Raw genomic sequence first — 55950 nt, 5'->3', positions numbered from 1 at the left:
TTCGTCGATGTATTCGCCACCCATTGTTGTTGTGCCGTCTGTACGGTAAGCTGGAAGCATTGCTCCGTTACCTTTTTCAGCGTGGATTGATTGAATAAAGTAAAATACTTTCTTACCTACGATCGGCTTTGCGATCGTAATTTTAATTTTTGCTTTGTCTTCTGCTTCACTCATTTATTAAGTGCTCCTTTTTAAAAGATTGTATCTGTTAATGCAATGACAATATGATAGACTTCACGGCCTATCGTATCGTCTAAGAGTACGCTCGCGTTTACATTGCGATTGTGGCCGATCCTGCGAAGGGCCTCAGATTTGATTTTCTCAACCCCGGCCCGGCTTTCCGTGCCCGGTAAGAAGATATCAATTTGTACGCTCATATCCTCGATTATAAGCCCCGTTTGAGCTGTTTTGGACGTGTCCGAGCTAGATTGCCCAATCACAAGAAACGGCTCGAGTGTGTCTTGTTTTGGTAGCTTAAATTTGATCGGAATATTGAGTGGTTTTAATTTTTCGCGTAAATTTGCGAGCATTTTGACTGAAGGCGTTTCGTTTGCCATGAATCACCTCCTAAACATTTTACGAAGGTTTTTAAATAAAACTTCGCTTTCTTCCTTAACGGCTGGACCAAGGAACGGCTGGGCCTTCATCTTACGAGTTCCAAGCTCCACATAGACCGAATAACCAGCGGGAGATATTACTTTGTACCGTAACATACCCACCCGAGCGACAAAGATCCCGTTTCGCATGAATCCGGTATCGACTGCCGCTTTCATTTTGGCTTTCCGTTCCACACGCAAGGCCGATCTGTTCAATTCTGCTGATACAGCCCGACGCGCTTCCCGTGGTTTGTTTTGGACCCTTCGCATAAACTTGTCCAGACCTTTTACTGAATATGAAAAACTCATAGATATATAACCGTGCTATTATGATGGTATCGTTTGCCTTTGATCTTGAGCCTGTGGCCATTGTAAATCACTTCCGAGAAGCCCTTATACGTTCCTTGTAAGTGCAATTTGAACAAATCAAAGTCATACTTACCAAAAAGCCCCATCATCTCATAACTAGACAATGAATTTCGCATACAAGGGACTGGGAAACTCTTCTTTGTTTCCACATTCTCAAGCAATTCGTCTTCCGGCTCTTCCTCAAAGATCAAAGTTACGCGTTCGTTATAGATCATACACGCGCCCCCCTTAAATGAATCGAGCGATCCCGCGGGCCCGATGTTTGATCGCAAGGCCTTGTAATACAGCCTTATGCTCATCTGTTAGATAGCTAGACTCCCAAGTGAAGCTCCGGCCTTCCTCGCTGTCCGCTGTCGCGCCTTCCGAGTTTAGTCGATTAAAGCGACTGACGGCAACGTCTCGAAGGATATAAGCCACGCTCTCGGGCAATTCCTCGAGTGCTGTTTCCGAGAATTGATTGACGTAAGCGATCATACGCTCGAAGCTATCCCGTACAATAAGGGTCAAAAGATCGTCTTGCTCTTGGTCAGCTTTGGGAATACCCTTTAAAAGTCGAAGCTCTTCCGTTACTTGATCGATATTGATTGCCACCATCGCTAAACCCTCCTAAAACTAGGCTGCTACTGCTGACGCTGGCGCTTGGATTGTAGCTTCTACCACACCGTCCGGAATTTCAGCAAAGAGAACGTTAGCGCCAAAGAATACTGACTCGAAAGTCAAGTTATTCAAGTGACGATCACGCGCCACACCAATTAGACCTGTTTCGTCGGTAAAGTCCGCAAACAATCCGCCAAGATCACCACCAGAAACATTCAAGTAAGCGAAGACAAGGTTTTCAACGGCTGTTGTATAGATCTTCCCTTGTGGGCATGAAGGCATAACGATAACGTTTTGCATACCGAGGAAGTTTTGGAGAAGTGTGAATCCGAATACGTTTGAAGCGTCAGACGCAACGGCTGTTGATCCAAGGTATTCAGCCACATCGAGCGGGTTCACAAAAGAAACAAGCGGAGAGCCTTCAAATTCGTTGAAAGTGGTCAATTTGCCCCAGCTATTCGCAAGAGCTTGTTGAAGCCCTTTCCCTGTAACTTTAGTTTTTGTCTTTTTAAGGTAAGCAAGGAAGTCGTCCTTGATTCCGTTTTGAATTTCGCGAAGCAAGCGTGTGTCTGCTTCTGTGATAGCGCGTGACGCACCATGACGTGCGATCGCTTCCGCTGATACTGCACGGCGTTTTTTGAACCATTCTACTGTGTATTCTTGATCCTTCGCGCGTGTCATTTTAGAAAGCGGAATTGTTTCACCTTCAGCGGTTTTAGTTGTGTCAACGTCTGCGGTCCATTTGTAAGTTTGGATCTTTAAGTCGTTAGTCAACTCTTGGCGACGTGTAACGCCCAAAAGTCGAAGTAAGTCATTGATATTTTTAGAAAACTTATTGACAAAATCAATTGATTTAATTTCGCCCAAGTCGTTCATGGTTGTTAGTTTTGTTTCAGCCATATTTTAATAGCCCTTTCTAATTTTTAAATAGTCCAATGTTTGCAGCGATCATCGCTTGACGCTCTTCGTCGTTCTCAATAGCCATGATCTCCGCTTTAGTCATAGATACTGGGCCCGTACCCTTGCGAGGTGCTTTCTGGGTCAAACGTTCATCGACGCGGGTTTCTACTGCCTTATCAAAGATTTTTCGCAACGTGCCGATCTTCTCCTTTGTGGCTTCGGCTGTCTCATCGATCACAAAATCGATAAACTCGCCCGGAAGTCCTTCTTCGCTCAATAGCGTTTGAGTGGCCACGCGCATTTCTTTAATTGCAAGAGCTCGCTCGCGTTCTTCGATCGCTTGGATCCGTTTTGCTTCCTCTTCTTTCGCGCGTTCGTCTTTGGTCAGCTTCGCGAGGCGTTCGCCTTCGCTTTTGGCCTTTTCGATTGCTTCAGCTTGCTCTGCTTCCCAGCTGGCCCGTGCTTTAGCTACCTCGGCTGCGATTGCTTTCCCAAACTCTGCGCGTGTAAAGGTACGTTCTGCCTTTTCCTGCTTGGTTTCGACTTGTTCTTCTTGAGTGACGTCTTGCTCAATAGCTTCAGTCTCAACTGCTTGTGTATTTTCTGACATATTTTTCCTCCGACGGTTACGCCGTCACCCGATTTTCTCGCTTTACGTCCGGCGACGAAACAATGCAGCTTTTAACGTCCTCCGCATAGTCTGGACAAAAAGAAAAGACTGTATTTTATACAGTCTTACAATTTAACTTCTTCAATTCGCGCACGTTGCTCTAAAGTTGAAAGATATTCCCACATAATAGAACGTTGACGCTTCAATAAATCGATAGGGCATTTCGGTTCAAATTCGAGTTGTCCTTTTTCATATCTTTGGATCATTTCGTCTAATTTCGCGAAACGTCCTCTCAATTCATGATATTCTTTCACAAAACGTTTTTGCCATTCATTCATTATTTTTCCTCCTTGTCACCTCGTGAATTTTTAATGCTCTTTATGATACCCTCGATCATTCCAGCGAGTACGGCCCAACCTGCCACGACTAGAAAGGCAAAGCAGAAAAGGCCCGCTGTGTAAGATACCATATCCCAGATATTAATCACTCGATCCCTCCTCTTCTATTTCTCCCGCGTCCGGCATGATCGTAGACCGGCAATTATAATGAAACGGGGGCATATTTACCCCGACTTGCGCGTCCTCGAGCTTGTACAGTTTGTCCTCTTGCGCGATTCTTCGGCATATTTGAGTGGTCCGATCGTCTAGCACGACCAAGATCCGATAGTGTTCAAGCCCGGCTTTCTGATACCGTTTGATAGTGGCCCGATTTATGACGGCCGTCGCGTCGGTCCTTACCAACGTTTCAGCTCGCGACCGTGCCACATTAAATTCTTTCCGAATCTCGCGGGCCATATCTTGCGGGCTGTCCCCACGGATAAAGCCTTGTTTGAAAACTTCTTTCAGCTTTTGCGCAAGGCTGTCAGTATTGCCCCACAACTGCTCGGAATAGTTCCGGCCATTGAACGGCGTTTTGACAATCTCTTCAAACGCTGGACGGTTGACCGCGCCTGTACGGCCTCCCATAGCCTTTCTGTACGCGTATTCCGCAACGTTGAATAAATACTTCTCGAAGCTCTTATGAAGCGCTCCTGTGAGCACTCCGAGCCTGTGGATAGTTTCCAACTGCAAAGCCTCGATTCTGATCGCTCGAGCTGACGCATATTGTTGGTTTAATCGCTTCAAAAGCTCTGGATCCTTTTCAGCCTGCTCGCGGTATAGCGTCGCATTGTCCACATAGTCGCTAAGATCCTCACCTCGAAGGCGCTTCGTTGCGTCTTGGTAAGTGAGTTCATGATCTTCAGCGTACTTTGTGTAAAAGTCAAACAACGACTTTTGAAGCCTTACCGCCTCGTTGCGGTAAGTTTTTTCCAATTCAGCGAAAAAATCTATATCTTTTCGGTCAACGTATTCGAATATCTCCCGGGCGCGTGCTTCCCAATATTCATCATGGGCGCTTATCTTCAGTTTCTTCATCTGTTGCTACCTCGCCGGCTTGTGGCTCGATTCGTGGGAGCATTTCAAGCGCTTTTTCCGTTTCCTCTTTCATACGTTTCAGCTCTGCCTCTGCGTTGACCCCGGTCACTTGCTCAAGAATTTCGACGATCGTTTGTTCACTCACCACGCCATAGAGATTTTTGGCAATAGCGACCATTTCAGCGTCATTCTGTGGTAAGTTTGGCGTAAATACGACGTCCGTCTCATTGATAAGGTTGTAATTGTCGGAATCGTTGCCCTTGATCTTCCAGATATTGACGGCTAAACGCAAACGACGCATAAGGCCTTTTTCAAACAAAAGCTCTTGTTTACCGCGATAGTTGTCAGCAGCCATCATCTTATATTTCATCGCTTCGCCTGACTGTGTGCCAGCGAAGTTGTTATCCGTTGTATCCGGCGTGAAGGTAAAGCGTAAAATATCATTTACTAGCCGTTCCTTGTACGCTTCCGCTCCGGCTGTATCGTATGACTTAACAAGATAGTTCGCGCTTGGACTCGATCCGCCCGGAATCGGGTTATCATCAAGGATCAAGATTTTTGCTTTTTTAAATGCTTGAGATACCGCAAGCCGTCCATTTGGATTGACGCGACCGTCTTCCATGAAGTCTTTATCTTCTACACCTGTGAATGGGTTCCCGGAGATCACCAAAAGAGCCTCGTTACTGTCTTGTTGGAAGTTAGCAAGCTCTGACTGTGATAAATCGTAAGCGTCGATAGAGTCAAGCACGGCTTCGAACGCCCCTGTCCGGTCCGTATTGTTGCTAAACTCATTTACTGGTACGCCATTAAAGAAATGCTCGCTCGTATCCTTGAGATGAAGCGTGTCCGTGTCTTGATTATCGTCCACATACTCATAAATAGCGTTACTGGTATAGACCTTAACGAAATCGCGTTTGTGTCCATTCCCGTAACTGATAGAGTAGTAGTTAATAGCCATCAAAGACCGTTGCTCGTAGCTGTCGTCGTAAATGACAAAAGTTTGCTCTGGATCCATACGATAGAGCTTGACCCAAACGCTCCCGTCTTCGTCTCGGTACGCGTTCAAAAGCTCATAAGCACGGCCATAGATCGCGAGATCTGTCTTGATCGCGACGTTGTGGTCCTTTTCGTTGTTTTGCTTCGAAAACTGATCGATCTGTTTTTGAATTTCCGCGTTTTCATTCTTGTACTCGACCGGGTTCCCCAGCATATAGCCTTGTTCGAAAATAGCAATGTATTTCGCCCAGTCGCTCGCGATTCGATTATCTGCGCTGTATGGATCGCTTTTATCATCGCGGTACTTGATATTATTATCAGCGAGATAATAGCGCTTGAGTTCTTTCAAGCGGTCCAATTGCTCAGATCTGTGCGTCCCGATATAGTTTTTTAGGCGTTCAATCCATTTCTGGCCCTCGTATTCGATTGTTTCAAAATCTTCGGCCGTCATGATAAATTGACGATTCGCGTTCTCATCGAAACGCCGTCCTTTTAAGAATTTCAATTTCTCTTATTCCTCCCTTTAGAAATAATATTGTGCGCTGGTCATACGCTCTTTTACTGTGCTACTTGTATCGTAGACGTGTTGCGAATAGATCGCGTATCTCACCGCGTCCAGTACGTCGTCATGCTCTTTTACCGGCTCGCCTGATCGCTCGTTCCAGACGTATTGATAGATCTCATCTTTAAATTTTGCGACCTTATTCGAAACGACAAAAAAACGACCAGCTTTCATCAGCTTGGCCACCTCTTCAATTCCAGATAATACTGACTTATACGCATTAAAGCACTTGAGCCGTTCGCGGTTAAATCGTCCGACGTGCTCGGGCCGTGCGCTATCAGCCCAAAAGAATATATCGCCGTACCTGGCCTTGATATCTTTTGCGATATCTACCCAGAAGTCAATCTCTTTGTACTGGTGCGCGTGTTCCTCGAGTATGTACACATCGCCGGCCTCGGTTTGGCCCACGACCACGATCGAGCCCCAGTGCTCATATCCCCAGTCCACACCCGCGTAAATCTTCGCGAAATGCTCGGGCTGTTGTGTCGTGTACATATCCTCTTTGAAGTCGCGATAGACCGCGCCTTCACCGATCACCCAGTGCCCGTAGATCCCGCGTTCGGTAAACATACCGGAAGGCGTTGTCGCGATCAAATTATCAACGTACCGCTGATTTAAAAACGTGTTATCGAAGATTGTAAAATGATTCGCGACGATCTTTTCATCATCGGCCTTGTCGATATAATCGACCTTGAGCCAGTGTTTTGGGTGGTCCGGGTTGGTATCGCATATAATACGCGCGCCATATCCGGAGCAACGCTTCAGAATTTCGTCAAAAACCTCCTTATTCGCGAGCGTGGCCTCGTTGACGTATGCCCCGAAGGCTGTCATACCCCGGATAGCTTTTAGGCCCGCTATGGACCCCGTAAACGTCGTTACGACGTACACGCCAAAAAGAGTAAAATTCCCGTGTCTGTCAAACTGGAATTCGTGGCCGTAAGCGTCTGTGATCTCGCGCAAGATGTTTGTTTGCAACGTCCCAGACGATACCGCCCCCAGAATATACATCGGAGTTTGAACCCCGACTTTTGCAGCATTTTTCTTGACGCGTTTCAGCTCCATCAAAAAAAGATCATTGTCGAGCTTGGTTTTTCCGGCCCGTACTGCGCCATGATTTATCATCATGTACCAATCGCGAGAGAGAGAACGACGCAAGATCCCGATCTGTTTATCTGTGTATAACCGATCAAGTGCCATCTTGTATCACTCCTTCCAACTTCTCGAAATAATCGGCCATGATATCCTCGGACGCCATACCGCCTTCAAGAGCTTGCTCGCGTTTCTTGTTCTCAAGTTGCATTGCCTTAACACGCTCTTTTTGCTCTTTCTTATCGAGAGCGTCTTTCGTGCCCTCGTTGCCGTTCATCTTGGCCAGAAGCTCAATCGCTCGCATATCGCCTTTTAAGGCCTTCTGCAAAAGAACCGTCGCGATCGCTGTCTGGTTCGTTGCGCTCAAGCCTTTCTCTTCGAGCATTTCTTTTAGCTGTGGACTGAAAACGTCCATTTCCAAAATTTGATTGACTTTCTTTTTTAGATCCGCTTTTTCTCTTCGAGCCTTGCCGGAGGCGATACCGCCTTTTCGGCCATATTTTCGTGCTTCTTCCGAGGTTGGGACCTTTAAATTGTCTGCACCAGCCATCGCCTCACTTCCTTACTTTTAATTTTTTACCTCACTCTGATTCGTTGAGCATTTACAAAATCGCTATTCAAGCCATCACGCCTCGAGTTGTGGTGCTCGTTGAAATGTTTCGCCCAGCGTTTTTTCATTTTTCCGCTTTGAATTTGTACCGCACTTTTTCCGTTTGACTTATAATCTCTGAAATAAGTGTCTTTTCTCCACCGACTCACGCGGGAAACGTGTGCTTCTCCTTGTGTTCGAGTGATCCGCTTATCTGATTTATCATAGTTAACCGTTTGTCTTGACCCTATTCGCTTCCATTGCTCGCGTTTCTCGTGATAATTAGCAAACAATTTCTTTTTCAGTTTAATTTGAATAGGATTCAACTTTGCCTCTGTACTTTGTGGCAACGTTCCGGCGCTAGTCGCACCGCCACCACCACTAACTTTTTTCGCTTTACGGCCTTTACCGCCCGAGCTTTTAGCTCCTCTACCACCCATTTTTCATTCTCTCCGTTGTTTCATTTTCGAAATAGTGTACTTCAATGTCTCCATAATCGTACTCAACTGCGCCACCATATACCAATAATCTTTTGGGCTTCAATAACTCGATCATAACGTCCATACCATCACGCCATATTTTTAATTGTTCTTCGTTCTGCTTGACCCCGATTGTGCTGATCGCAAGTGTAGCGCCCTCCGGCAATCCGTCAAAACAAAAAGAAAAGCTGTCCGAATACGCCCACGATACCGTGGGAATAACCGTATAGCCGTATCTCTGCATAATCTGACCAATTAAACGCGAGCGATACACGTTCCAAACTTGCATAGCGACCGGCATATCGATATATAAGCTAAAGTCTGGCGTGAGTACGCAATCGAACTCGCCTAACTTCTCGATGTAATATTCCGGCCGTTGCCATATCCTCTCGAACTGATAATCATCAAGAAAGAAATGAACTCCTGCGCCGTGGTCCGGTTTGTTCAAAACGTAATTAAAGCCTTGCAAGCGTTCCGGAACGTGATCCACTGGATCAAGAGCGGGCATTTCAAAACGCCCTTCAGTCTTTGCTGGATCGAATAAGTCCAGATTATATTGATTTATTGTTGTTTCTCTATGAAATTCTTTTTCTTCTTCCTCTTGCTCTTCTACTTCCAAGCTGAAATTTAAAATTTCATCTTCTGGCAAGTCAAAGCCAAAATCTACCATATCCACACTAAAGATCCCGTCCAGCTCGTCTCTTAACATTTCGATATCAAAGCCCGTATCCATGTTTAGCTTGTTATGTACCAAGATATAGGCTTTCTTTTGATCCTCTGATAAGTGAGACAAGCGAATAACTTCCGCTTCCGTGTACCCGAGCTGCTCGAGCGCTTGTAAGCGCCCGTGCCCCTCGATAATCACGTTATTTTCATCGACTGCGATCGGATCATTGTTTCCAAACTCTTGTATCGACTTTTTGATCTTGTCGATCTGCTCTTGTGGGTGCAATTTCGCGTTTCCCTCGTATTCTCTCAGATCGGCTATTTTGACTTTTTCGATTTGCATTTTAAACCACCAAAAAAACAGACTCCCCAGAAAGGAATAGGGAGAGTCTGAAAAGAAAAGTATAGATTATAGAAATCTCTGGCAAGGGGAAGAACTAAAAGAACCTTACCAAAAGCGGACGGGCGGAATCGAACCGCCGAAACGAAATAATTTTTAAAAAATATAAGGAGACCTCACAAACTGGGAAAGTTTTTTTTATGAAAAGTAAAACGTGCTGCTGTAACTGTTGGCTTGTCCTGTCGTCCGCAATGAAGATTGTCGTTTCCTTCAATCTTCCGATAATACAATTTTATCACCTTTTTTCGTGCACTTTTCCCAACTTTTAGCGACTTTTTAAGAAAAAACTTGTATATTTCTTTTCCAGCCCTTCAAAAAATGGTTTTATGATATGCCGATAGACTGAATTCTTTGACATAAAGAGCTCGAGTGCCACTCCTTCGACATTTTTCGATCGTGTCACGTATAGGGCCTTAATTGCCTCCCAATTTGAGGGAGCACACTCGCTTGTGTATTCTGTGATCGCTTCTGCGAGCGTATAGAGTCGAATCAATTCCGGATCGTTTTCTTTAAGGATCACGTTTTTTAAAGCCTCTGGCGTGTTACTTGCTGACTTGCTTTTTATAAACCAATTCTCGTCGAAATTTTGATAAGGGAAAGTGATCTCTTCGATTCGCTCTTTGATTTCTTTATCGAATGGATATCTTCGAAGCGCGTCGATCAGATATCCGTATCTTGTTTCAATTCGCAAGCTCCCCTCCTTTCTAGCCCTAACTGGGCTTTATGCTTCTTTTTCGTAAATGTCAAAGACTCCGACTTTCTGACTATTACGATAGGCCAGCGCCTCTTCTTTTGTCTTAAATTCAAATTCTTCGAACTTGGTTGAATGATTCACGTCCCATCGTGTACGTTTTAGGTATTTTCTAACGACATAAACTTTCACACTACCCCCCCACGCCGTTAATATCGGCGATCTCTTGTAATTCCTGTGCCATACGTGAATTATAATCATTATTCAGTTTATTAATAATCACGTCTTGCATTATGTTTTTTTCTTTTGCTTTCTCCAGCTCGTCCTTTTGCGTTAGGATCGTTTGTTGTAGCTCGCTGTTGCTCGTTTCAAGCGTCATGATCCGTGCGTTAAGATTGACGCATACCACGAAAAGAACGAAGAATACAAACGCGACATTTGCGCATATCATCTTTACATTATTCGTCATTCTTTATCCTTTCTAATATCCATAGTTGTTAGTTTACTCGCGTTCATCTTGCTGATATTTACATTTAGGTTTTTGTTGTTTTTCAACGTTGTTTTATCGTTGGTTTTTCTGCTTCTAAAAGCTATCACACTGGCCCATGCAAAACCGATCAGCCAAACTCCGCAAAGCATGAAAAAGATAAAATCTAGTAAGTTCATTCTCCCAACCCTTTTTCTTGTAATCTTTCAAAATACCTTAAAGCAAGCCAAACATCTGATAGAGTTGGTGTGCCTCGGAAAAAGCCATTCCATTCCATCGAATGAAAATTGAAACCACCTCCAAAATATTCAACACGAAAGTATGGTTCTTTTTGATCTTCATCTCGAAAGATTGTGTTTATTTGATCGGTATTTATTATACGTTCTTCTGAATTGTTTCTGAAAATAACAAACATCAATCTACCTCTTCAATTTTAAAATCAATTTTCGCAAAGTGTTTAGGATTGATAGTAATCAATCTTTCTTCTGGTTCGGATTGAAGCAATTGAAGATACTCTATATTTCCTCGCGCGTGCCATTCTAGCATTTTAGCAATTTGTCCAAAACTTTCTTTTACTTTGATAGTTTCGTCTACGTATGGATTTTGTAACCTAATTTCTATCATTCTTCCACCTCATCGTCATTGTTCGGAAATAATTCTTCGATTTTCTCCAAGGCGAATTTTTGTCCGTCTTCTCTGAATTTTATCCATTCTTCGGTCGATATTATCATTCCGCTACCTCCTCAATCGTAAAGAGCGGGTTTACAAACACATTCCCGAAGCCCCCTTTTTGAAGATTTTCTAACGTGTGATACAAGCGAACATCGTCTAGTCTTGTCTTATTGCCAAAATACCAGTAACGTTGTACGCTGTTCCATTTCAGATACTCCCAGCCGTCACCGATATTTTTTACTGTTACGATATATCGTTTTTCTTTTTCAATATGATAGCCATTCACCCAAGCGTCAGCGAAAACATTTTGCCGATTCTTTTCATCTTCACAAAACCAAAGATTCACTTCTTCTGGTGCATTTTCTAGCGCAAAATGTAAAGTCTTGTTTCGTCCTCTCACACAAGAGATCCAGTTTGCCACTGGCCGTGGAAGCGTGACTTTTTCTTTCGGTTCATCTAGTTGTCTGAGATCTTCCAAAACTCCATTAATTGAAATAAGAGTACAGCTAGTGTCCTCATAAATTTTTATCAACTCCTGTTTATTCATTCTTCCACCTCTTCTACTTCTACGAGTGGGCTTTCTAAGAGCCACCCAATCCCTTTTAGATTCAACTCGTCGATCGTAAACGACTGCTTAAATTTCAGCTTGTATCGTTTATCGTCCTCGAGCTCGATCATGTACGTTTTCGTTGTCTTGTTGAATCGCTTCGAGTTGCAAAGCAAGCTCCGCAAGGACTCGATCTTTCGGCCCGTTTGTTCCGCGATCTCTTCCATCGTGCCAAATGCGAGTAGCGTATCGTTTTTATAATACGCAAACGTGCGGACTTTCATTTCCGATCCCAAAAGCTCCACGTCTGAGATTCCGAAATAATCGCATATAGCCTCGATTCCTGTCCGATCGGGTACGCGATCGCCTCTTAACCAATAATCAATCGTATTATAGGACCAGCCCAGCTTTCTTGAAAGCTGTGTTTTTGTGACTCCTTTTTCGTCCATTAGACGCCTAAGGTTCTTTTTCAACGCCTCGCGCTGCTTCGGGTCATATTTCACATATTCCATCGCTCCCACCTTCGTTCTTTTTCAACCGACGAACCGTTATGTCGTATACTTGATCTCTGATCGGTATCGTATAGTTGATTGATTCTACTTTCTCGTCTTTTTCCACTTGTTCGACAAGTTTTGCGCATATAGACCCGAGCAATAATTGCACGTCAAAACGTTCGTACTTATTGCACTTATCACGATCACGTTCTATTTCTTTCAAAACCTCGAAATAAGATTTCTCTTTCATTGCGCCACCCCTTCCGCTTGTTTCTCGAGCCATTCAAACAAGAGCCCGAATTGCTTTACGACTAGTTCGTCGTCATGGTATTTTTTGCAGATTTCAGCGATCGCGTCCACGGTCCAAAACCAATAGCGCTCGGAACCGAATCCCAAAGTCTGGGCCACTTGGTTATTTCGTGCCATAAAGTCCGGGAGCTCGACGCTAAAGAAATGTATATAGTTCATCGTCCCACTCCTCCACTCTGACATAGATCCCCACGACCTCGGACCAAAACTTCTCAGCGATCTCGCTTGCGACCTGTGCGTCGTCTTTCCAAAAGCCGAGCTTGGTCATACAATCTTTAAATAGCTTTTGGAGATTGTCCGTATCTGGTTTGGTCGTCTTGTACTGGCCTATGCGTACTCCCTTAATCATCGGAAAGCACCATTTGACCGTGAGCCGAATCGGCCCTTTCAGTTTGTCTGGTGGTACATGACGCGCAAGTAAACTTTCAAATTTTGCTCGAGCGTTTTTCAGCTCCACTGGCTCGTAGAAAATCGGCTTGCCATTTCTGACATTTACTTTTTTCTGTTGGTGTGTCGTTGTCGGAATTTTTTCCATCGGCAAAAAGAATTCAATCATAGAAAATCCTTTCTATCAGTTTATTCTAATAATCCAAGAGCTCTATGTATTTTGCCTAAAATACTTGCATAAGATAAAGCAACTTCGATAGGTTCGTTTTGATGAATCAAAAAAATCTTAGCAGAATTTGCATTTATCTTTTCAACCATAATTATATGATTGACATTTATAAATTTTCCTTGCACTGAAATAAACATTTTTATTTTACCTTTCTTTTTTATTTTATTTTTCGCGCTTAGTCCATGGACCTTGTATATGACAGGGTGCGTTTTAAGCAACCCTGTCTATACAGGTATGGACATGATGGACGACAGGACATTATCTATATATATAATATATAGATGGCTGTCCGGGACACGACCACGTTTTTATGGTCTTGTCCTTTTTCTTTTATTGAATTTGAGTTCTTATCGAACCAATATTTTTTAGATGAATTTAATCTGCGAGTAACTGTTTTTACAGAAATTCCTAAATACTCAGCTACGTCCTCTTTTGAAGGCGGTTCGCCAAAATTCGCGTTTTCAACAGCTTCGTCGAACTCTATCAACTTCTGTTTTTTATCTTCCTTCGCATTCTTTTTGCGAGTTTCTTTAGCTTTCATCCACCCTGGTTTATCATCTTCTAATTTTATATCAGCGAGAACCCCTGAATCGTCCAAGAAATGCACGGGATAGCTAAACCACATATTGATAGGCTTGAACTTGGCAAACTCTCGAAGCGTTCCTTCCACGCGCCACGCTGTCGAAATTTCAATCGCTCGACGGGCTTCCTCGATCTTATCCGTCCAAGGCTTCCGATCGAGCACGTTTGGAATTGCTTTTTCGAAGTGTGTCCGCATAATCGCGGGGCTTTGGAGATCGTCGAGGCTTACTTCCTCTTGGTAATATCCAAGGTTGCACGTTTGCAAGGCTTCTTTATAAATCCGTGTCGCTGTATGATTGATCCGTTGAGTAAGTAACTCTTCCGTGACGTCCAATTCTACCAAGTCGATCAACGCGTCCGGATCCCGAGCGAATACGCCCGAACCACTGGCCCGGTCCATTGACTTCTTGCCCCCTTGAGCACCTTTTGAGTGATGGTGGCAATAGATCACCGAGCACCCGAGCTCTGTCGCTACTTTATCGAACTGATTCGTAAAGTGTGCCATCTGATCCGCGCTGTTTTCGTCTCCTGTCAGAACCTTATAGATAGGGTCAATAATGACGGCTATATAATTCTTTTTGAGCGATCGGCGGATCAATTTCGGAGCGAGCTTGTCCATAGGGACTGTCTTTCCGCGCAAGTTCCAGATATCGATATTTTGTAAATTGTTTGGCTGAAGCCCCATTGCTTCGTACACATCGCGGAATCTATGGAGACATGACGCGCGATCCAATTCAAGATTGACGTATAGGACCTTACCTTGCGTACACTTCCACTCGAGCCATTTCTTGCCCTCTGCAATTGCGATTGACATTTCGATCAAGCTGAATGACTTCCCGGCTTTTGACGGCCCAGCGATCAGCATTTTATGTCCTTGTCGAAGGACGCCTTCGATTAGCTCGGGCGCAAGCTCTGGAAGATTGTCCCAGCTATCGCCCAGCCCTTCCGGATCTGGAAGATCGTCGTTTAAGTCCTCGATATACTGATACCATTCTTCCCAATTATGTTTACCGATATTTGTATCAACAAGGAATTGTTTCTGGCCGTTTCGTTCGAATCCCGGCATACGTGACAAGCGCGACGGGTTGCGGTTTTGTGTGTCGACTGATATCCCGTTCTTTTGGCATATCTTATATAAGTAGTCAACGCGCTTTCTGTATTCTTCATAGTTGCCCGCGTCCACCTTCACGATCGCGTGTAAGGACTTGTTTCCACTATAGACAAGGGCCACGATTGGCAATTCAAGCTCTTTATAGATAGCATTTTGCTTTTCTACGCTCATGCTGTCCGATTCAACGAGCGCATAACGATAATCGGTTACGTTTTCGTTCTTGGCTCCTTTGCCGTCTAACGGATTGAATCGAATCCACGCACCCGCTTCCTTGTGATAGTCCCCGAGGACCGCTCCGATATCGCCGTTACACTTGGATAGTTGCTCGATCAGTTGTCCCGCTGTCCGGTCATACGCTCCCTTGGTCGGAAGCCATTTCTCTATTTCGCCCGTCTCATCGTTTACTTTTGGATATGACTCGGTAACATATCCGACATTCTCGGACGATTCAAACAAGGCCTCGAGGTATTTAATAATCTCTTGTACTGGGTTCCAGTTTGTAGGCTCATGAATCTCTTTCCCCTCGATCCAGCTCTTATCAATCAAGCGATAGTCCCGATCGATCGTATCGTTCCAATCGAGCTCATGAGCTCCCTCGCTATCGCTTGAGTATGGATTCACCCAGCCGTGATCTTTCGCGAGTTGTACGATTGTACCGCCTGTTACAATCGAGCCCGCTTCTTCGTTGAAGGTGTCCCATTTCTTAAAACATTCAAACTTACGGTACCGGGCTGGATCGCGTAAGGACCAATTATCCCAGTCGGAAGCTGTGTACCCCTCATGCTTTAAGGCGAAGCCGACGTTTATCCATTCTTGGTAAGATAAAATCGAGGGGTCTATATAGTCCAGTAATGGTAATAAGTCAAATTCTCGTTCCACTAGTCCCCTCCTTTCCATTTCTTGTACACTTTTGTAAAAATTTCTTTTACGAGTTCTTGTGGTATGTTTGAACGCTCATTATATGACGTCGAGAAATCTTGCCAAGTAACCTCTGGTTTATTCGCTTCGTTGTTAAGTTGTAAATCTAGGTTACTGGCAAATTTCGTCGGTTTTTGAATCGGGTAGCCGTAATTGTTATAACGAGTCGGATTCTTAAACGGTAATTCAAAGCCTATGACTTCTTCAATATATCGCCATATTCTCCCACTAGCTGGATTTTCGATGATAAAAAACTCCGGCTCGTATCGTTTAATAATCTCGATCGTGTTAAATACACATAACTCCCCATTGACTCTCTTCATAAATTGTCGATCGTACTTGTAATTGTTGTACGCTTGCTCATAATCGCTATTGCTTCGGATCGTGAACGGGCTCGGCTCCCTTTGTGGTTCAAAAAGACTGTCTGATAGATCCTCTTTTTTCCAGCAAGCGTTACCGTTAGGAATTGCGCTCGCATTGCTCCAACTCTCGCAAGGCGGACTTGCGATAATTAAATCGGGTCTTGGTAGCCTATCAAGTGTATCGAATAAGGTATTATCTCCAAACAATCGACTATAATCAGCAAGATTTAGATTAATAAAATGACTATTTTTATGCTCAATATCTATCCCTATCGGGTGTATTTCAATATCACACAAACCCTTATCGTTTAGATCCTTGACGCCTTTTGTATAACTCCCATTCCCACTATCAAAAAGGGCCCATACGATCATTTTTTTCAATTAGTTCTCCTTTTTGGCCATTCCAACGACTCCGAGGCTCAATCCTAAAAGTCCGATAAGGCTGATCGTGATTCCGAAATCTGATCCCGTATTAGGGAGTGTAGCTGGTGCGCTGTACGCTTCGACTTCTTCAGATTCGTTTCGCGTGATTTCCGCGTGATTTTCCGCGCGATTAGTAATTTTTACTTCTTCGGTTTTTGGTGTTCCTTTTGGCGCTGGTGTGTTTGGCTTATCTTGTTTTGGTTGTGGTTTTGGTTCATCGCGTTTTGGATCTGGAATATCGATCACTAGTTCTGGTTTATCTAAAACCGGCGCGTCCGGAGGTGTCACCCCGCCTTCCCACTCGGGCTTGTCAAGCTGTGGTGCGTCAAACGGTGTTGTACCGCCTTTCCATTCCGGTTTTTCAAGGACCGGAGCCGGAGGCATAAGTGGGATATCGTTTAAATCGATTGAAGGTTTTTCGTATTTCGGAGCGTCATTAGGGATTTCCCAAACTGGCTTGTTTTCTCCAGACGCGTCGCCCTTACCTCCGACAAGCTGAACGTAGCTATAAGAAACGGCGCCCGAATCTTCGGCTTTAAGTTCAACTTTATTTGTTGGGTTTACGCTATCTTTAACCGCGCTTGTTAGTTTGGTCTTATAGTTTAAATAGATCATACGATCAAGACGATCCATCTTGATCTCGAAGCCGTGATCTGACTTACTAATTGACTTAACAAGATCCATTGCGGACCCCTTGTCGATCCACGGATCCACGCTCTCAATATTCTTGATTTCAAAATAATCATCGACTAGCTTTTGATTTTCGCTCATTTCATCGATGATTTTGACGTAGTTTAGGACTTTTCGCGCATAATTCACGCGCACGGTCCAATTAATAACAGTTGGGTCATTTTCATCTTGTGAACCCCACTTAGAAAGGAGCTCATCTTTTCCAATCACTTGTTCTTTGCCGATTTGAGCCGTTACGACTGTGCCGTTAAAGTTTGCGCTTACGGGTTGCCCGCTTTGTACTTTATCAGTCCATTTTGCGTCCATTTTGAGGCTCATTTGCTTGTTTAGGGGGTGGTTTTTGAAATAGTCGTTGAAAACTGTCGTAACAGTCCCGGCTGTGCTGTCCGCGGTAGCTTGACCGACGACCGCATTTTCTGGGTTGTGTACGTCAAACGTGAAAGTTGTTTGAAAAGCTACTTCTTCTGGAAGCGTGAACGTCACTTTGTCCCCTTCGTTGATCTCGAGATCATCTGGGAAGTGTACGTTCTTATATTCCACGCTGAAGGGTTGATACTTCCCTGTACCGTTTGACTGATCGACAACGACTTCCGGGTTCTTGACTTCGATCACATTCCCGCTCTTTTCAAAAGTTGTTGGAAGTCCTTCTCGTTCGTTATTCTTAGCTTCAGCGCTTCCTGCTCCCGCGTCATTGCTAGAATTTGTTGGTTGATCTGCTTCCGTTGCTGGAATAGCTGATTCAGTTCCGCTTGCTTCTCCGCTTTGGTTTGTTGCAATTGTTGTTGTCTCTGGCGTGATTCCTCGATCAGACTCATCGGCATTTACTCCCTTGATCCCTAGTGTAGCTGTTGCAATAGTCGCGACTGTCAAAAGTGTTAATTTGTTAGTTTTCATTGTGTTTCTCCTTATTTTTTAATCTGGTACATATTCGCTTGCTCTGATTCCGGACGGGATTCTCCACCCGTTAGCAGCGATACGGTCAATCATATTTCTTGCGCTTTCAAAGTTCCACATTCCGACGTTCCGGAAGCCTCGACTCTCAAGAAAACGAATTTGCTTCGGTGTCGAAAGCCCTTCATTCCGTCGCTTATTCAAGCGATCAAGTAAAAGATTTGCTTTCCCAGCGTTACCCACTTCGTCGGTGAAAATACCGTACTTCTCGAGGGCTTTGAGTTGTTTTTCAGACGGCGGGGCCATTTCCCACCCGAAGTTAGGAACATAGTTCGAAAGATCTTCCGCATGGATAGACATTTCGAATTGCAACGGATCGACGAGTTTCCGCTTGCGTTTCCGCATTTCTGCGAGTTGTTTCGCAAGGGCTTCTTCACGTTCTGCGACAACGTCTTCAGCGCTCTTGACTTCCATTTGCTCAAGGTCAATCACGACGCCCGTCTCTTCTTCCATATTCTCGACCATCTTCTTTGCGACTTCCGGACTCTCACATATCAAGTGAGCCGGCCGGCATAGCTCATGCCGTTCCGTGTGCCATAAGAAATCGAGAAGAAGAAGCTCTTCTTTTCCGGGGAATAGACGCGTCCCACGTCCAACCATCTGCGAATAAAGCGCGCGGACTTTCGTCGGTCTTAATACGACCACGCAATCAACCGATGGACAATCCCACCCTTCCGTGAGTAACATAGAATTGCATAGGACGTTATACCGGCCACGCTCAAAGTCTTCGAGCACTTCCGCCCGATCTTTCGATTCGCCGTTTACTTCGGCTGCTTTAAATCCTCGATCGTTTAAGATATCGCGGAATTTTTGGCTTGTCTTCACAAGTGGAAGAAAGACGACTGTTTTCCGATCCTTGCAATACTTGGCCATTTCGTCCGCGATCTGTACGAGATAGGGATCGAGTGCCGTTCCGACGTCGCTTGCCTTAAAATCACCCGCGGACATTGCCACACTCGAAAGATCGAGATCGAGCGGAATCGTCAAAGCCTTAATCTTGGATAGATAGCCTTCTTTGATCGCTTGTACGAGCGAATACTCATAAGCCAAACTGTCAAAGTACGATCCGAGGTTCTTCATATCACCTCTGTCTGGGGTCGCTGTAACCCCGAGGACTTCCGAGTCTTTAAAATAGCCCAGTACTTTTTGATACCCGTCAGATATAGCGTGGTGCGCCTCATCGACAACGATCACGTCGAACCAATCGGGCGGGAATTGACTTAAACGCTTTTCCCGTTGCATGGTCTGGACAGATCCAACAACGACCCGATACCAAGAGCCTATTGACGTGCTTTCAGCCTTTTCTAGTGCCGTACCGAGGCCTGTTGCGGTCTTGAGCTTGTCGCTTGCTTGATCCAACAATTCGGATCTGTGAGCGAGCACTAACACGCGCTTCCCTTCTCTAACTTGATCTTCAATGATCTTTGAAAAGACGACCGTTTTCCCCGTTCCAGTCGGGAGGACTAGAAGAGTACGTTTCCGACCTTCTAGCCACTCACGCTGAACGGCTTCCCGTGCCTCTTGCTGATAGGGTCTTAACTCCATACTTTAGAACCTCCTAATTAGAACGGCCCTCCTGTGAAGCCTCCCTGTGTTTGCGCTGGTTGTTGTGGTTGTTGGTATTGTGGCGCTGGTTGTTGGTACGCTGGGGCTTGTTGTCCCGGTTGTGCGTTTAATACTTTTGTATAGTCCACGTCTTCGGCATAGATCATGCCTTTTACTTCGTTGTACTTGTTCCCGTTGTATTCGCGAGATCCAACCTTACACACTCCTACTTTTCCGATGATCGCGTTCCAATCCATACGAAGCGGTTCGCCTTTACGTTTTTGCCCAATAGCTCCAAAGAACGCGGATAACATTCCCTCGGTTGAACTATGTAAGAAGAGATTGTGACGGAGTTCTGTTTCGCCTTCATTCGCTACGATAGTAAGGTGTACTGTCGCTTTCGGACAAGCTGGGAGCTTACCGGGATTTTGCGGGTTCGGTGTGTGACGTCCGCGCTCGTATTCCTTAACCGTGAACCAGTATAGGCCATCTGGTAGAAATACGAATTCTGAATCCTTTTGAATTGTGTCGTCCCAGCCGAATTCGCGATCAAAGTTGTTGTTAAATTGTTGTTGTGTCATGATGAAATTTCTCCTTTATTCTTATAAATTGTTAGTGTTAAATGGTAAGTCTGGATCTTTCCGTACTTGGTTTTGAATGACGTCCAGTGTAGCGTCCCAATTCGCCACGATCATATCCCAATAATTGTTCGGAAAGTTCTCGATCGGCGTTCCCATCGGGAAGTGTCCGCGGATATATGCCACGTCTTGCAATTCGCTTTCTGTCACGTTGTGCGGTGTCATTAAGTCGATCAATGTTTGAGGTAAGAGTCCAGCTTGTGGAGCTCGTCCCATTTCTTGAGCCACCTCTTGGGCGGCCTCTTGCAATTGCTCGTTAATGTTTTGTTTTTGTGGCTCTGGTGCCGGTTGGGGCTCTGGTTGTGGTGCGTTGAAGATATGGGCCACGCTTTCAAACGTAAACGGTAGCTGATCTGGTAAGCCGTGACGGTTTTTCGCGTCCCACGCGGGGCGGTGGTTCGTGTACATGACACGTTCGCCCCCTTGGGCTTTCTTTTTGCCCGTGTCGGTGGTCATGACGATTGTCTTATAATTCGCAAAAAGAACCATATCAGCCCATTCTTTGACCAGTGGGGCCGTCTTTGAGCTGGTCTTTTGTCCGAGCTTCAATTCATAGCGATCGTATGATCCCATTTCGTCCGGTTGCTCGAATTTTTTGATTTGTGCGTGAGCTGTCAAAATGACATTGATCCCGTTGTCCACAAGCTCACTCAAGCTATTTAATAGGCGCCCGATCTCTTCTTGAACATATGTATAGCCCTTGCCCCAGCCGAAATCTTCAATCCCATTCTTTTGGTGCTGTGAGCATACATAATCGACCGCGAGTTGTTCGGCCCAGTCGATTGTATCAATGACTAGCGTTTTGCAAGCGTCTGGATTCGCTTTAATAAACGCGATCTCATTCTTGAGCATTGCCCAGCTTGTGGGCTTATCCATACGGGCCACGTCCATATTGTCCGTTGATCCTTCTGTATCGATAAAAACCGGATCCGGGAATTGACTCGCAAAGCTGGACTTTCCGATCCCTTCCGGGCCATAAATCACGACTTTCTGCGCCCGTGCCTTCCTTCCTCTTGTAATTTGCATTTTTTAGTCCTCCTCGTCGTTATCTGCTAAAAGGCCACGAAGAAAGTTCTCAAAGTGTTTGCGTTTTGCTTCTTCAATCTTTTCGGTCAGATCTTCGGGCTCTTTACCGTCGAGCGTTTTGAGTTCATACGTTGCGGTAACTTCGAGCAGTTCGCCTTCGAACGCTTCGGCGACTTTATACATACGATCACCCTGCTTTTCAATAGATTCTACGCTATTGTTTGCAGCGTCTCGCAAGTCATCGGTCCACTTTGAACTATAGGCCAAAGCTCGATTATTGTTTTCATACTCCTGTAAGAAATGTCCATTTTCTTTGTTACGAATAACGATAAATTTTTCTGTTTTTTTCATGATTTTTCCTTCTTTCTTTTAAAAGCCACCTTGCCATGCTGTAGGTGTTTGATATGTTTCCGGTGCGATACTGTACCCGTCTTCTATGATGACGGAGCACTCTCCGCCTGTGGAAACACGCGTCGCGATAGCTTGCAAGCCTTCTTGTTCGAGCCATGCCCCAAATTCCGCAAGGGTGATCTGGTCCATCTGCTCGAGTTTGTCAATTAGGACGAAGCCACAATCTGGCTTGAGCTTGCGAACGATAGCCGTCGCGACTTGTAATTGTTGACTTCCAGACATATTGTCCCAGCGTTGACCGAGGTATAATAGTTCGCCATCGTCCACCGATAAGCCGGGGAGCGGTAAGTCTGCATTAGTGAGCAAGTCCGTTTTTTGCTTACGAATACCATCGATCACAAGATCCAATTCGCGGTATTGTTCGCGGTAAACTTTCGCGTCTTCTTCGGCCTTGTCTTTGTCAAGATTTGCTCGGACTTTTAAGTTGATCTGCTCAATATTCGCGATACTGTCTTCGATCTCTTGCGTTGATTCGTCGATAAGATCTTGCGTATCCTTGCGAGCAATATCCAAGTCTTGCGCTAGTCCTTGCTCTTTCTCTCGAGCTTCTTCTAGCTCTTTTTCCAAACGCTGTACGTTTGCAAGGGCGAAATTATAATCGCTTTCGATTTTCGCGAGATTCTGACGTTTGCGAGCATTTTCGCCATTCCGTCCAAGGATCTCTTGTTGTTGTTGGATCAATTCAGCGATTGAAACAAGCTCTTTCGGCGCGTCCGGATAATACGGCTGTTCCTTGGCAAACTTTTCTTTCTGGTCTGCTACGACGCCGATCGCGTGTCGTTCTTGGTACTTAGTCTTCTCTTCCATTTCAAGCTGGACGAGCTGATCTCCGACCCCGATAATCTGCAAGAGCGTTGTAGCCTTCTCCTTGTTCGTCATCTCCATAAACTTTGGAAGATCAAGAGCGAGCTCTTCGACGAAGCTATCAAGCAATTTCTGGCCGGCCTTGTTCCCACTTGGATCAATAACTTTCAGATCGCTATTTTTGCCCTTACGTTCGACAACAAGGCCATTTGACAGCGTGATTTTAAGACTTGGGGGAATTGTTGACCCCTCGCGCTGTGGTTGCGAAGGCTTGTACTTATTGCCACCCAAGGCCCAAGCTATCGCGTCTAATACGCTTGTTTTGCCTTGGTTATTGTTTCCCCCGACTATTGTCAGTCCTTTCGCTGACGGCTCGATCTTGACCGCTTTAACGCGTTTCACGTTTTCGATCTCGAGCTTATTGATTGTTACCATTTCTTAACTCTCCTTTCAGACGAGCGAGCTCGTCGAGCAGCCGTTCTTCCCGCTCAAGCGTGGCTTTCAAAATTTCGGTTTGCTGCAGATTGATAAACCACAAGCGATTGAGCGCTTTTGATTGTTGCTCAATTTTTCGGGCTTTCTTACCAAACATGGAACGGAACCTCCGGCGATTCAGTGTATAGCTTCATAGCTTTTCGACGGCTTGCGAGTTCGTCTTCGTATTGCTCGATGACTTGTGCATTGTGCTCTGGAAGCCCTTCTTCGATAGCTTTGAGTGTTTCGGTTTTTGCGATCTTCATTCGTTTCTTGTGGTCTTTCCACGATACGATAAGGCCAGCGATAAAGCACACGCCCCCGATTGCAACTGTTCCGGCAACTTGCCCAGAAATAATAATTTGATTCATTTTAAATACTCCTTTTCTTTTTCTAAAATTTCGTAAACGTCTGCGACATCATACATTTTCTTTTTTCCTTGTTTACGAAATGCAAGTCCTCGACGTTCTAGCTTTTTAATATAGCCATGATCGAAGCCAAATTTCTTCATTAAGGCTTTTTGATCGAGTGGCATTTGTTTTTCTTCTATTTCTTTCTTTACCTCGTCTCTCACGATATCCACGATCGATCTGAGATAGACTTTCGCGATCTCGTCTGAGATCAAGGGTGGCAAGTATAGCTCCTCCATTTCTTCGTTCCTCCAATTGTGCGGGCAAGCACTTTCTGATATAATTAAGGTAGATATTTTTTTCAAGCGCTCGAACGTTCTCGCTCGGGTGCTTTTTCGTGTCCTCTTGTTCTCTTTAGTGAACGCTCTCGGTAAAAAAAATACCGATCTCATCTTTTGAGAATCCGAGGATTGTCGCGACTTTTATCAATTCGTCAGCGTCGAATGATACTAGTCCATTTTCACGTTTAGCGTATCGAGCGCGATCAGACCAACCAAGGGCCTTGGCCATGTCGTCTTGTGTGAGTCCTTTCGCGACTCGCTCCGCTTTGATTCGTAAATGATTTACGGTCATATAATGGACCTCCTTCCGTTCATTTTTATTCGTTCTCTTTCGGGAACAATCTTAGTATAAACTAACCGTTCTCTTTTGTCAACACTTTTTTCAAAAAAAAATACATTTTTTATTTTTTTAGTATTATTTGTACTTTTTCGGGAACGGTGATATAATAGAAACGTGAATAAAAAGGAGTGAATAAACCATGAGGACAAACGACGAAATAATAGAATTAATAAAGGAATTGAGCGCCGAAAAGAATATTTCTTTGAGTGAACTTGCAAGAAAAACGAATATGGCAAAGTCGGGGATCTCTCGCTATTTTAATAAGACGCGTACTTTTCCATTAAATCGGGCGGACGCTTTCGCGACGGCTCTCGGAGTAACCCCGGAATTTTTGCTCGGAGTTAAATCCGTAAAGAAAGAGCCGGATTTTTCTGACTTGGATCTCCGAAAAATGGCCGAAAATGCGAAGACTTTCGACGGAAAACCACTCAATGAAGAAGATATCGTCGCTATACAAAATATTATTGAAGGATATCTAAAAGGAAGACTATGAGACTAGAAGATATTTGTCACGAAGCGGGCGTCACGCTCGCTTACTTTGACAATGAACTGTGGCCACGGCCCGGAATGATCTTATCTGATATGAAGATCATTTTCGTTAATAAATCACTAACTATTGAGGCCCAGAAACGGGTCATATTGCACGAGCTGGGCCATTTAGAGCACACGACGGCCGAATATACCATAAACCCGATCAAGTGCGAGAATGAGGCCAATAGGGCCATGATACACGCCTTATTAAAGGAAGAGCTAGAAGCCGGGGACGCGAGCGAGTTTAATTATGTACATTTCATGGAGCGCCACAAGCTCAAAACGACGGCCGATGAATTAATGGTAATAGATGAATACTATCGATTAGTGGGATAGTAAAAGGAGAAACGTTATGGACTTTGACAAATTTAAGAATTTCGCAAAAAAAGCGACTGAAAAAACAGTAGACGGAATTTCTTCGATAAACGAAATGAGGAAAAATGCTGCTCAAGAAACAAAAATTTCAATCGGAACGACAACAATTCGGAAAACGATCGACGGCCTATATTATATTGGATTCTATTCAGACACTCCGGAGCTGTTTGAGTTCGAAAATTTTCAATTTGAAGGCTCTACGATTATAGAGCGCACAAAAACGACCGGGACAACCAAACAGAAAGGGAAAAAAGGGAGCGCCCTTTTAGGCGCTGGAATCGGTTCGGCGTTTGGACCAGTCGGTACAATTGTAGGTGGCGTGATCGGTGCGTCTGGAAAACGAAAAGGCAAAGTGAGCACGGACACTATCACCACTCAAGAAGAAAAGCCCGGACTTGCTAAATTGTACTTGCGGAATATCGAGACAAACGAAGTCAAGACAATTAAAGCCAAGATCACCAATGCGCAAGCAGATAATATTAAACTGTTTTTCGAATAAACAAAAAAGCCCCGAGGCAAGCCACGGGGAAAACATGATATAAGTTAAGTATAGCAAAATCATTTCGTTCTTTCAATTGTGCGGGCAAGCCAAAACGGAGGAAAGACATGATAAAAAAATATACAACCAAACACGGAGAGATCCGTTACTTATTTCAGACCTATCTGGGAATTGATCCCACAACTGGAAAAGAACGGCGAACCACGCGCCGGGGCTTTAAGACCATGAAAGAAGCTAAACAAGCCGAAAGAAATTTGCTTCTTGACGTGGAAGAGAACGGGCTTCCATCGAATCAATCGGACGGATTCCAAAATCCAACGTTTGAAGAAATAGCTTATCTATGGTTAGAAAGTTATAAAACGACGGTCAAAGCAAGCACTTTTGGTCTGACTGAAAACAAATTAAAACAACTAATCAAGGACCATTTCGAAGGAATGAAGATCAAAAAGATCTCTGTCCCATATTGTCAAAAAGTTGTTATAGCATTGAGCGAAAAATATATCCTATACACTCACTATTTGTCAGTTATTGAGCGTATTTTTAAGTACGCTGTCTTGATCGATATTGTCCCGGCAAATCCTTTTGATAAGGTTATCAGACCTAAAAGCAAACCTGTTTCAAAACGTGACAATTATCTGTCCAAGGAAGAATTGAATGATTTTCTTGAACTCGCTAAAAACGCGTCTTTGACTTACTTTTGGCCGTTGGTCCATCTATTGAGTTACACTGGACTAAGGGAAGGCGAAGCGCTCGCGCTCAAGTGGTCGGATATTGATCTTGAAAATAAACGAATCTCAATCGCGAAAACCGTTGCGCGAATTCACGGGAAACAGATTATACAATCGCCCAAAACTAAAACGAGTATTCGGACAGTCTTAATCGATAACATGACTCTGTCCATTTTGAAGAAGTGGAAAAAAGATCAAATTAAGATTTACTTTAAAAACGGGAAACATTTTGAAGGCGACGATAATTTCGTTTTTACAAACGAATCAGCTGATTGGGTGCAAACTCAAAACTTCACCCGTTATTTTAAAAGGTTCATACAAGATCACGGTCTGAAGGCAATCACGCCTCACGGGCTCCGACATACTCACGCAAGCCTTTTGTTTGCAGCAAAAGTTGACCCGAAAAGTATTTCTGATCGCTTGGGCCATAGCTCAGTAAAGATCACGCTTGATCTCTATACACATATAGCAGACGAACAACGAACGGACGCGATCGATAAACTTATTGAATACATGATCGTATAGCCTCGTATTCGATATCGTATTCACTCGTCGGATAGACCCCAGAAATACGCTGGTATCAAGGGCTTTGGAGGGGTCTGACGTTATTCTACCACAATTCTAGAAAGGCGGATTGAAAAAATGGGAAAATTTTCAAGTTTTTTCAAAAAGAAAAGAGGCAGTGCCTCTTTTAACTACTCAAGAAAGAAGAGTCTCAATCTCTTCCAGCGACAAACCCGTCATCTCCGATATAAGATCAGGCGTCATTCCTCGTGAGACCATCTCGCATACCAACTGTTTACGACCTTGTTCCAAGCCTTTTTCTAAACCTTGTTCCAGACCTTGTACTAGGCCTTCTTCACGCGCTTCGTCTATAGCCGTCTCCAGGGTCATATCATAATTTTCTTGAATACGAATACGCTCGTCTATCATGGTCTTCTCCTCCTTGGTCCAGCTAGATGAATCCAGTAATGAATCTGCGTGGGCGACGACCTGACTGGGAGCTTTTGTGAAGGGAAGATTCCCAAAAAACTCCAGCCACTGTCTGCCTGCATCTGTCAGGTTCTCATCTTTATTATACTTGTCTAGCTCTAAAAAGGCAACCTGCAAAAGATTTTGATGCTTGCCATTCTTATAATAAGCCTTGAGTTGCTTGCCGGACCTGCTATTAGTCAGCCAGTATTTATTGATGGCGGCCTCTTCGTCCAGTAAGAGCGACTTCTCCAAAATCGCAATCCCGTAGACGGGCTCCATCTGCTCGTACATCTTATGTGTCTGACCTTGCTGGCGCAATTTTTGCACATTTTCCACCAGTTGATTGGCCAAATAGTAATGGAACCGATTCAAGAAATACTGCTGCTTGCGAATCTGGATCTCGATGATCACCTCGGTCCCGTCATGGAGCTTGGCTCTCACATCCACCGCAGTGGAGAACAAGTCATCCTCCTCATAGGCCATGCTGTGGGGCTGGCCTCCTTCCACAATCTGAGCATCTGCCACATCTAGCTCCAAAATATCTCGAATAAATGCTGCCGTCACCTCCGGTAAACTAAAAATCTTCTTGGCCATGATGTCCAAGGTCGGCGATACATGCGCGTGTCTCTTTTGCATCCCTGCTCCTTTTCGATAAAAAATAGAGGGAAGGTCCCTCTACTTCTATAATTCGAAAAAAATTTGGGAAATAGCGAATAAAGTACCCTTTACCTAATCCCTATCTTCTCACACCCTAGCCCTTAAACTCTTGGACAAATTTCTTGAGTTCGGCATCTGCTTCTGGAGTCGTTCCATGAAGCTGGCTGAGCATGTCTAGAAGAGAAGCTGTCTGGGTTTCAATCGTCGCATTGGTTTGGTTAATCTTAGCCACGATCTCTGTCAGTGGCTCTACTTCTTCTTCCTCAAAGGTGTTCACATAGCGTGGGATATTGAGGTTGTAGTCATTCTCGACGATCTCCTCAAAGCTAGCCAGATGGGCAAACTTATCCATATCCTCTCTGCTCTTATAGGCCTGGAGGATCTTCTCGATATGGGCATCCGTCATGATATTCTGGTTTTTGCCCTTGTCAAATTCCTTAGAAGCATCGATAAAGTAAACGTCCCGATTGGTGCGGTTCTTCTTGAGAATGATGACTGTCGTTGGGATGCTAGTATTGAAGAAGATATTGGCAGGAAGACCGATCACGGTATCAATAGCCCCTTCTTCCAGCAAGGCCTTGCGAATGGTTCCTTCAGCATTACCTCGGAAAAGGACCCCGTGAGGAAGGACGATGGCCATGACCCCCTTGTCCTGCTTGAGGTGGTAATAACCGTGCAAGAGAAAGGCGAAGTCTGCCTTGGATTGAGGCGCGAGCTTGCCAAATGGGGAGAAACGAGGATCTTGGAGGAAGCCCGAGCTTGCAGACCACTTGGCTGAGTAAGGTGGGTTCATGAGGACCCCATCAAAGTTGGTCGGCTCTTGGGTCGGCCAGTCTTCGTCCAGCGTATCGGCATTGTGCAAGAACTGGTTTTCCACCGGAACCCCGTGTAGGATCATGTTCATCCGAGCCAGGTTATAGGTAGAGGTATTGAGCTCCTGACCAAAGTACTGGACGGTTTGAGGCTGGTGAGAATACTTCTTGGCATTGAGCAAGAGGGAGCCCGATCCCATGGTGGCATCGTAGAGGGTAAAGCCCTGCTCGTCTTCACGCCCTAAAAAGGCAATCTGGGTCATGAGCTTGGCTACAGGTTGAGGCGTATAGAACTCTCCTGCCTTCTTACCCGAGTCGGTCGCAAACTGACCAATCAAGTACTCGTAAGCATCCCCAAGCATATCACCCGCATGACCTGCCACATCCAGCACTGCTAGCTCTTTCATGACTGCAGCCACTAGCTGGTTTTGCTTTTGAGGTGTCGCCCCTAGCTTCTTGGAGTAGAGATCAATATCCTCAAATAGATTTTCATAGAGGTCGTCACTTTGCTCGATGTCTCGGAAGCCCTGAGCCAGATCTTCCAGCTGGAAGGTTCCTTCATTGACCCGATCCACCAAGGCTGTAAAGGTCAAGTCTGGCTTGATGACATAGTTGAGCTCATCAGTGATGACGGAGATCAAGTCCTCTTGAGAGTCTGGATCCTCATAGTAGGATCGGTAAAGCGCCAAGGCTTCATCCAGACTCTCTGTCTCCTCCTCCATGGTCTCCGCCACGAAGAAGAGCAACTTATCGGAGAGATACTTGTAAAAGATCATCCCCAAAAGGTAAGACTTGTAGTCATTGGCATCCATCTTAGAGCGGAGCACATCCGCTGAGTTCCACAGGGCTTGGTAGAGCGACTGGGAGGTTTGTGTTGTTTCCATAGTAATTCTTTCTGATTTCTTTTAGACCTTTTCTTGTTCCAGTGGGACGACGGCGAGGGTCTTGCCCAGACTAGCTAAGACTTTCAAGACCGTGTCCAATTGTGGACTGGTCTTGCCTGTCTCCATCCGAGCGATGACCGGTTGACTGACCCCACTGAGTTCTTCTAGTTTCTTTTGGCTAATGCCTTTTTCATGCCGAGCCTCGATCAGCTCTGTCATAATCGCGACCCGCAGATCACTTTCCAGGATTTCTTCCTTGGTGAAGAGCTCTGCTCTCACATCTTTCCAATTGCTGCCGATGGCACTATTCTTCATCTCTTAGCCCTCTTTCCTTCAAATCTTGCAACTCCCGCTTGGCTTTCTCGATCTCTCGTCTAGGTGTCTTTTGCGTCTTTTTGACAAAATGATGCAGTAAGACAAAGCTCCCATCCAGCCAAGCCACGAATAAAATCCGATCCCGCAAGGGTCTCAACTCCCAGATCTCCGCATCTAGATGCTTGATGTAGGGTTGGCCAGCACGTGTTCCCTGCTGGCTCAAAAGTTCGATGTAGTCGTTGAGCTTGTTGAGTTTGATCCGGCTGTCCTTATTATCGCGACGAGCTAGCTCCCTCATGTAGTCCAGGACCGGTTGATTCCCCTGTTTGTCCTTATAAAAATAAATAGCGTGCACAAAGCAACCTCTTTTCGAATTTATTATAACTCTAAAGTTATTAAAAGTAAATACTTTTAAGTTATTAAATATTAAGGAGCGCCCTTTGAAAAGATCAAAAGGGCTCACTTATACTATTCGAAAAATGATGGGCACATGGATGCAGATAAGGATCATTTTTGAAGTTTAGATAAACATATCTTGTAAGAGTTTCTTTTTGAGAGTTTCTAGCTGTGAAATTTTTTCTTGGTGTGCAGCGATGAGGTTATCGAGGTTAGAGAAATAGGCTCCGATGTCTTGTTGTTCAGCAACTTTTTGTGGAATTGCAAAAATAGTAGATGAAACCGACTTCCAATCAGATCGTGGCATTTTTGTACCAGATGTATCATTAGCAACCTTTTGATAGCGATTTGATTGAACTAAATAATAAATGAAATTTGAATCATTTCCATTTGGATCAAATACCCAAAAATCTCCTAAAGCTACTCCCTCAAATTTCGGCAAAAGCCAATTATTCAAATACGGACGTAATTTCCCATATAATGTGTATCCAGGTTTAAAGTGTATACCTTTACGATTATCAAATTTATTACTGATATCTTTATTCAGTCGACCTTGGCCAGAAATAATATCTTCAAACTCAACCTTTGGCAATGAATCAGAGTCAGAACTTTGAGTAACTCTTTTTACAAGTTTACTAAATTCCTTTTCTTCCCACTCACCTTCAAATCCATCCAAACGAATCTCAGGAACAGACTGTCCAGCTTTGGGAAACATTTTAGAGAGCATGGTTGCCTTGAGAGATTGGTAGTTAGCGAGATTGTCCTTGTAGCTAGCCAGAAGGTCATCGAGAGTGCGGAAAAGGGAGCCGATGGCGAATTGTTCATCTAGAGATGGAACAATAACATCCCATTCTTTCACCTCAGACATCGGTACCAAATTTACCATTGCTGATGCTGGGTTAGCTTTTGTCAGCTTGTTTTGCATTTCTGGTGATCTCATCCATTGTAAAAAGAATTCCTTATCAGTGTTTTTATTAACTCTTAATCTGATTAGAGCTTGATTAAACACACCTTTCTCAATTCCCTCAGGTACTAGTGAAATTTTTCCAATAGTACCAGCACCACTCATAATAAAGTCACCAGGTAACAATATAAATTTCTTTAGTTCATGATACTTTTCTTCTGAGATTCTATATCTAGTATTAAAGTGATCATAAATCGCATTTTGCTGTTCATAGACTACATACTCGCTATTTTGAACAAATAATTCTTTTTTTAAAGCACTACCAAATGGACCACGTCTAATTCCCTCCGTTGGATCTAATAATTCTTTGAATTTTTTTGATTTCCATGACGAATCTTCATTGAATCTTGAAAAAATAATACTCGGAACATTTATTTGTTTTTTCATTCTAACCTCGTTATCTTACCTTCTGTATAATCAATTGATATTTCTGGAGAAACATTTGGAATAAAAACATTAATAGACAGTTCTCCATCAGTAGAAATAGCTTGAATTTGAATACCAATAGGTATTTTATCAGTTGGCATTCTATAAATTAATTCTGATTTATACAAAATATTCGTTCCATTTCTTAAAGTATCTTCAAGTTTACTTTCAAAATAGAACTGGCTTTTAGTATTAAGACCTTGAGAATTCATGTTACTCCATGCCGTCTGGACAAATAAGATTCTTTTATTTTTATTTTTTATTCCTTTAACAAGTTCGTTAGATAATGAATGACCAATTATATGTCCTCTATGGAAATATTTTTTAACAGATAAATCTGAAGTAATACATTCCCAATTAATAGGGTCCTTTAATTTCTTTCTCTTCTTACTTCCTAAAGTATCTAAACTTTTTCTAGTTAGAAATGCTTCACAAATATAAGGACGTTCATTGAAATCTGTTGGTAATTCAAGCAACTCATGTTTTTTATTTTCAAATCCACTACAATTAATCAATGGAATTCCATACTCAGATGATTCACGATTAATTATAAAATAGTTTTCTTCAGAGATTTCATCAGCATATTCAACTGATTTACAATTTAACAAACTTTTCAATTCAGTTTCATCTGATACCCCTAGTAATCTGAATATTTCTTCTTTTTCCATAGTTTAGCTCCACAATTCTGTCAAAATAACATCATCACTATTCGGTCTAATTATTTTTTCTTTCTCTACCTTTACAAATACTGGAACTTGAATAGCATTACCAGTAATTATAACTTCTCCTTTACCTAAACTAGGAATTTTATTAAATGAAGTTTTATCTAACGTAGGCATAGTATTTACCAACATTCGTAAATCATTATCATTAACCAATCTGTGGATGAAATAATTATGTACTTGCGAAAGAATAGTAGGTGAAATATCTGCTGGTCGTTGACTAGATAAAGTTAAGTAGAAACCAAATTTTCGTCCTTCCTTAATTATTTCTTCAAAAACATTCAATCTGTAGTCTTGCCAAGTATCTCCTAAAGAATGATTTTGGGCGTTCAAAATATTATGAGCTTCATCAATAATTAAATGACTAGTGCATGTAACATCGTTTCCAGCTATCTTCGTTTTCTGTTGATCATAGATCATCTTAGATATAAGCATAGGAATCAATCTAGTAATCTCTTGATTAGCATGTACGAGGTTAATGATATTTAGACTAGAAAAATCATCTTCTATACTCTCTTTAACTTCAACAACTTTTTTCAAACTGTTTAAGGCTGTATCAATCCTGTGAAACAAAGGATTAATATGTTCAATGTTTGTTGACTTCCAAGCTGATTGGTGTACTTTCTGAAAATCAAAATGAAATTTTAATTTCTCAAAATCTGATAATTGGTTAAATTTCTCTTTTAAAGCTTCCTCTATTTCATCAATTTTAAGATACTTTAATTCATAATCAGGAATTGGCGTATTAGGATTAATAATATATTTATTGACACCATTAACTACTGTATAATAAGATTCTCTATTGTAGTTATAATACAAATTACTTTTTAAGACATTAAATAAATCATTATCAATGTACTTCTCTGAAATAGATATCCAATTATCTTTAGAATCTAGACTTGCAGAATTCCCAGTAGTTAAAATCCTTTTCAAGGTTCCTACTACAAAACGTGCAATACTCTCACCATTAAACTGTCTTTCATTCCAAATTTTAAGAGATTTTCTTAAAAAAGGAACTTGTGTGGCCGAAGTTGCTCCGAATAGAATTGACAAAATATCTGGATCAAATAAATATTCTGAGGTTATCGGGAGTTTGGTTGTTGTTTGATTTTTAGTATTAATTTCAAATACTCTTTTTTGATTGGTTACACCAAAGCTATTATCTTTTGTATATTCACCATTAAAATCAATAACATAGAATTTTGAATGCTCTAAAATTTTTTCTCGATAGTCTGACCGAAATAATTCTAAAAATAATTTATGTAATGTATTAGACTTACCACTACCAGTATTTCCAAAAACACCAATATGAGAAGCAAAAATTTTATTAATTGATAATGGAACAACTTGACCTTCTAAGATTGTTTTCCCTATAGAAATTGTTGGCTCAAATTCATTAATCCCATATATTAATTCTAAGTCTTGCTTTGAAGTAATACAAACCTCATTACCAATCATAGGTACATATTGACTTGTTACTTTGAATTCACCATTTTCAATAACACCTTTTGTTTTTAAATGAACAATTCGATTTATTGAATTCTTTGAAAAACGATTATCAAATTCTGTACTTCTAATTGTATTTTGTTGATCAGCAACTTTTTCAGTAACAACAGAAGCAATAATTTTTACATTATTTTGTAAAATTGTCAAATATGCTCCGATTTTTGCTCCTTGTAACACATCACCATACCATAAATACTCCGCATCATTAGATAGTTGATACATTCCAACTTGAGAAATATCACCGTCAACCCCTACGATTACACCTAATTTTTTCACATCACGATTCATTTTACTTCTTCATCCTCGATGATAAATAACTCTGTCAAACTACTAATGTCAAAATTTCCACTTATATTCAAAATGTTCTTATTTTCAGATTCTAAAGCAGATGGTATCACTATCTGAAGATTCCTAGGAATATTATCAAGAGATAAATTCTTCTTAATAACCTCATAATCGCTATCTGAATAACAAAATATATAAGTCATTAATTCTGGATTCTTTAAGGACCTTCTTACCATCTTTGCAATATGATCATCTTGAAACGAGAATCCTACAACAATTAATACTGATTGAGGTTTATCTAACTCTAGTTGAAATACTCTTAACATATCATGAAAATGATTGTTAAGATATGTTTCCTGTCCTTCAAGTCCAGTAGGCCTAACAACTACTGGTTGATCGACAGTATACGGTCTTATTAAAATCTGATTATTTTCTCCTTTTTCCCAATTCATAGACCCGTGAGGCTTAATTAAAGAAATTGAAGGAAGCTCATTTAAATAATTTTCATTTAATCCTCTATACGCCACACTTTTATTATAATTAGAACTATCTAACACTTTATAGAAATAACCATTGGAACCATCATTAAATATGAAGTTATCGTTTTTCATTAATAAATCCAAGGCTCTTTCAATAAATAAATCATAATTTGTGGTAAAAATATTAACACTCTTCGAAACCGTTCGGGAATTTGAAATGTAAAGCAATGTAATTACTTTTTCTAAGAACCTTACATATCGTTCTAATACAAAATCAATACTAATTTCAAAAGCAGTATAATTCTTTAGTTTAATAAAATATTTCGCAGAATACAAAATCTGTTTATCCATTTTTTCAACAAAATACTTGATTCTATCATTATGATTAAAAGGTAAAAAAGAACTAACATCCAATATATGTTTTTCTAAATTTTTATTCGCTATATCTTTAGAGACACTTATACCATTCTCATCTTTAGTAAAGTAGCTCATTAAAGGAATTGCTGGATATGATACTCCAGAACCAATTAAAATATTCAAATTTTTAGTAAGAACATTTCTTTTAAATTGTTCAACATTAAATTCCTGCACTATTCATCTCTCCTTTCTCCTACCTCCCCACTCTCAGCGGTTCAATCACCTCTTCTATCAGTTGGGTATAGGCTTCTTTGATTTGTTTTTTGTAGCTGAGTGGGTTGAGGGCATCTGCTACTTCTACCTTGTAGTCTTTGTAGCGTTGGCTCTTGGTTAGCTGGCTTTCGCCGGCTTGTTTTTTGGCACCTTTGCGGTAGTGTTGGATATAGTAGCGCAGTTCGTCGGCTCCGATATACCACTTTTTGGCGAAGCTTACGATATGGCTATCGATGATGGATTCGATCATCTGGTCCAAAACTCCGGTGATGGATTGTCCTCGGTAGCGTTCGGGTTCTTCTTGGACTTGGGTCCAGAGGTTTTGGATGATCTCCGCTAGGCTTGGATTAGTTCGGTTCAAGCTCTCGATATAGCTATCTACAGTTGCGATATCCTTGTCACTCAGGGTCTGCTCGTCATTCTCCTCCTGCTGGATCATACTCTGGATCAGCATGAGGATATAGGCATAGTTGATCTCATCGACTTGGACAGACTCCAGCTCATAATGGATATCTAGCTCGTCTTCGCTGTCCACTTCTGGATCCCTGCTCTTGATCTCCGCCAGGATATTTTGATAGAGGCCTAGATAGGCTTCGAGCTGGCTGTCGCTAAGGCCTGTTTCGCGGTAGATCTCTTCCTTATCATACTCTGAGTAGACGCGGATCGAGGCTTGGTACTTGTCAAAGACCTGATAGGCTTTGGCGACCTTACGGAGCTGCGCTGTTGGGGCCTGCTCGAGGACGACTCCCTCTTCTTCCAAGTCTGTGACTTGCCCTTTAAACTCTGCCCAGGCTTTTAGGAAGTTGCGCTTCTCTTCTTCCCAGCTTGGTGCTAAGACCTCATTTTCTCCTCCATTGGAGTAGAGCTTGAGGGCATTGTCGACGGCTTCCTTAAAGGCTTGAGGGCGCTGGAAGGTGATGATATGGCCGAAGTGCTTCTTGTCATCAAAGATCCGATTGGTCCGGCTGAAGGCCTGGATCAAGTCCTGTGGGCGCATGGGCTTGCGATCGATAAAAAGCGTAGAAAGACAAGGTGCATCAAAGCCTGTCAAGAGACGGTCGACCACGATGACCAGATCCAACTGCTCATTGCGGTAGAGGTACTTGTCCTGCTTTCTGGCTAGGCGATTGTTGACATCGCTATTAAAGCCCCGCAGATCCGCTAGGCTAAAATGCGTACTAAACTCTTGGTTGTAGTCCTCCATGACCCGCTTCATGTGGTCTTGGTAGCCGATGGACTCTTCCTCATTTTCAGATACTGAGTAGGTGATGGTAAATTTTGGAAAATCTGGTAAATGGCGTTTAACCCGCTTGGAAACTTTGACCCGTTCCTTGCCAGCGAGAATGCTCTTAAGCAGATTGTAATAGGCCTGTGCTAGTGGGATGGACTTGACCGTCAAGATAGCCTCATAGCTCTTTCCGACCCCTTTTGGGATATTGAGCTGTTGCCGGCTCTTATTGAGGATGGCATCTAGGACCTCTAGCATGTGCTCCTTGTCCTCATAGGCCTGGTCTGGAATTTCTTCTTCTAGCAGATCTGAGATGATGGTATTGCGGTAGTCTACCTTAAAGCCCAGAACCGCTCCATCATGGATGGCTTCCTTGACAGTGTATTCATGTAGGCGATCGCCATACTGTTGGTGGGTGGTCTGAGCCAGGTCTCCCACTTGTTTGCGTTTGTTTTCCTTAAAGATCGGAGTTCCTGTAAAGCCGTACCAGAGAGAGTTCTTGAAGTAGGCCTTGATCTCCTTTTGCGTCTGTGGCGTAACCGCCCGATGGCACTCATCCACGACAAAGGCCACGCGCAGGTCCTTTATCTTCCCAGCATCCCGCTGGTACTTCCCTTCTTCAAACTTGCGCATCATGGTGGTGATTTTCTGGATGGTCGTGACCACCACGCGCTTGTCATTGCCCCCTAGGCGCTTGACCAGCTCATGGGTATTGTCCGTCTCGTCGATGTCGATGACATCATTGGCCGCATAAGAGAGGAAGGACGAAGTCGTCTGCTGGTCCAGGTCTCTGCGGTCGACGACAAAGATGGTCTTTTGAATGGCTGGGATCTGCAAGAGATTGCGAGCTACCTTGTAAGAGGTCAGGGTCTTGCCTGATCCGGTCGTGTGCCAGATATAGCCCGACTCTTGACGACGAGAGGCTTCCTGCACAGCCTCGATGGCATGGATCTGGTAGGGACGCAGGAGGATGAGGGCCTTCTTACTGTCGTCGATGACCGAGTACTGCATGACCATCTGGTGGGCCCGGGGGATGGAGAGGACCTCATGAGCAAAGCTATTGAGATCGATCATGGGTTGGTTGTCCTTGTCCACCCACTTGGTCAGGAATTGCTTGTTTAGCTTGCTTTCACGGGCTGCAGCGATGTAGCGAGTGTCGATTTTATTGGTCACGACAAACATCTGCAAGCTGGAGTATATGCCCCGAAACTTGCCTTCACGGTCGTACTTTTTGATCTGATGAAAGGCATCTAGAAAGGCCACTCGGGGACTCTTGAGTTCGATATGGATGAGGGGCAGGCCATTGATCAGAAGGGTCGTATCGAGCCGTCGATCCTGGTCTAGCGGATAGGCCTTGTCGCGTTCGACTTGGTTAACCACTTCATAGCTCGACTTACCAGCTGCGATATTGTCTCGCCAGATGACCGCTAAACGGATGGTCCCTAGACTGGCATCTTCTCGCTGGACCTCTACTTTGGCGATTCCATTTTCACCAGCAAGCCACTTGGCCGCTTCATAATAGCTGACAAAGTTGAGCTGGTTCTTGATCTGGCGCTTTTCTTGGTCGGTCAAGGGATGGTCCGCCAGCACGGCGACATTATTTTGCGCGAGCTTGTCAAAGAAATTGTCCCATAACTGGTCTTCGTTCTTGAGATCCTCGCGATAAGTCCACTGACTCTCTCCTGATGTCAACTGCTGGATCAACTGTCTTTCAATCTCAAGTTCTGGAGTTGCTACTGCCTTCATCCGTCTATCCTTTTCCTGTGCATAATCTCCTATTATTATAGCATGTTTGGGAAAGAAATTAACGCTTTCAAAGCATTTTGTTGGGATTTGGCGCAAAAAAACGAACCTGGTCTGGTTCGTTTTTTCTTAGTCTAAATGGATCCCTTTTTCTGCTAGATTGTCCAGGCATTCTTGAAGGTAAGTATCCCTGTGCTCGGGATAGATGGGGGTGTTCAAGGCTTCCTCTTCCAGCTCTGGATAGGCTGGGCAGGTCTTGCCTCGGTAGGTCGGCTCCCACCACTCTGGGCTGACCTTGTAGCCACGAGCCGTCATCTCCTTCATGATCAGGCGGTGATAGGCATAGAGGCGATAGGGCGAGTAGTCAAAGACATAGTTGACCGTCGCGTGCTTCTTGCCCCAGCCATTGCCCCTTAGGGCGCAGCATTCCCGGTGTTGGCCCAGGAGCTGGGGACGAGGGAGTTTGGGAATCAAGTCTTGGTGCCACAGTCTCATCTATTGCCCTCCTAGTAGCGTCGAATCTTGCAAGTAGCGATTCGGGTAGCGCTCAAGGAGCGTCTGGATCCCCTTGATCAGATCCTCTTGGCTCGCTTGCCCATGCTGGTACTTCTCAAGTAGCAACATGAAGTCCGCCTTTTCCTCTGCAGTGGCCTGCTTTTTAAAATAGCCCCAGATATGCTGGAAGGCATTGGAGACCTGGCCACGATTTTCCGGTAAGGCCAGCGCTTGCTGGATCAGGTCCTCGACGTGGCTGACCTCCACCTGGTCTTGCTTGAGGTATTCTCGGATTTCCTTGTAGATATTACTGGAACGACTCAGCACCAGGTATTTATTTTTCGCCCATAGGACTTGACAGTGATGTTTTTGATCCACTCTTGTCTCCTTTTGATCTTCTCTATGAATAGTCCTCTCATTATACCATGGAAAGGATTCATTCCATCAAAAAAAGAGTGGGACAGAAATCAGTAATTCGTTAGAATTCGATTTCTGTCCCACTCTCTCTTACGTTGATTACAAGGCTGTGATGGCTGTGATCAAACCAAAGATGATCCCTGGTGCATTGGCTGCAGCAAGTGGAATATCGCGTTCTTTTTTGAAGAGTCCGTAGTAAACCCAAAGGCTACAGTTGATGGCTGCGACAAGGGGTTGAACAAAGTTCCCTTTGTGACCTGCGAGGTTATCCATGATTTGTGGGAAGTAAGACACATACATCATAACAGACATAAAGGTCGCAACCCAACCAAGAATTTTCATTTGTTTTTCATTCATTTTGAAACTACCATTTCCTTTTCTTTTTTTAAAGTATGCACTATTCTACCTTTTGTCCTTTACAAATTCAAGTCTTTTTTTCAAATGTTACCGAACTGTAAAGTGTCACAATCTTGTGATTTTGCAGGAAGATGGATTTCTTTTCGAGAGAGTCTTCTCTCTAGTTGCCATTTTTTTGACACATTGTCTAATTTTGTGCGAATGTAATCATTTTCATCTTGCATAGCATGCAAATTAATTGCATTTTCTTCCTACTTATGCTATTTTGATACACAGAGGTAAAATTTTATGAACAAACAAAAAATCAACCAAATCGTTGGCTCGATCGGTGCCTTTATTGGGATTATCGTTTTCATTGCCTACATCCCACAAATTATTGCTAATTTACAGGGAAATAAGGCCCAACCTTTCCAACCCTTGTCAGCTGCTATTTCTTGCTTGATCTGGGTCATTTATGGTTGGACAAAGGAACCTAAAAAAGACTGGATTTTGATCATTCCGAATTCGGCAGGTGTCATCCTAGGGGGATTGACTTTCCTTACATCACTTTAATAGAAAGTGAACAAAGACTGAACTCTACGGGTTCAGTCTTTTTTGTGTATCCCTTTGAAAAACAAAAACAATCGCAGTCGGTTTTCGTACAAAAAAGCCCGCTATGAGTAAGCTAAAAAAATTGACAATTCTTTTCTTTGAATAACCTATGCTGGATTATTGTGCAAAAATATCCAAATAATATCTGATTATTATTAGAGTATATTGAAACTTTCCGCTGTGAGAAAAGTGCCTGAAACAATTATGTTTCAGGCACTCGGAATTATTGAGACCTTAGGCTCAATAATTAGTCATGGAACTTCATAGAAGTTCCATGACGTCCGTACTCACCTAAGGAAAGTTTCTAATTTGATTCAAGCTTCTTTTTCTTATATCTGCACAATCTTACGATAGCTCCGAGAGGTGATCCAAAAGACGATCAGGTAGGTGATGAGAAAGACTGCGCAGACGCTGAGGGTCACGACGAGGACTTGGCCACTATTGATGACACCGAGGACTTTGAGAATGAGGCGGATCATATGGTAGGCAAAGGCCAGATGGATAAAGGCAAAGATGAGAGGGAGGAAAAAGACAGTCCGCACTTGACGGTTGATGGTCCGTTTGACCTCGTGTTCATCGAGCCCCACCTGTTGGAGGATGACGAAGCGGTCACGGTCTTCATAGCCTTCTGAGATTTGCTTGTAGTAGATGACGATGACCGTTCCGACCATAAAGATCAGTGACAAGAAAATTCCGATAAAGAAGATGCCACCAAAGAGGCTATTCAACTCTGCCACATCATTGGCTCGGTTACCTCCATAGATAAATGTTCCTTGGCCCTGTTGGCTGCTCAATTCATCGATCATCTTGTCATAGCTGGCTGCTAGCTTGAGTTGCTGGTCTTCATCGACATTGACATTGAAGCCACCGTAGATATTGGTATTGATGGCCAGATTTGGAAACTGAGCGACAAAGGCTGAGAGGTCAGGCACGATCAGGTAGTTGAAATCCTCCGTCAGCATATTAAACTGATTTGGCACGTGATCGGTGATAAAATCCTTGGTCACTTCTTCCTTGACTTGGAAGTCTTGCCCATTGATAGTGAACTGCTTTTGCCCCTTAAGAGCCTCGTTATGGGCAAAGAGGATGACTTGGTTGCCAGTCAGATCGACGTGTTCGCCTGTCATATGTTCATAACTAGCTACATCAAAAACCATAAAGACGGTTTTAGGAGTGACGCTGCGTTCATCAGCTGGATAGACGGTGAAGTCTGTGCCCTTTTGTGATTTAACCCCAAAGTTGGCATAGGTCATCAGGTCACGATTCTTGATCTCGAGATGATGCTCAGAGGCAAATTCATCAAATTTCTGATTGATCTGCTCCAGATCGACCCCTTTTCCTTGGACAGAGAAATCATGAGGCGCCATGATTTTCTTGATCGTTTCACCACCGATATAGATGTTGGTGGCTGCAGAGATGGTCACCAATACCATGGTCGAGAGGATGGCAATAGTCGCAAGCCCCACTGCATTCTTCTTCATGCGATAGATGAGGTTAGAGACCGAAATCATATTGTTGGGCTGGTAATAGTAGCTCTTCTTTTTCTTAAGCAGGTTCAAGAAGACGGTGATCCCTGCATTAAAGAGCAGGTAGGTCCCGATCATGACCAAAATAACCGCTAGAAAGAAGGTTACAACCGCAATGATGGGGTCTTTGACAGACAAAGCCAGGTAGTAGCCAAAACCAAGAGAGGCTATACCCAAGATGGTTTGGGGCCACAAGAAGCGGGCTTTCTTTTCACCACTAGTCTTCTCACGCGTTAACTGCAGAGCATTCAAACGAAGAATCCGCCAAACGTTGAGAAGGACCAAAAGGGCAAAGATGAGGCCAAAGGTGACAAAGACCAAAACCACAATCCCAGGTTGGAAGGTGGATACCAGCTGGACCTTCATCTTCATGAGTTTCAAGAGAAAGGCAAAGATCAGCTTGTCAAAGAGAGCTCCGATCAAGACACCGGCTGAGATGGTTAGAAAGCCAAAAATCAAGAGTTCTTTGAAAATCATGCTGATGAGATGGCGTTTTTCAAGGCCTAGCATGCTATAGATTCCCAGCTCCTTGGAGCGATTTTTCATGACAAAGCTATTGGCATAGAGCACAATGATGGCTCCAGCAGCATTGACCACGAAGAATCCCAAGCTGAGAGTGAACACTATAGAAGATCCTCCTCGAAGCTGAGAAATGTGGGGATTAAAGGTCAGGGAGTCAAAGAGGTAGGCGATGGTCACTGCGAGAATGACTGCAATCGCAAAGGGATAATAGAGCTTGCGGTTCTTGATGAGATTGGAGCAAGCTAATTTAGTGGTTAATCGAAACATCTACTCCACCTCACTTGCCATAACCGTCAGAGTATCTGAGATTTCTTGGAACATCTGACGCTCTGTTTTTTCCCCACGGAAGATCTGGTTGTAAAGGATCCCGTCCTTGATAAAGAGCACGCGCTTGGCCCGAGCTGCCGCTGCGGTTGAGTGGGTCACCATGAGGATGGTTTGGCCCATAGTATTGATATCTTCAAAGACATCTAGAAGAGCCGCCGAAGACTTGGAATCTAGCGCCCCTGTTGGCTCATCAGCAAGAAGGATTTCAGGTGAGGTGATGATGGCCCGTGCTACAGCCACCCGTTGTTTTTGCCCACCAGAGATTTCGTAAGGGTATTTTTCTAAGAGCTGGTGAATGCCCAATTCCCGGCTCACGCTATCCACCTTGCTCATCATTTCCTTGACCGGTTTGCGAGAGAGGACCAAAGGTAAGAGGATATTGTCCTTGACGGACAAGGTGTCGAGCAGGTTAAAGTCTTGAAAGACAAAGCCTAGTTTTTCCCGGCGGAAGCTGGATGCATCCTTGTTCTTGATGGTTGAAGTATCGGTGCCGTTGAGGTAGACCCGTCCTTCCGTCGGCTGGTCCAGCATGGCTAGGATATTGAGGAGGGTCGATTTCCCGGATCCTGATTCCCCCATGATGGCGACGTATTCTCCTTTTTCCACGGTGAAGTGAATATCCTTTAAGGCTTCGACTTGCGTCCCTTGAAAGCGGGTTTTGTAGATCTTTTTGATGTGTTGAACGTCTAACAATGACATACTTTTCTCCTTTTACTAGTGGATCAAGAAAAATTCTTGGGTTTGGTGCAGGACTTGGCGACCAAATTCCGCCTTTTCTAAATCGGTTTGGTCATACGGTTTATTAGTTTTTTTGAGTTCTTTCATCCATTTCAAGAGTTTCATTTTCTTGACCTCCTTCATTTGATGAGACTATTGTATAAAAAATAAAAGGCGGCTACCATAACCTAACCTTTCATTTTAGCGTTTATTTCTTACATTTTTGTAAGATGGAAAAAAAACTAATCCATGACCAACTTCTTCTCTTCAAAGCCAATAGCAACGGTTGTGCCTTGGCCAACCTCTGAGTGGAGGCTAATCTTGTGGCCCAATTGCTCTGCAATTTTCTTAGACAGATAGAGCCCCAGACCTGAGGATTGCTGGGTCATGTGGCCATTGTAACCGGAGAAGCCCCGCTCAAACACGCGGAGGACATCGCTATTTTTGATTCCAATCCCGCTGTCTTTTATATAGAGGGTCTGGTCTTTGAAATAGATCTCAATTCCACCTGTACTGGTATACTTGAGGCTATTGGACAAGAGTTGCTCGATGATGACCAAAAGCCACTTGCGATCGGTAATGACGGCGACATCCAAATCATGTAGGTTCACTGTCAAGTTCTTTTGGATAAAAAAGAGGGCGTATTTGCGGACCACTTCTTTGACCAAATCCTCTAGCGACACGCGCTTTAAGACCAGATCATCATGAAAACTCTCCAGTCGCAGGTACTGCAAAACCAGATTGGCATAGGAGTCAATCTTAAAGAGCTCCTGTTCCATCTGCTGCTTGACAATGGGCGTCTCGACATCTTGCACCAAGAGCTGACTAGCCGCAATGGGCGTCTTAATCTGGTGAACCCAGAGGGTATAGTAATCCATCAGGTCATTGAACTTGGCCTGGGCTGTCTTCCCTTCCTCCAAGCGCGCCTGCTGTTCTTCCGTGTATTTTTCATAAAGGAGGTGTTCCAGTGGTGAGGCAACCTCAACTTCCTCATATAGTGCGGCTTTGCGGTAGTCCCGAAAGGTCATGGCGAAATCCCAGATCAAGACACAGAAGGCAAAAAAGCTTAGCACTAGGGTCGCATAGAGGAAAACCGTCCCCGTCTCTGGAAAGAGATAGGCAAAGACCAAATCAATGATCAAAAAGATGACCAATAGATAGAGTAGGCGCCTGCGGGATACCACATACTGCCAGAAGATCGTTCCAAATTTATTCATGGGTCAACCCGTAACCGATGCCTTTCTTGGTTTCGATGAAGTTTGACAAGCCAGCCTCTTCTAGTTTCTTACGAAGGCGGGCTACATTGACAGACAAGGTATTGTCATCAATAAAGAAGTCGCTATTCCAGAGCTCCTTCATCATGTCATCGCGTGCTACGATACTGCCTGCATGCTCAAACAGGACGCGCAGGATCTGAAATTCATTCTTGGTCAGCTTGATGACTTCCCCTTCATACATCAAGTCCGTAGACTTGAGATTAAGGATAGCACCCCGGTGCTCCAGCAGATTTTGATCCGTGCCAAATTCGTAAGAGCGGCGCAAGAGCCCTTGGACCTTGGCAAGGAGCACATTTTGATCAAAAGGCTTGGTGACGAAGTCGTCTCCACCCATATTGATGGCCATGACAATATCCATGGCTTGATCCCGTGAAGAAAGAAACATGATCGGAACCTTTGAAACCTTGCGAATCTCCTGGCACCAGTGGTAACCATTGTAGAGTGGAAGGCCAATATCCATGAGGATCAAGTGGGGGTCGGTTTCGACAAAGATCCCAAGGACATCCATAAAATCCTCTACTGCGACCACTTCATAGCCCCATTGTTCCAATAATTGTTTGACCTGTTGGCGGATAATGTTATCATCTTCGACTAAGAGAATTTTATGCATGGCTTTCTTTCCTTCTTTTTTCTTCTTCCTATTATAACAGATTAAGAAGCAGAGAAAAAGACTGTTTCAGAGGGAAAGAAGATCTCATTCCTACTGTCTTGATGGAGGGCGCTTTTTCTCCATCCATTTTTGTGCTATACTGAAAGAAATAAGACACGGGAGGCACAGATGTCGACGATTTTTGATTACCTAAAAGAAGTGACCTACGATTCCATATACGACCGTCCTTTCAAGGAACTGGATGTCCTGTCACTGACAGAGCTGACCTATCTTCCTTTTGATCGGATCGTACCCCAAGGAGATACGACCAATATTGAAGTCCGCTTATCTGATGCAGCAGAGCTAGTCGATCGAACCACCGATTTCATCGTGACAGACCAACACCTGCAATTAGTCGATGACTTAGCTAGTTCAAAGCGTTTTAAAAACATCAAACTCCTTAACTATGTCAACGAATATGACCCCGATGTTCAGAAGCAGTTTGCGGCTATGACCTATCGTCTTACCATGGATGTTTATTTAGTTGTCTTCAGAGGGACGGATGACACCTTGATCGGCTGGAAGGAAGACTTCCACATGACCTATATGGACCATGTCCCAGCTCAGAGGCGCGCAGCCAGCTATCTACAAAACGTCATGAAGGAATTTCCTAAAGGGCGCTTCTTAGTAGCCGGTCACTCCAAAGGGGGCAATCTCGCAACCTATGCCTGCACTTACCTGCCGGATTCCTTATTTGAACGAGTCGATGCCATATACAGCTACGATGCTCCTGGCCTCAACAGGGCCATTATCGAGACCGAAGGCTACCAGCGGACGTCCCCAAATATTCTTCGCTTTGTCCCCCAAGGATCCATCGTCGGCATGATGCTAGAAGTCCCTGAGCCTGCTACGATTGTCAAAAGCCGAGCTTTTGGTGGCTTTGTCCAGCATGACGCTTTTACTTGGGAAATCAAGGACTACAGCTTTGTGACCGTTTCTGAAACCAGTCCCGATAGCCAGCAGACGGATCTCACCTTAAAACAATGGGTTCGCGAAACATCGGCAGACGAGCGCAAGAAGTTCTTTGATACCTTTTTTGGCATTTTTCTGGATGCCGGCATCACTTCCATCAATGACCTTACCGATCTCAAACAGCTAGCCAAGGCCAAGGAAATCCTTCAAAATGCCCAGGATTTGGATCCAACCGAGCGAGAAATGCTGGAACGTCTTGCTAAACAACTCATCGATACCCGAGTACAAGCTTGGAAAAAATGGCAGACGGTCCCCCGCATCCTGGTTCAAATGGCCGCATTTTTCAAGCGGAAAAAAGCAGTCGAGTCTTCCTCGCCACTGCTCCTCGAGCACAAGGAATGAGACTCAACAACTGAAAAAAGAGACAACTTCTTCTATTCACTAAAACGCAAAAAGAGGCTGGGACAAAAGTCCTAGCCTCTCAATTATTTTTGGATTGTCAAGCAAGACGCAGTGGTTGAGTGGGCTCTACTACGCTGATTTCATCAGCTTTTACAGCCCTACTCAACTGTGCGGAGGTGGGACGACGAAATCGAATTCTAACGAATTACCGATTTCTGTCCCACTCTCTTTTCTATTTTCTATTGGTTCTGAGGAGATGGAGTATCTGGCGTGCTTGCTTCTGTTACAGCTGCGCTTGCAGGCTCTGTTTCTATCTCAGTTGTGGCAGGCTTGCTTCCTTCTGAAGCTGCTGCTTCTTTTTCCACCGGAGTTTCTGTAGGGACAGGCGTTTCAGCTGTGGTAGCTGCTTTGCCCGCTTCGTTTGCAGATGGCGCAGCTGCCAATTCTGCCTGGAAGGCTTGGATGGCCTGTAGTAAGGCTGCTTTATCACTCTTTGGATTAGACAATTGGTCAAAGAGAGCTTCTAAGCGATCAAATACAGCATCACTAGCTCCCTTGTCCTGCAATTGTTGGTGTAGGGCCATCAATTGGTTATAGAGCTGTTGATAAAGAGCGACATCCCCAATTTGAGGCTCTTCCGTTTGCTTTTGTTTTTGCTTTTCAATGGTATCACTGATTTCGCGTAGAAGTGCTTCCCCACTTGTAATAGCCTTGTCTGGATCAGATTCTTTTCCAAGTTGAGCCAAGCTTGTTTCAAAGGCAGTTCGTTTGCCTTGATCTTCGACTTGTGGCAAGAGCGACTGGATTTGCTCTAAGAGGGCTGTCAAAATCTTGTTCTGTTGACGGGCTTCTGTTGCCTTATCCAACTCTCCATACAAGCCTTTGAGGAAATCATAAACCTCTACGTTGTAAGATGGGGCTTGACTTCCTTTTTGATCCAAAACTGTTTTTTCAATAGGATAGGTTTGGCCTTTTTCTTGGGAGAAGAGCTGGTCAATAGCTTGCTTGGTTTGGTAGAGCTCCATAAAGTGAGACTTGGAATCCCAAGCTTCTTCAAAGGCTTGAGCTCGGTAGAGCTTCAAGGCTAGATCTGCTGCCTTAGTGCGGAGTTCTGGTGTCAAGCGCGCATCGCTCAAGCTTTGGTAGAAATACTTGAGGTAATCGACCGATGTCACACCCGTCCGATCTTGCATCTCTTGAACAGCTTCTAATAGCTTTCCTTCCTGCTCTAGACGCTTGCTGTCCTTGGCAGCATAGGCTTCCTGCAGTTGAGAGACCAACTCTTCCTTCTTCAATTGGAAGGCCTCTGTATCTAGCAAGCGCACTTGTTCCAACAATTCTTGGTAACGACGATCCAAGGCTGTCTCTTCTTTTGGTTTGACCGCTTGGGTCGCATGAATGTACTGCTCATCAACCTGTTTGAGACTGGCTAGGTAGCCTTCCGTCGAGTTGCTTGGGAAACTCTTGACATTTTCCAAGAAGTGGCCCAAGATCAGCTCAATCCGTCTTTGCTGCAATGGATCAGAAGCATAGAGGCTGCGACTTTCTGCTAAGAGCTGGTTGACCTTGTCCTCTACTGCTTTTTTGTCCAAGTCTCCTTTTTTATAAGGAGATTGAATGGTTGGAAGACGGTGGGCTAAGTAGTCTGCTAGTCCTGCTGAACGCACCTTGATGTAGTGGTTGTGATCGCCATGCGGAATGACAAACTGACCATTTTCAATCTGGAGGCTATAAGGAGAAATCCCTGAACGAAGCGCTGTTGCATAGAGTTCATTGATAAAGTCTAGTTCAGGATTGCCAGTTTCAAGTGGGATGCGGACATGTTCCTTCCGAACGGCATAAGGATGGATGTGGGTCGGATCGTATTCTTGGTCTGGATTGTTAAAGACAAAGAAACCATTGGAAATCTTAATGGCCTCGCGAGGGACACCATAGGTCTTACTGATGTACTGGATCTTTTCCTCATCTGAGGCATCGCGAGAATAGGTCGCAACATCATCTGTCAGGGGCTGACCCTTGTCCTCTTCTTTCTTACCAGCTAGAGTTGCCTCTGCTGCTGCAATCTCTTGAGGAGATAGGTCCTTTTTATAGAAATAATGGGCATGGTTGCCATGAGCGACCATATATCCTTCCTCGTCCTTGCTGATGACCTTGTCTGCGTGGAAACCATGATCGTGCTCCTCTTCGTGCTCGTGACTGTCGCCATGCTCATGATCATGCTCATGTTCAACTGGTCTTGTGCTTGGATTTGAAGGCAAGCTTGGACTTTCTTCTGTTGAACTATCAGTTCCTTGAGCACGAAGCAGTTGGAATTGCCGCGCCAGCTCACGCTCTAAAGGAGATAGGGAGCTGTATGGGATAAAGTGGAAATGATCCCCATGAGGGTAGACAATCCCTTGATCGGTCCACTTGGTAATCTTACTTGGATCAAAGACAGAACCATCAGACTCCACATGACGAGAAGACAACGGGGCTTTCTGCAATTCTTCAATCAGATTGCTCAGGCTTGGACTCGGTTTAGAGTCAGCCGGTTTAGAAGTCGTTGGGGTTGTCTGTGTATTGCTTGGACTGACTGATGGCTGGTTGCTCGCTTGCTTCCCAAGGCTTGGAGAGGCTTGATATGAAGTTCCTTGTCCTTGTTCTGTACTTGCTTCAGCTAGGCGTGAGTTCCCAGCCTGATGGCCGGCTTGACCACCTAAGACGGAGAGGGCTGCTGCTAACTCTCCAGCAGATAAGGCACTCTTTGGAATATAATGGAAATGGCCGCCATGGGGCACAATAAAGCCGTCCCCTGTATCTGAAATGACATCTCCAGGGCTAAAGACATAACCATCGTCCGTACGGTAGCCACCACCTGTATGGTTTTTAGCCGTCAGCATCTCAAGAGTCTTACCTTCTTTCAGCGCTTGACTAGGTTGACGGAAGTCACGGGTCTTGCCTGCCTTATGCGAGGAGCTCGCTTGCACCGATCCCGTCTCTCCTTCTTCTTTGGTGCCTCCCTTTTGTTGTTGGGCGATCTCCTCGATCGAGCGCACATTAACCGTATGTTGGGCATCCTTTAAGTAGAGATAGTATTTCCCAGCGCGTTTGATGATATAGCCATCCTTGACCTTGCTCACGATATCTGCTTCTTTCAGCTGATAAGTTGGATCCCGCAAAATCAACTCTTCACTAAAGATGGCATCAAATGGAACCTTGCCGCTGTAGTAATGAAAATGATCCCCATGAGAAGTGACAAAGCCTTCATCTGTAATCTTGATGACAATCTGCTCTGCCTGGGTCTTTTCCTTGGCATTGACCGCTTCGATGCTGTCTTCCTTTTTACTTGAGGCAGTCGCTGACGATTTCTTGTCCGCTTGCAAATACTGAATCTGATTCTTTTTCTCTTCCTTGACTTGTGGTTGCTGACTGAGCGCATAGGCACAGAGTCCTAGCCCCAATGTCGCTACAATTCCAATCGTTCCCTTTTTCTTCATTCTTGATTTACTCCTCTAATTCCTTGGCTAAAGTCGCCATATTTTCTTCTAAATTTTCTAGTAGATCCTTATCATTTTGTGGATCAGCTTCCAGTGGATCCAAGACCTTGACACGCGCCCCTGTTGCCTTGGCGATACTATCTGCCACTTTTGATGACGTGTGCTTTTCCACAAAGATCGTTTTTACTTTGTAGTCTTTGACAAACTGCTGGATCTCGGCCAATTGCCGAGCGGTCGGTTCTTGCTCTGGGGAAATCCCTGCAATCCCTAACTGCTTGAGACCAAAGCGTTTGGCCAGATAAGAAAAGGCCGTATGCTGGGTCACAAAAGTCTTTTGCTTGGCCTTGTCAAAGAGAGGCTGGTAGCGGGCTACCAGTTCCTCACAGCGCTTTTCAAGCTTTTGAGCATTGGCCTGATAGCGCTCCTTGTTCTTTGGATCGATCTCTCCCAAGCGCTGGGAGATGATCTTTCCTTCCTCTGCGATTTTTACAGGATCCAACCAAGTATGCGGATCATACAAGTGCTTGGCTTCTTTTCCCTGACCAGCCTCGACATCCTCTAATCCAGCCACCTTATCAAGGGTCATTCCTTGGCTACCTTCGATCACTCGCAACTTGGAACCTTGAAGATTGGGATCTAAGCGACCGGCCCAAGATTCCAGGGTCTGAGAATGATAGACAAATACATCCGCATCATAGATCTGGGCCACTTCCTTGGTGGAGGGCTCATAATCATGGATCCCTGCACCTGATTGAACCATCCAGATGTCATTTTGATCGCCAGAGATTTCCTTGACCAGGGCATAGATAGGATAAAAACTCGTGACAATTTTGAGACCTTTTTTAGAAGGGGGCTTGCCTGCATTTCCTTGACTTCCACAAGCTGCAAGCAGAAAGAAACCGAGAAACAAGAGTCCCAGAACCTTCATTCTTCTCCTATTCATCCTTCACCTCTTTTTTATTTTTATTAACTAGTTTATTAATCAGTTAATTAACTAGTTAATAATACTGCTAATCATTTGCTTTGTCAAGCCTTTTTTACATTTTTTTCCTTTTAATGTTAGAGACTAACAATTGCCCAGACACCACGAGCCTTCCATGCAGTAAAAAAAAAGAGGCTGGGACAAAAGTCCTAGCCTCTCAATTGTTTTTTGGATTGTCGAGCAAGACGCAGTGGTTGAGTGGGCTCTACTACGCTGATTTCATCAGCTTTTACAGCCCTACTCAACTGTGCGGAGGTGGGACGACGAAATCGAATTCTAACGAATTACCGATTTCTGTCCCACTCTCTTTTATTGACGGTAGAAATATTGATCAGCTGGGTAGTTGCCTGCAGATTGAGTGACCACTAGACGTGGCTTGCTGGTATCAGACTGGTCTCCATCTGGATTTTGGAAACCGATTTTCAGCAGTCCAATCGCAGCACCAGTATCACCCATCTTCATCTCAACATAAGGGATCTTGCTCTTCTTATCCGAATCCGCAACAGCCTTGAGGCTGCCTTGACCCTTAACTTTTCCGTCTGCTTGGATGACGATTTCAGCTCCCTTGCCATTGCGCCAGGTTCCAGCTAAGCTTGAGAAATCGCCTCCGTTAATGGCCGCAATATCCAAGTCTTTCTCTTTTTTCGGTTGTGGGTAAGCTTTCCACCACTCTAGATGGTAATCACGGTAGGCCACATCCCCAAAGAGAATCCGACGTTCTTGGGAAGCTACTCCATCAGGACCTGTCACACCCGCTGTGATTAAGTACAAGGTTTGCTCTTGCCCTTGGATCGCAGTCGCATTGGCCCCAGTGAAATAAACTTCATAATAGCCTTTTCGCTTCTTGGGCTCTTTTTCTTTATTGAACAAGTAACTTGCCCGAGTGCCTCCACTCCAGAAAGTCCAGCCAGTCTCCCCATTTACAATACTTGGAAAGGCATTGGTCTTGTTTTGGTAATATTCTTCTGGAGTATAGCCATAAAGTTTAAAACCGGAATCTGCAATTTCCTTTTCATAGGTATCATTGGAATAAGCACCTTCAAACGGTGAGAGATTGCCATCAAGGACGACATCATTTGGATCTGTCGATTTGAAAAAATCCTCTCGATTGGCAAAGACCATCTCGTGGTCGGGATTTTTATCAGACATAGTGACCGTGATCAAAGGCTTCTTATCTGTTTTGTATTTGAAGACACGAACAGTGACTGTAAAGTCTGTATTGCCATCGGACTTTTTCATCTTGCCTGTCGAAACCATGTTAGACCCTTCGACCTTCCAATCCGTACTAAATTCAGCGGATACCTTGCCGTCAGCCGTTTGGTAATCAATCTTCCAGGCCTTGCCCTTTTTCTCGATTTTGGCTTCATCCCGTTCATTAGAGACATAGTCACCACTCAAGTCAATGGCTTTTTCCTTTGGCTTAGTGACCTTCTTGCTGGTCTGCTTAAATTCCTTTTGATGGTCTGGTTGGATGTTGGAACTAGAGTAGAGATAGACTCCTCCGATCAGAACAGCTGCTCCGACCAGCCCCAAAATCGGCCCCAGGTATTTTTTCTTCCACTTAAGATTCATTTTACTACCTCCATGGAATAAGATCTTTACACTAGTATACCCTAAATCGAAAGTATAGTAAAATTCCCCTCTATGTAGTGGTTTTCCAGGGTTTGAACTGACTAGTTTTAGTAGAAAATACCTGTTTCTCAAAAATAATATTTTGTTTATCATTATTTTTTTATCGTTTTTCGATACTTTTTTATTGACTAATTTTTTATAAGGAGTATACTATAAGTGAAAAATAAAAAAACTTCAAGGAGGCTTGCGATGAAAAACTCAAAAACCTTAAAAAATGTCATTGAAGTCTTGACGGCTTTCATTTACTTCTGTGGCTTTATGACTGTGGCTGCACTGGTCGTCCACCTGCTTTCACGGATGGGAGTGTTTAAAGATCTCATTCAAACTGGACGCTTGTCCTTTGATGTGAATGGCATCCAGCTCTTCCCCAAACATCCGCAACCTATCTGGCAGTTGATTTTCCCACTAGCCTCAAGCGCTATCTATATTTACCTTCTCATCACCATTCGTAGCTTCCTCCAAAATCTCTACCAAGAAAAGATCTTTTCTCACTCTAACATTGATCTTTGCAACCGAGCTTGGAAGATTCTCTTGGTCTTGTCCTTTATGTCTGGCACACTTGAAACCAGTGGAAATGCTTATCTCCTTCCCTTCACTTTCCAATTTACCTTTAACACAGGGCTTCTCCTTGCCGTTCCAATTGTCTGGGTCCTTGGCAAGATTTTAGAGAGAGGGATTGAGATTGCTGAAGAAAATGAGCTAACCATTTAAGGAGGGTGCCATGATTATCGTCAATCTAGATGTCATGCTGGCCAAGCGAAAGATGAAATCCAATGAGCTGGCTGACAAAATCGGCATCACCACTGCTAATCTCTCCATCCTCAAAACCGGCAAGGCCAAAGCCATCCGCTTCACCACTCTAGAAGCCATCTGCAAAGAACTCGACTGCCAGCCAGGAGATATCCTAGAATACCGGCCAGATGAATAGGACAAGTATTTAAATATATAATGGGAGACCTTCCTTACCGACACAACAAAAGCACTCCCGCGGGAGTGCTTGAGAGCGTAGACAATTTGTTCTTCCTTACAAATCAAATTAATTTTATAAAAATCAAAAAATTTATTCGTTAGAATTATTCAATCATCTACTGAAACTTTCCGCCGTGAGAAAAGTGCTAGAAACAATTGTGTTTCTAGCACTCGGGAGTTTTGGAACCTTAGGTCCAAAACTAAGTCATGGAACTTCTTCGAAGTTCGCTGACGTCCGTACTCACCTAAGGAAAGTTTTTTAGATGATTTTTTCTTTCTCTATCATTTACCCAATGATGCTTCCATTTGGAACAGATGGATCAACTGTTAAGACTGTTAATTGATCTCCGTGTTCTGCGGAAAGAATCATGCCTTGGCTGACATATTTCTTCATCATCTTACGTGGTTTAAGGTTGGCCACGATTTGGAGTTTTTTGCCGACCAATTCTTGTTCATTTGGATAGAATTTCGCGATACCAGAGAGGATTTGACGGTCTTCGCCATCTCCTGCATCTAGGCGGAAGCGAAGCAATTTGTCTGATCCTTCGACGCGTTCCACTTCTTTGACTTCTGCTACACGGATTTCAACCTTGTCAAAGTCTTCAAATTTGATCTCATCTTTTTCAGACTTGAGTTCTACTTCTTCTGGAATCCATTCTTTTTCTTGTGGTTTGCCAGCAGTCATTTGAGATTGGATGTAGGCAATTTCTTCTTCCATGTCGAGACGTGGGAAGATTGGAGTTCCTTTGGCAACCACTGTGACATTTTCAGGGAAGCCTGCTAGGGTCAAGTTTTCAAGATCGAAGTCCAAGCCCAAGCCAAGTTGTTCCATGATGGCATTTGAGGTGTTCATCATGAATGGTTGGATCAAGTGAGCCACAACACGGAGGCTCGCTGCCAAGTGAGCCATGACCGCTGCCAATTGTTCCTTATCCCCATCTTCTTTAGCGAGGACCCAAGGAGCTGTCTCATCGATGTACTTGTTGGTCCGAGAGATGATGTTCCATACGGCTTCCAAAGCGCGTGGGTAATCAACCGCGTTCATTTGCTTGTGGTATTCAGCGATGTTTTCTTCAACTACCTTAGCCAAATCGGCATCAAATACTGTGACATTTTCGACATAAGCTGGAACTTGACCACCAAAGTATTTATTGATCATGGCTACCGTCCGGTTGAGGAGGTTTCCAAGGTCATTGGCCAATTCATAGTTGATGCGAGCCACGTAGTCTTCTGGTGTGAAGGTCCCATCTGAACCAACTGGCAAACTGCGCATGAGGTAGTAACGAAGTGGATCCAAGCCAAAGCGTTCCACCAACATTTCTGGGTAGATGACATTTCCTTTAGACTTAGACATCTTACCGTCTTTCATGACAAACCAACCATGGGCAATCAAGCGCTCTGGCAATTTGATATCGAGCATCATGAGAAGGATCGGCCAGTAAATGGAGTGGAAACGAAGGATGTCTTTTCCAACCATGTGGAAGACGGTTCCGTTCCAGAATTTGTCAAAGTTTTCATGATCTTCTTGACCGTAACCAAGAGCGGTCACATAGTTGAGAAGGGCATCGATCCATACATAAACCACGTGTTTTGGATTAGATGGGACTGGCACACCCCAGGTAAAGGTGGTCCGAGATACCGCCAAGTCTTCCAAACCTGGCTCGATGAAGTTTTTCAACATTTCATTGAGACGGCCATCTGGCGTGATGAAATCAGGTTGGGATTTGAAAAATTCAACCAAGCGGTCTTGGTATTTGCTGAGACGAAGGAAATAAGATTCTTCAGAAACCCATTCTACTTCGTGGCCTGATGGGGCTACCCCACCGATGACCTTGCCATTCTCATCACGGTAGACCTCAGCCAATTGGCTTTCTGTAAAGAACTCTTCATCAGATACTGAGTACCAACCAGAGTATTCACCAAGGTAGATGTCGTCTTGCGCCAGCAAGCGTTCAAAGACCTGGGCCACCACTTTTTCATGGTAATCGTCTGTCGTACGGATGAATTTATCATATGAGATATCGAGTAATTGCCAGAGTTCTTTCACTCCAACGGCCATCCCATCTACATAAGCCTGCGGCGTAATGCCAGCTTCTTCAGCTTTTTGCTGGATCTTTTGACCGTGCTCATCAAGACCAGTCAGGTAGAACACATCGTAGTTCATCATACGTTTGTAACGCGCCAAGACGTCACAGGCGATCGTTGTGTATGCTGAACCAATATGCAATTTACCAGATGGGTAATAGATAGGGGTTGTGATGTAGAATGATTTTGTCATGTTTCTTTTCCTTTCAGGGCTAATGGAACCCAATTTAGTAACACTCTATTATAACACTTTTAGGGAGCGCTGAAAACCCAAAAGCGGCTAGGTTTGCGATGAACAAAAAAGCTGACCGAAGTCAGCTTTCTATGATTGATAACGAATCACGCTATCTTACTTTCCAAGATAGTATTCTTTTACAACGTTCAATTTTTCGTCAAATTCGAATACCAA

67 protein-coding genes (2 of these 67 cut by a window edge) are annotated in these 55950 nt (G+C 43.9%); 8 read left to right on the top strand and 59 right to left on the bottom strand.

Annotated elements, in window-relative coordinates; all coding sequences use genetic code 11:
* The 37 genes from LPB220_RS03710 to LPB220_RS03540 all read right to left on the bottom strand — a co-directional run.
* On the bottom strand, positions 1-174 hold the start of the coding sequence (locus LPB220_RS03710; protein ID WP_150905628.1) for a phage major tail protein, TP901-1 family. Its footprint begins 408 nt before the window's first position; 174 of the gene's 582 nt are visible here — the first part of the coding sequence; the start codon lies at positions 172-174; its stop codon lies off the left edge, out of view.
* Between the two features lie 17 nt (positions 175-191).
* Positions 192-557 (bottom strand): hypothetical protein, encoded by a 366-nt coding sequence (locus LPB220_RS03705; RefSeq protein ID WP_150905627.1) that lies wholly within the window; start codon positions 555-557, stop codon positions 192-194.
* A 3-nt stretch (positions 558-560) separates the two neighbouring features.
* On the bottom strand, positions 561-905 hold the full coding sequence (locus LPB220_RS03700; protein ID WP_150905625.1) for an HK97-gp10 family putative phage morphogenesis protein: 345 nt from the start codon (positions 903-905) through the stop codon (positions 561-563).
* On the bottom strand, positions 902-1180 hold the full coding sequence (locus LPB220_RS03695; protein WP_150905624.1) for a hypothetical protein: 279 nt from the start codon (positions 1178-1180) through the stop codon (positions 902-904). Before LPB220_RS03695 ends, LPB220_RS03700 begins: the two co-directional genes overlap by 4 nt.
* Positions 1181-1193: 13 nt before the next feature.
* Positions 1194-1559 carry a phage head-tail connector protein gene (locus LPB220_RS03690; RefSeq protein WP_150905622.1) on the bottom strand — a complete coding sequence of 122 codons (366 nt, stop codon included), beginning with the start codon at positions 1557-1559 and terminating at the stop codon, positions 1194-1196.
* Between the two features lie 18 nt (positions 1560-1577).
* Positions 1578-2462 carry a phage capsid protein gene (locus tag LPB220_RS03685; RefSeq protein ID WP_150905621.1) on the bottom strand — a complete coding sequence of 295 codons (885 nt, stop codon included), beginning with the start codon at positions 2460-2462 and terminating at the stop codon, positions 1578-1580.
* Positions 2463-2478: 16 nt separating this feature from the next.
* Positions 2479-3072 (bottom strand): DUF4355 domain-containing protein, encoded by a 594-nt coding sequence (locus LPB220_RS03680; protein ID WP_150905619.1) that lies wholly within the window; start codon positions 3070-3072, stop codon positions 2479-2481.
* 125 nt (positions 3073-3197) lie between these two features.
* Complete coding sequence (locus LPB220_RS03675) at positions 3198-3410, bottom strand: crAss001_48 related protein (protein WP_150905616.1); 213 nt, start codon at positions 3408-3410, stop codon at positions 3198-3200.
* A 141-nt stretch (positions 3411-3551) separates the two neighbouring features.
* Complete coding sequence (locus LPB220_RS03670; protein WP_150905614.1) at positions 3552-4487, bottom strand: minor capsid protein; 936 nt, start codon at positions 4485-4487, stop codon at positions 3552-3554.
* Positions 4459-5934, bottom strand: coding sequence for a phage portal protein (locus LPB220_RS03665; protein ID WP_225305934.1), 1476 nt, complete (start codon positions 5932-5934; stop codon positions 4459-4461). Before LPB220_RS03665 ends, LPB220_RS03670 begins: the two co-directional genes overlap by 29 nt.
* Before the next feature lie 72 nt (positions 5935-6006).
* Entirely contained in the window at positions 6007-7242 is a 1236-nt protein-coding gene (locus tag LPB220_RS03660; protein WP_150905610.1) for a PBSX family phage terminase large subunit, read from the bottom strand.
* Positions 7232-7684 carry a stress-induced protein gene (locus LPB220_RS03655; protein WP_150905608.1) on the bottom strand — a complete coding sequence of 151 codons (453 nt, stop codon included), beginning with the start codon at positions 7682-7684 and terminating at the stop codon, positions 7232-7234. The genes LPB220_RS03660 and LPB220_RS03655 overlap by 11 nt, the downstream gene beginning before the upstream one ends.
* A gap of 26 nt (positions 7685-7710) precedes the next feature.
* A complete protein-coding gene (locus tag LPB220_RS03650; RefSeq protein ID WP_150905606.1) occupies positions 7711-8163 on the bottom strand; it encodes a hypothetical protein in 453 nt (150 codons plus the stop codon).
* Positions 8153-9211, bottom strand: a complete 1059-nt coding sequence (locus LPB220_RS03645; RefSeq protein ID WP_150905604.1) for a DUF4417 domain-containing protein — start codon at positions 9209-9211, stop codon at positions 8153-8155. The genes LPB220_RS03650 and LPB220_RS03645 overlap by 11 nt, the downstream gene beginning before the upstream one ends.
* 322 nt (positions 9212-9533) lie before the next feature.
* On the bottom strand, positions 9534-9959 hold the full coding sequence (locus tag LPB220_RS03640; RefSeq protein WP_150905602.1) for a hypothetical protein: 426 nt from the start codon (positions 9957-9959) through the stop codon (positions 9534-9536).
* A gap of 193 nt (positions 9960-10152) precedes the next feature.
* The gene (locus LPB220_RS03635; RefSeq protein WP_150905600.1) at positions 10153-10428 is read right to left on the bottom strand and encodes a hypothetical protein; all 276 of its coding nucleotides are present in this window, start codon (positions 10426-10428) and stop codon (positions 10153-10155) included.
* Positions 10425-10625 carry a hypothetical protein gene (locus LPB220_RS03630; RefSeq protein ID WP_150905598.1) on the bottom strand — a complete coding sequence of 67 codons (201 nt, stop codon included), beginning with the start codon at positions 10623-10625 and terminating at the stop codon, positions 10425-10427. The genes LPB220_RS03635 and LPB220_RS03630 overlap by 4 nt, the downstream gene beginning before the upstream one ends.
* The gene (locus tag LPB220_RS03625; protein ID WP_150905596.1) at positions 10622-10864 is read right to left on the bottom strand and encodes a hypothetical protein; all 243 of its coding nucleotides are present in this window, start codon (positions 10862-10864) and stop codon (positions 10622-10624) included. The genes LPB220_RS03630 and LPB220_RS03625 overlap by 4 nt, the downstream gene beginning before the upstream one ends.
* Positions 10861-11070: a hypothetical protein gene (locus tag LPB220_RS03620; RefSeq protein ID WP_150905594.1), complete on the bottom strand. Its 210-nt coding sequence runs from the start codon at positions 11068-11070 to the stop codon at positions 10861-10863. Before LPB220_RS03620 ends, LPB220_RS03625 begins: the two co-directional genes overlap by 4 nt.
* Positions 11071-11173: 103 nt before the next feature.
* Positions 11174-11665: a DUF1642 domain-containing protein gene (locus tag LPB220_RS03615; RefSeq protein WP_150905592.1), complete on the bottom strand. Its 492-nt coding sequence runs from the start codon at positions 11663-11665 to the stop codon at positions 11174-11176.
* Positions 11662-12177 carry a helix-turn-helix domain-containing protein gene (locus tag LPB220_RS03610; RefSeq protein ID WP_150905590.1) on the bottom strand — a complete coding sequence of 172 codons (516 nt, stop codon included), beginning with the start codon at positions 12175-12177 and terminating at the stop codon, positions 11662-11664. Before LPB220_RS03610 ends, LPB220_RS03615 begins: the two co-directional genes overlap by 4 nt.
* A complete protein-coding gene (locus tag LPB220_RS03605) occupies positions 12158-12409 on the bottom strand; it encodes a hypothetical protein (RefSeq protein ID WP_150905588.1) in 252 nt (83 codons plus the stop codon). The genes LPB220_RS03610 and LPB220_RS03605 overlap by 20 nt, the downstream gene beginning before the upstream one ends.
* Positions 12406-12627 carry a hypothetical protein gene (locus LPB220_RS03600; RefSeq protein WP_150905586.1) on the bottom strand — a complete coding sequence of 74 codons (222 nt, stop codon included), beginning with the start codon at positions 12625-12627 and terminating at the stop codon, positions 12406-12408. The genes LPB220_RS03605 and LPB220_RS03600 overlap by 4 nt, the downstream gene beginning before the upstream one ends.
* Positions 12605-13024: a RusA family crossover junction endodeoxyribonuclease gene (locus LPB220_RS03595; protein WP_150905584.1), complete on the bottom strand. Its 420-nt coding sequence runs from the start codon at positions 13022-13024 to the stop codon at positions 12605-12607. The genes LPB220_RS03600 and LPB220_RS03595 overlap by 23 nt, the downstream gene beginning before the upstream one ends.
* 20 nt (positions 13025-13044) lie before the next feature.
* Positions 13045-13221, bottom strand: coding sequence for a hypothetical protein (locus tag LPB220_RS10760; protein ID WP_191904621.1), 177 nt, complete (start codon positions 13219-13221; stop codon positions 13045-13047).
* Positions 13222-13346: 125 nt separating this feature from the next.
* The gene (locus LPB220_RS03590; RefSeq protein WP_150905581.1) at positions 13347-15674 is read right to left on the bottom strand and encodes an AAA family ATPase; all 2328 of its coding nucleotides are present in this window, start codon (positions 15672-15674) and stop codon (positions 13347-13349) included.
* Positions 15656-16429, bottom strand: a complete 774-nt coding sequence (locus LPB220_RS03585; protein ID WP_150906785.1) for a DNA methyltransferase — start codon at positions 16427-16429, stop codon at positions 15656-15658. Before LPB220_RS03585 ends, LPB220_RS03590 begins: the two co-directional genes overlap by 19 nt.
* Positions 16430-16438: 9 nt before the next feature.
* Positions 16439-18064, bottom strand: coding sequence for an SIALI-17 repeat-containing surface protein (locus tag LPB220_RS03580; protein WP_150905578.1), 1626 nt, complete (start codon positions 18062-18064; stop codon positions 16439-16441).
* Positions 18065-18082: 18 nt separating this feature from the next.
* A complete protein-coding gene (locus LPB220_RS03575; RefSeq protein ID WP_150905576.1) occupies positions 18083-19666 on the bottom strand; it encodes a DEAD/DEAH box helicase in 1584 nt (527 codons plus the stop codon).
* Between the two features lie 17 nt (positions 19667-19683).
* Positions 19684-20247: a hypothetical protein gene (locus LPB220_RS03570; RefSeq protein WP_150905574.1), complete on the bottom strand. Its 564-nt coding sequence runs from the start codon at positions 20245-20247 to the stop codon at positions 19684-19686.
* 21 nt (positions 20248-20268) lie between these two features.
* Entirely contained in the window at positions 20269-21330 is a 1062-nt protein-coding gene (locus tag LPB220_RS03565; RefSeq protein ID WP_150905572.1) for an ATP-binding protein, read from the bottom strand.
* Between the two features lie 3 nt (positions 21331-21333).
* Positions 21334-21681 (bottom strand): hypothetical protein, encoded by a 348-nt coding sequence (locus tag LPB220_RS03560; RefSeq protein WP_150905570.1) that lies wholly within the window; start codon positions 21679-21681, stop codon positions 21334-21336.
* Positions 21682-21699: 18 nt separating this feature from the next.
* Positions 21700-22980 carry an AAA family ATPase gene (locus LPB220_RS03555; protein WP_150905568.1) on the bottom strand — a complete coding sequence of 427 codons (1281 nt, stop codon included), beginning with the start codon at positions 22978-22980 and terminating at the stop codon, positions 21700-21702.
* The gene (locus LPB220_RS10755) at positions 22964-23137 is read right to left on the bottom strand and encodes a hypothetical protein (RefSeq protein WP_191904620.1); all 174 of its coding nucleotides are present in this window, start codon (positions 23135-23137) and stop codon (positions 22964-22966) included. The genes LPB220_RS03555 and LPB220_RS10755 overlap by 17 nt, the downstream gene beginning before the upstream one ends.
* Positions 23127-23390 (bottom strand): hypothetical protein, encoded by a 264-nt coding sequence (locus LPB220_RS03550; protein ID WP_061455382.1) that lies wholly within the window; start codon positions 23388-23390, stop codon positions 23127-23129. Before LPB220_RS03550 ends, LPB220_RS10755 begins: the two co-directional genes overlap by 11 nt.
* Positions 23387-23668, bottom strand: a complete 282-nt coding sequence (locus LPB220_RS03545; RefSeq protein ID WP_150905566.1) for a hypothetical protein — start codon at positions 23666-23668, stop codon at positions 23387-23389. The genes LPB220_RS03550 and LPB220_RS03545 overlap by 4 nt, the downstream gene beginning before the upstream one ends.
* A gap of 115 nt (positions 23669-23783) precedes the next feature.
* A complete protein-coding gene (locus LPB220_RS03540) occupies positions 23784-24002 on the bottom strand; it encodes a helix-turn-helix domain-containing protein (protein ID WP_150905564.1) in 219 nt (72 codons plus the stop codon).
* A gap of 187 nt (positions 24003-24189) precedes the next feature.
* On the opposite strand from LPB220_RS03540, the gene LPB220_RS03535 reads away from it, so the two are divergent.
* The 4 genes from LPB220_RS03535 to LPB220_RS03520 all read left to right on the top strand — a co-directional run bounded on the left by LPB220_RS03535 (position 24190) and on the right by LPB220_RS03520 (position 26708).
* A complete protein-coding gene (locus LPB220_RS03535; protein ID WP_150905562.1) occupies positions 24190-24543 on the top strand; it encodes a helix-turn-helix domain-containing protein in 354 nt (117 codons plus the stop codon).
* Entirely contained in the window at positions 24540-24917 is a 378-nt protein-coding gene (locus LPB220_RS03530) for an ImmA/IrrE family metallo-endopeptidase (protein ID WP_150905560.1), read from the top strand. The genes LPB220_RS03535 and LPB220_RS03530 overlap by 4 nt, the downstream gene beginning before the upstream one ends.
* A gap of 16 nt (positions 24918-24933) precedes the next feature.
* The gene (locus LPB220_RS03525) at positions 24934-25455 is read left to right on the top strand and encodes a hypothetical protein (RefSeq protein ID WP_150905558.1); all 522 of its coding nucleotides are present in this window, start codon (positions 24934-24936) and stop codon (positions 25453-25455) included.
* A 107-nt stretch (positions 25456-25562) separates the two neighbouring features.
* Positions 25563-26708, top strand: a complete 1146-nt coding sequence (locus LPB220_RS03520) for a site-specific integrase (protein ID WP_150905557.1) — start codon at positions 25563-25565, stop codon at positions 26706-26708.
* Positions 26709-26882: 174 nt separating this feature from the next.
* Here LPB220_RS03520 and LPB220_RS03515 read toward each other — a convergent pair whose 3' ends face one another.
* The 12 genes from LPB220_RS03515 to LPB220_RS03460 form a co-directional block, all read right to left on the bottom strand.
* The gene (locus tag LPB220_RS03515) at positions 26883-27794 is read right to left on the bottom strand and encodes an Rpn family recombination-promoting nuclease/putative transposase (RefSeq protein ID WP_150905555.1); all 912 of its coding nucleotides are present in this window, start codon (positions 27792-27794) and stop codon (positions 26883-26885) included.
* A gap of 115 nt (positions 27795-27909) precedes the next feature.
* Entirely contained in the window at positions 27910-29511 is a 1602-nt protein-coding gene (locus LPB220_RS03510; protein ID WP_150905553.1) for a type I restriction-modification system subunit M, read from the bottom strand.
* A 21-nt stretch (positions 29512-29532) separates the two neighbouring features.
* Entirely contained in the window at positions 29533-29826 is a 294-nt protein-coding gene (locus LPB220_RS03505) for a helix-turn-helix domain-containing protein (RefSeq protein ID WP_021144391.1), read from the bottom strand.
* Positions 29816-30181, bottom strand: coding sequence for a type II toxin-antitoxin system RelE/ParE family toxin (locus tag LPB220_RS03500; protein ID WP_049507635.1), 366 nt, complete (start codon positions 30179-30181; stop codon positions 29816-29818). The genes LPB220_RS03505 and LPB220_RS03500 overlap by 11 nt, the downstream gene beginning before the upstream one ends.
* A gap of 165 nt (positions 30182-30346) precedes the next feature.
* Positions 30347-31573, bottom strand: coding sequence for a restriction endonuclease subunit S (locus LPB220_RS03495; protein ID WP_150905551.1), 1227 nt, complete (start codon positions 31571-31573; stop codon positions 30347-30349).
* Positions 31570-32280, bottom strand: coding sequence for a hypothetical protein (locus LPB220_RS03490; protein WP_150905549.1), 711 nt, complete (start codon positions 32278-32280; stop codon positions 31570-31572). Before LPB220_RS03490 ends, LPB220_RS03495 begins: the two co-directional genes overlap by 4 nt.
* 3 nt (positions 32281-32283) lie before the next feature.
* Positions 32284-34128, bottom strand: coding sequence for an ATP-binding protein (locus LPB220_RS03485; RefSeq protein WP_150905548.1), 1845 nt, complete (start codon positions 34126-34128; stop codon positions 32284-32286).
* Positions 34125-35195, bottom strand: coding sequence for an SIR2 family protein (locus tag LPB220_RS03480; protein WP_412180394.1), 1071 nt, complete (start codon positions 35193-35195; stop codon positions 34125-34127). The genes LPB220_RS03485 and LPB220_RS03480 overlap by 4 nt, the downstream gene beginning before the upstream one ends.
* A 19-nt stretch (positions 35196-35214) precedes the next feature.
* Positions 35215-38208 carry a type I restriction endonuclease subunit R gene (locus tag LPB220_RS03475; RefSeq protein WP_150905544.1) on the bottom strand — a complete coding sequence of 998 codons (2994 nt, stop codon included), beginning with the start codon at positions 38206-38208 and terminating at the stop codon, positions 35215-35217.
* Between the two features lie 126 nt (positions 38209-38334).
* A complete protein-coding gene (locus LPB220_RS03470; protein WP_150905542.1) occupies positions 38335-38700 on the bottom strand; it encodes a TIGR02328 family protein in 366 nt (121 codons plus the stop codon).
* Positions 38701-39078: a YbgA family protein gene (locus LPB220_RS03465; RefSeq protein WP_129269549.1), complete on the bottom strand. Its 378-nt coding sequence runs from the start codon at positions 39076-39078 to the stop codon at positions 38701-38703.
* 138 nt (positions 39079-39216) lie between these two features.
* Complete coding sequence (locus LPB220_RS03460; protein WP_003006102.1) at positions 39217-39474, bottom strand: SemiSWEET family transporter; 258 nt, start codon at positions 39472-39474, stop codon at positions 39217-39219.
* 288 nt (positions 39475-39762) lie between these two features.
* On the opposite strand from LPB220_RS03460, the gene LPB220_RS03455 reads away from it, so the two are divergent.
* Complete coding sequence (locus LPB220_RS03455; protein ID WP_003012241.1) at positions 39763-40026, top strand: SemiSWEET family transporter; 264 nt, start codon at positions 39763-39765, stop codon at positions 40024-40026.
* Between the two features lie 368 nt (positions 40027-40394).
* Here LPB220_RS03455 and LPB220_RS03450 read toward each other — a convergent pair whose 3' ends face one another.
* The 5 genes from LPB220_RS03450 to LPB220_RS03435 all read right to left on the bottom strand — a co-directional run bounded on the left by LPB220_RS03450 (position 40395) and on the right by LPB220_RS03435 (position 45044).
* Positions 40395-42380, bottom strand: coding sequence for an FtsX-like permease family protein (locus LPB220_RS03450; RefSeq protein WP_150905540.1), 1986 nt, complete (start codon positions 42378-42380; stop codon positions 40395-40397).
* A complete protein-coding gene (locus tag LPB220_RS03445) occupies positions 42381-43139 on the bottom strand; it encodes an ABC transporter ATP-binding protein (protein ID WP_150905538.1) in 759 nt (252 codons plus the stop codon).
* Positions 43140-43154: 15 nt separating this feature from the next.
* Entirely contained in the window at positions 43155-43283 is a 129-nt protein-coding gene (locus LPB220_RS10925) for a hypothetical protein (protein WP_263641296.1), read from the bottom strand.
* A gap of 116 nt (positions 43284-43399) precedes the next feature.
* Complete coding sequence (locus LPB220_RS03440; RefSeq protein ID WP_150905536.1) at positions 43400-44374, bottom strand: sensor histidine kinase; 975 nt, start codon at positions 44372-44374, stop codon at positions 43400-43402.
* Positions 44367-45044, bottom strand: a complete 678-nt coding sequence (locus LPB220_RS03435; protein WP_150905534.1) for a response regulator transcription factor — start codon at positions 45042-45044, stop codon at positions 44367-44369. The genes LPB220_RS03440 and LPB220_RS03435 overlap by 8 nt, the downstream gene beginning before the upstream one ends.
* A gap of 168 nt (positions 45045-45212) precedes the next feature.
* Between LPB220_RS03435 and LPB220_RS03430 the strand changes: the two genes are divergently transcribed.
* Positions 45213-46397: a DUF2974 domain-containing protein gene (locus LPB220_RS03430; RefSeq protein WP_150905532.1), complete on the top strand. Its 1185-nt coding sequence runs from the start codon at positions 45213-45215 to the stop codon at positions 46395-46397.
* A gap of 239 nt (positions 46398-46636) precedes the next feature.
* Here the strand turns inward: LPB220_RS03430 and LPB220_RS03420 are convergent, their stop codons facing one another.
* The 3 genes from LPB220_RS03420 to LPB220_RS03405 form a co-directional block, all read right to left on the bottom strand.
* Positions 46637-49873, bottom strand: a complete 3237-nt coding sequence (locus LPB220_RS03420) for a pneumococcal-type histidine triad protein (protein ID WP_150905530.1) — start codon at positions 49871-49873, stop codon at positions 46637-46639.
* Positions 49874-49880: 7 nt separating this feature from the next.
* The gene (locus LPB220_RS03415; RefSeq protein ID WP_150905528.1) at positions 49881-50816 is read right to left on the bottom strand and encodes a metal ABC transporter solute-binding protein, Zn/Mn family; all 936 of its coding nucleotides are present in this window, start codon (positions 50814-50816) and stop codon (positions 49881-49883) included.
* 348 nt (positions 50817-51164) lie between these two features.
* A complete protein-coding gene (locus LPB220_RS03405; RefSeq protein WP_150905526.1) occupies positions 51165-52427 on the bottom strand; it encodes a DUF6287 domain-containing protein in 1263 nt (420 codons plus the stop codon).
* Between the two features lie 249 nt (positions 52428-52676).
* Between LPB220_RS03405 and LPB220_RS03400 the strand changes: the two genes are divergently transcribed.
* Positions 52677-53198, top strand: a complete 522-nt coding sequence (locus LPB220_RS03400) for a DUF2975 domain-containing protein (RefSeq protein WP_150905524.1) — start codon at positions 52677-52679, stop codon at positions 53196-53198.
* 10 nt (positions 53199-53208) lie between these two features.
* Complete coding sequence (locus tag LPB220_RS03395) at positions 53209-53415, top strand: helix-turn-helix domain-containing protein (protein ID WP_003006064.1); 207 nt, start codon at positions 53209-53211, stop codon at positions 53413-53415.
* A gap of 327 nt (positions 53416-53742) precedes the next feature.
* Here the strand turns inward: LPB220_RS03395 and metG are convergent, their stop codons facing one another.
* Both metG and LPB220_RS03385 read right to left on the bottom strand, forming a co-directional pair.
* Complete coding sequence (gene metG, locus LPB220_RS03390; RefSeq protein ID WP_150905522.1) at positions 53743-55734, bottom strand: methionine--tRNA ligase; 1992 nt, start codon at positions 55732-55734, stop codon at positions 53743-53745.
* Between the two features lie 156 nt (positions 55735-55890).
* Positions 55891-55950, bottom strand: the end of a protein-coding gene (locus LPB220_RS03385) for a phosphoglycerate mutase (protein ID WP_003012031.1). 633 nt of this gene lie beyond the right edge of the window; 60 of the gene's 693 nt are visible here — the last part of the coding sequence; its start codon lies beyond the right edge, outside the window; its stop codon occupies positions 55891-55893.

The sequence above is a fragment of the Streptococcus sp. LPB0220 genome (genome assembly GCF_008727815.1).
Classification (GTDB): domain Bacteria; phylum Bacillota; class Bacilli; order Lactobacillales; family Streptococcaceae; genus Streptococcus.
Note: the sequence above shows the minus strand (reverse complement) of the source record. Positions and strands in the feature narration are given on the sequence as shown.

Coding starts and splice junctions, on each gene's coding strand:
- LPB220_RS03645 (WP_150905604.1), bottom strand. CDS start 9,211: ATGCAAATCGAAAAAGTCAAAATAGCCGATCTGAGAGAATACGAGGGA.
- LPB220_RS03680 (WP_150905619.1), bottom strand. CDS start 3,072: ATGTCAGAAAATACACAAGCAGTTGAGACTGAAGCTATTGAGCAAGAC.
- LPB220_RS03470 (WP_150905542.1), bottom strand. CDS start 38,700: ATGAGACTGTGGCACCAAGACTTGATTCCCAAACTCCCTCGTCCCCAG.
- LPB220_RS03605 (WP_150905588.1), bottom strand. CDS start 12,409: ATGAAAGAGAAATCTTATTTCGAGGTTTTGAAAGAAATAGAACGTGAT.
- LPB220_RS03400 (WP_150905524.1), top strand. CDS start 52,677: ATGAAAAACTCAAAAACCTTAAAAAATGTCATTGAAGTCTTGACGGCT.
- LPB220_RS03635 (WP_150905600.1), bottom strand. CDS start 10,428: ATGACGAATAATGTAAAGATGATATGCGCAAATGTCGCGTTTGTATTC.
- LPB220_RS03525 (WP_150905558.1), top strand. CDS start 24,934: ATGGACTTTGACAAATTTAAGAATTTCGCAAAAAAAGCGACTGAAAAA.
- LPB220_RS03445 (WP_150905538.1), bottom strand. CDS start 43,139: ATGTCATTGTTAGACGTTCAACACATCAAAAAGATCTACAAAACCCGC.
- LPB220_RS03650 (WP_150905606.1), bottom strand. CDS start 8,163: ATGGGTGGTAGAGGAGCTAAAAGCTCGGGCGGTAAAGGCCGTAAAGCG.
- LPB220_RS03485 (WP_150905548.1), bottom strand. CDS start 34,128: ATGAATCGTGATGTGAAAAAATTAGGTGTAATCGTAGGGGTTGACGGT.
- LPB220_RS03555 (WP_150905568.1), bottom strand. CDS start 22,980: ATGGTAACAATCAATAAGCTCGAGATCGAAAACGTGAAACGCGTTAAA.
- LPB220_RS03520 (WP_150905557.1), top strand. CDS start 25,563: ATGATAAAAAAATATACAACCAAACACGGAGAGATCCGTTACTTATTT.
- LPB220_RS03665 (WP_225305934.1), bottom strand. CDS start 5,934: ATGACGGCCGAAGATTTTGAAACAATCGAATACGAGGGCCAGAAATGG.
- LPB220_RS03560 (WP_150905570.1), bottom strand. CDS start 21,681: ATGAAAAAAACAGAAAAATTTATCGTTATTCGTAACAAAGAAAATGGA.
- LPB220_RS03610 (WP_150905590.1), bottom strand. CDS start 12,177: ATGGAATATGTGAAATATGACCCGAAGCAGCGCGAGGCGTTGAAAAAG.
- LPB220_RS03490 (WP_150905549.1), bottom strand. CDS start 32,280: ATGGAAAAAGAAGAAATATTCAGATTACTAGGGGTATCAGATGAAACT.
- LPB220_RS03670 (WP_150905614.1), bottom strand. CDS start 4,487: ATGAAGAAACTGAAGATAAGCGCCCATGATGAATATTGGGAAGCACGC.
- LPB220_RS03575 (WP_150905576.1), bottom strand. CDS start 19,666: ATGGAGTTAAGACCCTATCAGCAAGAGGCACGGGAAGCCGTTCAGCGT.
- LPB220_RS03405 (WP_150905526.1), bottom strand. CDS start 52,427: ATGAATCTTAAGTGGAAGAAAAAATACCTGGGGCCGATTTTGGGGCTG.
- LPB220_RS03460 (WP_003006102.1), bottom strand. CDS start 39,474: ATGAATGAAAAACAAATGAAAATTCTTGGTTGGGTTGCGACCTTTATG.
- LPB220_RS03695 (WP_150905624.1), bottom strand. CDS start 1,180: ATGATCTATAACGAACGCGTAACTTTGATCTTTGAGGAAGAGCCGGAA.
- LPB220_RS03655 (WP_150905608.1), bottom strand. CDS start 7,684: ATGGCTGGTGCAGACAATTTAAAGGTCCCAACCTCGGAAGAAGCACGA.
- LPB220_RS03515 (WP_150905555.1), bottom strand. CDS start 27,794: ATGCAAAAGAGACACGCGCATGTATCGCCGACCTTGGACATCATGGCC.
- LPB220_RS03600 (WP_150905586.1), bottom strand. CDS start 12,627: ATGAACTATATACATTTCTTTAGCGTCGAGCTCCCGGACTTTATGGCA.
- LPB220_RS03565 (WP_150905572.1), bottom strand. CDS start 21,330: ATGCAAATTACAAGAGGAAGGAAGGCACGGGCGCAGAAAGTCGTGATT.
- LPB220_RS03550 (WP_061455382.1), bottom strand. CDS start 23,390: ATGAATCAAATTATTATTTCTGGGCAAGTTGCCGGAACAGTTGCAATC.
- LPB220_RS03615 (WP_150905592.1), bottom strand. CDS start 11,665: ATGAATAAACAGGAGTTGATAAAAATTTATGAGGACACTAGCTGTACT.
- LPB220_RS03440 (WP_150905536.1), bottom strand. CDS start 44,374: ATGAATAAATTTGGAACGATCTTCTGGCAGTATGTGGTATCCCGCAGG.
- LPB220_RS03450 (WP_150905540.1), bottom strand. CDS start 42,380: ATGTTTCGATTAACCACTAAATTAGCTTGCTCCAATCTCATCAAGAAC.
- LPB220_RS03530 (WP_150905560.1), top strand. CDS start 24,540: ATGAGACTAGAAGATATTTGTCACGAAGCGGGCGTCACGCTCGCTTAC.
- LPB220_RS03590 (WP_150905581.1), bottom strand. CDS start 15,674: ATGGAAAGGAGGGGACTAGTGGAACGAGAATTTGACTTATTACCATTA.
- LPB220_RS03700 (WP_150905625.1), bottom strand. CDS start 905: ATGAGTTTTTCATATTCAGTAAAAGGTCTGGACAAGTTTATGCGAAGG.
- LPB220_RS03620 (WP_150905594.1), bottom strand. CDS start 11,070: ATGATAGAAATTAGGTTACAAAATCCATACGTAGACGAAACTATCAAA.
- LPB220_RS03570 (WP_150905574.1), bottom strand. CDS start 20,247: ATGACACAACAACAATTTAACAACAACTTTGATCGCGAATTCGGCTGG.
- LPB220_RS03705 (WP_150905627.1), bottom strand. CDS start 557: ATGGCAAACGAAACGCCTTCAGTCAAAATGCTCGCAAATTTACGCGAA.
- LPB220_RS03535 (WP_150905562.1), top strand. CDS start 24,190: ATGAGGACAAACGACGAAATAATAGAATTAATAAAGGAATTGAGCGCC.
- LPB220_RS03430 (WP_150905532.1), top strand. CDS start 45,213: ATGTCGACGATTTTTGATTACCTAAAAGAAGTGACCTACGATTCCATA.
- LPB220_RS03685 (WP_150905621.1), bottom strand. CDS start 2,462: ATGGCTGAAACAAAACTAACAACCATGAACGACTTGGGCGAAATTAAA.
- LPB220_RS03495 (WP_150905551.1), bottom strand. CDS start 31,573: ATGAAAAAACAAATAAATGTTCCGAGTATTATTTTTTCAAGATTCAAT.
- LPB220_RS03395 (WP_003006064.1), top strand. CDS start 53,209: ATGATTATCGTCAATCTAGATGTCATGCTGGCCAAGCGAAAGATGAAA.
- LPB220_RS03660 (WP_150905610.1), bottom strand. CDS start 7,242: ATGGCACTTGATCGGTTATACACAGATAAACAGATCGGGATCTTGCGT.
- LPB220_RS03580 (WP_150905578.1), bottom strand. CDS start 18,064: ATGAAAACTAACAAATTAACACTTTTGACAGTCGCGACTATTGCAACA.
- LPB220_RS03675 (WP_150905616.1), bottom strand. CDS start 3,410: ATGAATGAATGGCAAAAACGTTTTGTGAAAGAATATCATGAATTGAGA.
- LPB220_RS03595 (WP_150905584.1), bottom strand. CDS start 13,024: ATGATTGAATTCTTTTTGCCGATGGAAAAAATTCCGACAACGACACAC.
- LPB220_RS10755 (WP_191904620.1), bottom strand. CDS start 23,137: ATGTTTGGTAAGAAAGCCCGAAAAATTGAGCAACAATCAAAAGCGCTC.
- LPB220_RS10925 (WP_263641296.1), bottom strand. CDS start 43,283: ATGAAACTCTTGAAATGGATGAAAGAACTCAAAAAAACTAATAAACCG.
- LPB220_RS03690 (WP_150905622.1), bottom strand. CDS start 1,559: ATGGTGGCAATCAATATCGATCAAGTAACGGAAGAGCTTCGACTTTTA.
- LPB220_RS03505 (WP_021144391.1), bottom strand. CDS start 29,826: ATGAAGAATAGTGCCATCGGCAGCAATTGGAAAGATGTGAGAGCAGAG.
- LPB220_RS03415 (WP_150905528.1), bottom strand. CDS start 50,816: ATGAATAGGAGAAGAATGAAGGTTCTGGGACTCTTGTTTCTCGGTTTC.
- LPB220_RS03420 (WP_150905530.1), bottom strand. CDS start 49,873: ATGAAGAAAAAGGGAACGATTGGAATTGTAGCGACATTGGGGCTAGGA.
- LPB220_RS03455 (WP_003012241.1), top strand. CDS start 39,763: ATGAACAAACAAAAAATCAACCAAATCGTTGGCTCGATCGGTGCCTTT.
- LPB220_RS03540 (WP_150905564.1), bottom strand. CDS start 24,002: ATGACCGTAAATCATTTACGAATCAAAGCGGAGCGAGTCGCGAAAGGA.
- LPB220_RS03545 (WP_150905566.1), bottom strand. CDS start 23,668: ATGGAGGAGCTATACTTGCCACCCTTGATCTCAGACGAGATCGCGAAA.
- LPB220_RS03435 (WP_150905534.1), bottom strand. CDS start 45,044: ATGCATAAAATTCTCTTAGTCGAAGATGATAACATTATCCGCCAACAG.
- LPB220_RS03585 (WP_150906785.1), bottom strand. CDS start 16,429: ATGATCGTATGGGCCCTTTTTGATAGTGGGAATGGGAGTTATACAAAA.
- LPB220_RS03475 (WP_150905544.1), bottom strand. CDS start 38,208: ATGAAGGCAGTAGCAACTCCAGAACTTGAGATTGAAAGACAGTTGATC.
- LPB220_RS03510 (WP_150905553.1), bottom strand. CDS start 29,511: ATGGAAACAACACAAACCTCCCAGTCGCTCTACCAAGCCCTGTGGAAC.
- metG (WP_150905522.1), bottom strand. CDS start 55,734: ATGACAAAATCATTCTACATCACAACCCCTATCTATTACCCATCTGGT.
- LPB220_RS03630 (WP_150905598.1), bottom strand. CDS start 10,625: ATGAACTTACTAGATTTTATCTTTTTCATGCTTTGCGGAGTTTGGCTG.
- LPB220_RS10760 (WP_191904621.1), bottom strand. CDS start 13,221: ATGTTTATTTCAGTGCAAGGAAAATTTATAAATGTCAATCATATAATT.